Genomic DNA, 46,843 nt, shown 5'->3' on the forward strand with positions numbered 1-46,843 from the left:
ACTCGTCCCCGCCAACGGGGACCCACGAGCGGATGGCCGGACACCCAACATCGGAGAAACCGGACGCATACCATGCGCCGACGGTGAGCCGCGGACTTCGATTCCGAGCGCCCGACGGGCTATCCCCGAACGACGAAATAGCCCGGCTGGAATCGAATGGCTCTCAGCGATCTCTAAGGCGCTGGTAGAAGCGACATCCCGTGATTTCGCGTCCCAATTGGTCCTATAAAGACATGATCTCGATCACATCACGAAGTCGATAACGCAATTGATAAAAGTCTCAATTGCATCGATTACCAGCCACGATGCCGGCATTCGGACAAAACAAACCGACGGCACGTCTGTCAACCCCGGGTGACGAGCCGTCATCCATTCGTTACCGTCGCCATCGGTTCCCAAAGGAGCCAGGTCGATCCCGCCGCCGGGAGTGACGGATACGCACGGAACGACAAGTGCGCATCACGAACTCGCCCTCGGGATCGGCTACACAAAAACGGGGGCATCGAGCCCGCACCTGCAGCCTGGGTGCGTGATCGATCGGAATACAGCTTCGAGCGGTGGACGATCCACCCCACCGGGACAGGTGCCTCCGGGCACCTTCGCTCGTGCCGTATGCCCGACGACGACGTTCCGCGGAACGTCGCGTTCGACCGGCGTGGAGGAAGTCTGCATGTTGAAAGCATCCGGAATCGGAAAACGAGTCTTGGGTACGGCCGCTATGACGGGCGCTCTCGTCGCCGGCGGATTGATCTTGGGTTCGGGCACCGCTGCCGCTGCCAACAACTGGGATGCTGTCGCCCAGTGCGAGAGCGGCGGTAACTGGGCCATCAACACCGGCAACGGCTACTACGGCGGTCTGCAGTTCAACCCGAACACCTGGCGCGCCAACGGCGGCACCGGTATGCCCCACCAGGCCTCGAAAGCCGAGCAGATCCGCGTCGCCGAGAACACCCTGCGCTCGCAGGGCCCCGGTGCGTGGCCGACCTGCGGCCGTGGCCTGAGCGTTGCCGCGATCAGCGAATCCGCCCCGGCTCCCGCGCCGGCCCCCACACCCGCTCCTGCCCCGGCCCCCGCTCCTGCCCCGGTCGACCCGGTCCAGGAAGCGGTCGACCAGGCCAAGGTCGTCGCCGACGACTTCGGCGTGGGCACCCAGTTCCAGCAGGCCCAGCAGCTCGCCGAGCAGTACGGCGCCGGCACCGCCTTCGACCAGTTCCTGGCCGACAACGCCGCGCTGATCGAGCAGGCGGCCACCGCCGCGGGCAAGTAAGCCCCCGTTCCGATCCGGAGCACAACACGAATGTGCCCGATGACGAAGAATCCTCTTCGTCATCGGGCACATTCGTGATCGGGCACAGTGTCCGTTGGAGGGGCCGTCACCGACCCCACCGATCAGCCTCCCGAGGAGTTGTAGGCGTCGATGGCCTGCTGCAGGCGATCGAACGCCGCACCCAGCCGTCCGAGGTCTCCGGAGCTCTGGGCGGCACGAACCTCCGCCAGCGCACTGTTGAGTTCGGAGATCGCCGCGCCCTGATCACCCGACGATGCCGGCGGCGGAGCCGTCGTGGTCGTCGCCGGAGCGGGTTCGGTGGTCGCGGCCCCGGCCTCCTGGGTGCCGGTCGAGCTGTCGCCCTGCACCTCGGCCTCGGCCTGCGGCTGTTCCGGTCGCCCACCCGGTGCGGTCGCCAGATCGCCGGTGCCGGCCGGGAGGACCTGGTTGAGCGCCTCGGCCAACGTCGGCGCATATCCGACGCGCACACCGCCGTCATCCGGATCGCGGTAGCTGACCAGTACCCGCGACAGCTGCGGGAACGTCGAGGTATTGGTCGTACTGCGTTCGGTATAGAGCGGCTCGACATACAGGATGCCGCCGTCGCCGATCGGCAGGGTCAGCAGATTGCCGTACTGGATACGGTTCGAGTTCTGCAACAGAGTGCGGTCGGACGCGACGCGGGTATCCGACGTCATCGAGTTCTGCGCCTGCTGCGGACCCTGCGTCTGTGTATCGGTGGGCAGCTGCAGGACGGTGAACTTGCCGTAGTTCTCCGGGTCGGAATCGACCGAGATGTACGCCGACAACAGCTCGCGGTTGAAGCCGACCATCGCGCTGGTCAGTCGGAAGGTCGGGTCCCCGGTCTCCGGATCACCGATCAGCACGTAATACGGCGGCTGGTTGAGGTTGGTACCACCGTCGACCGTCGGGTCGCTCGGCACCGACCAGAACGCGTTGTTCGTGAAGAACTCGTTCGGATCGTCCACGTGGTACTTCGCCAGCATCTCGCGCTGAACCTTGAACAGGTCCTCCGGGTAGCGGAAGTGGGCCCGCAGCTCGTCCGGGATATCGCTCTCGGGCTGGACCGCACCCGGGAAGACTCCCATCCACGCCTTGAGGACCGGGTCGTTGTCGTCGACCTGGTAGAGCGTGACCGAACCGTCGTAGGCATCGACCGTCGCCTTGACCGAGTTACGGATGTACGACACCTCGGTGCGCGGGAGCACCCGGCCGGTCTCGGTATCGATGCTGTCCTCGACCAAACCGTCCAGCGACGCACGCTGCGCGTACGGGTACTGCTGCAGGGTCGTGTAGGCGTCGACCACCCAGACGATGCGACCGTCGACCACCGCCGGGTAGGTATCGGTATCGGTGGTCAACCAGGGCGCCACCCGCTGGACGCGGTCCCGCGGATCGCGGTCGTAGATGATCTTGGAGTCGCTGCTGATCGCGTCGGAGAAGAGGATATTCCACTCGGTGTACTTACCGGCGAAGACCAGGCGGTTGAACCAGTTGCCGATGTTGACGCCGCCCGAACCGGTGTAGGTATAGCGCGCGGTATCGGTGTCGTACTCGCGCGGCTGCCCGTCGTCGCCGACGCCGCCGACGATCGCGTAGTCCGGATCGGACTGGGCGATCAGCTCGCCGTAGTAGATACGCGGCTGGTCGACCGGGATCGACTGGTTGCCGGCGTCACCGGAGGCGATGTCGCTGACCAGGTAGATCGGGTAGCCGCTGTTGCTGTTCGAGTCGGAGTTGGTCGCGTCCCGAACCGCCGCGTTGACCCGGTTGGCCGGGGCCGCGACGAAACCGTTGCCGTGCGTGTACACGGTGTGGCGGTTGATCCAGTTCGACTGGTTGCCGGTCAGGCTGTTCGGGGACAGCTCACGAGCGGCGACGATGTAGTCCTGGAGCTGACCGTTGATCGTGTACCGATCGACATCGAGCGTCGCGGGGAAGCCGTAGAAGTTCTTCAGCTGCTGCTGCTGGGTGAACGTGCGGCTCAGGACGTTGGGGTCGAGCAGGCGCGTATTCGCGATCGTGGTGCGGTCGGCCGCAACCGTGCTCGGATCGGCGGTACCCAGACCGCTGTAGGCCTGGTAGTCGACCGTGTCGTCGGTGATGCCGTAGGCATCGCGGGTCGCCTCGATGTTCCGCTCGATATAGGTCCGCTCGCGCTCCGCGGCGTTGGGTCGCACCGAGAACTGTTCGACGATCATCGGCCAGACAGCACCGATCAGGATCGACGAGAGCACCAGCAGGGCGGTCGCCAGCGCCGGGATCCGCAGATCCCGCAGGAAGATCGCCGAGAAGAAGGCCAGGGCGCAGATCACCGCGATGGCCAGCAGAATCAGCTTCGCCGGCAGCACCGCATTGATATCGGTGTACGCCGCACCGGAGAAGGTGGGCTCCTTGCGGCTGCCGGACAGCAGTTGGTACCGGTCGAACCAGTAGGCGACCGCCTTGAGCAGGATGAACGTACCGGCGAGGATCGCCAGTTGGATGCGGGCGGCACGGGTGAAGGCGCCGTCGCGGTTGGCCAGCCGGATGCCGCCGAAGATGTAGTGCGTCAGCAGGTTCGCCAGGAACGCCAGCACGACGATCACGAACAGCCAGTCGAGCACCATCCGGATGAACGGCAACTGGAAGGCGTAGAAGCCGACGTTCATATTGAACTGCGGATCGTTCTGGCTGAAGTCCTGCGAGTTGAAGAACAGCTGGACGGTGACCCAGTTGCCCTGCGCGATCAGACCGGCCATCACGCCGACCACGACCGGGATGATGATGCCGAAGAACCGCAGGCGGCTCATCACGGTCGTGCGGTACCGGGCGATCGGATCGTTCGGTCCGACCGGCGGCAGGAAGACGGGCCGCGACCGGTAGGCCAGCAGCATCGCCAGGAAGACGGCGGCCGCCAGCAGGATCGCGACGATGACGAAGACGAGCACCCGGGTGAACAGCACCTTGCGGTAGACGTCCCGGAAACCGACTTCGCCGAACCACAGCCAGTTCGTGTAGACATCGATCAACCGGGGGCCCATCAGCAAAAGCAGGACCACCACAGCGCCGAGGAGCAGAAGCCCTCGGCTGCGGCGGGAGATCGTCGGGATGCCTGTCGGGGGGCGCACGCCCACGGGCCCACTCTCCGTTTCATCGGTCGTGGGGCGACAGCGCCGCCACCGGTCGATTTGGCCCCACTCTACTGATTGCCGATGTCCGATCGACGGGCATATCTGCCCCGGGTGGTCGGTTTCGCTGCCGGCATAGTGATCCGGATGATCGCTGGTGTTCCGGACGCCGCGGCGCTGGCCGCCGCCCTGCGGGAAATCGCCGAGTACATCGACGAGGGCGGGCTCGACGGCCCGGGCATCCTCGGCTCGGCGGTGGTCTTCGCGCTGGTCGAGACGACCGTCCTCGCCCGGGCGGAGCCGGGGCTGGCCGCGGTGCTGGCCGACGGCGGCCCTCTGACCCCCGTTCAACAGCATCCGGACGACACCGACAGCGGGGTGGCCGACCTCGAGCGCTATCTCGCGACCACCCGGTGGCCGAAGACCGTCGCCGGGTCGGCGATCGTGCAGAACATCCTGGTGGTCCCGCCGGGCGAGGCGCACTCCCCCGCCGCCTTCGAAACCACCGTCGACCACGACCGCGGCCGGCCCGCCCAACTCTTTGTCGGGGTCCTGCGGTCGGGCTCGACGCTCGCCTTCCTGCGGGTGCTCGGCGAGTCGGAGATGCGCACCACCGAGGATCTGGCCGGGGCGCTGATCGAGGCGATCCGCAGCACCTTCACCGACTCCTGACGCCTCGGGTGGGCCGGAACCGCGATCCGGTCAGGACGTGCAGCTCGGAGCGCTGCCGCCGGCGTCGATCGAGTCGAGGGCATCGACGGCACCGTCCAGGGTGTCGACCTTGACCAGCTGCAGGTTGTCCGGCGCGGCCGCCTCCGCCTCGGCGCAGTTGTCCGACGGCACAAGGAACACGGTGGCTCCCGCCTCGGAAGCGGCGATGATCTTGTAGCGGATGCCGCCGATCGGCCCGACGTTCCCGTCGGCGTCGATCGTGCCGGTCCCGGCGACGAAGCGACCGCCGGTCAGCTCACCGGTCGAGAGCTTGTCGACGACCGCGAGTGCGAACATCAGGCCGGCCGACGGACCGCCGATATCGGCCAGGTTGAAGTCGATGGTGAAGTCGACCTGCGGAACCATGCCGGGGACGATTCCCAGGAAGCCGCGGGACGCATCGTCCGGGTGCTCGGCGAGCGTCACCGTCCGGGTGATCTCGGCGTCGCCGCGCTGGATGTCGAGTTGCACGTCGGTGCCCGGTGCGATGCCCCGGATCGCGTCCTGCAACTGCCCGACGTCGGTGATCGGGGTCCCGTCGACACGCAGGAGGTGATCCCCCGCCTCGAGCACGCCGTCCGACGGGCCGTCCGGGGTCACCGAGGTGACCTCGAGGACGGTCGGATAACCCAGCCGGCGCAGGGCGGCGGCCTCCGCGTTGGCCTCCGAACCGACAAAGTCCTGCTGGTTGGCGTCCTCGACGACCTGACGAGAGACGCCGGGCGGGTAGACAGACTCGCGCGGCACCACACCCTGACGGGGGCTGAGCCAATAGAACAGCGCCTCGAAGATCGTCATGTCGTCCCGCACCGCGACCGTCGTCATATTGAGGTTGCCGCTCGTCGGATCGACCTGGACGTCGCCGGAGATCTGGACAACCGGTTCGCCGTCCTCCGAACCGAGGGTATTGAAGGTCGGGCCGGGCCCCATCGTCGCGAACGGGATCGGGACGATCGAGCCGAGCACGAGGAGCACGATCACCGGTAACAGGACCAGGTTCAGCGAGTTCCGGCGATTCACGTCCTACACAGTAGGCAGTGCCCCCTGCGGTTCCCGTCGCGCGGGTGGCCGGACACGCCGGCAATATGCCGGCATTCGCCCCGGATACCAGCGGAACCGCAGCTTTCTCGAGCGTTTCGGGCTCGAGTTTCGCCATCAGCGTGAGAAGTATCGACGCCGACGGGATCCCCGGGGCCTTCCGGCTTGTACCGTTGAGATATGAGCGATACGCCCTTCGGCTTCAGCTTCCCGAGCTCCGACGATGATGGGGACAAGGATCCCAATCGCGAGTCGGGCAAAAAGGGTGGCGGCGATTCCGGAGCGCAGGGCCCATTCGGCTTCGGCGAGGGCTTCGACCCCTCGCAGGTCGACCCGGCCGCTCTCGGTCGCATGCTCAGTCAGTTCGGTCAGATGATCAGCGGTATGGGCAGTTCGATCGGTACCGCGACCGGTGCGGGCCCGGTCAACTACGAGCTCGCCAAGCACCTCGCCCGCGGCCAGCTCGACCGCAGCAGCGCGTCGATCTCCGACGGCACCAGCGCCGCGATTCGTGACGCCGCGCACCTGGCCGAGCTGTGGCTCGACGAGGCGACCACCTTCCCCACCGGTTCGGATCGTGCCGTGGCGTGGTCGCCGCAGACCTGGCTCGACGAGACGATGGACACCTGGAAGCGCCTCTGCGACCCGGTCGCCAGCCAGATCTCCGGTATGTGGGCGTCGATCCTCCCGGCCGAGGCCCAACAGATGATCGGCCCGATGGTCGGCATGCTGAACTCCGTCGGTGGCGCCGCCTTCGGCGCGCAGCTCGGACAGGCGCTCGGCCAGCTGGCCAAGGAGGTGCTGACCTCCACCGATATCGGTATCCCCCTCGGCCCGGTGCGCACCGCCGCCCTGCTGCCCGAGGCGATCAAGCGATTCAGCGACGGGCTCGAGGTCGCCGAGCGCGAGGTGCTCGTCTTCCTCGCCGCCCGCGAAGCGGCCCACGTCCGACTGTTCAGCCATGTCCCCTGGCTGCGGGAGCGGCTGCTCGGCGCCATCGAGCAGTACGCGCACGGCATCACCATCGACGTCTCCGGCATCGAGGAGCAGGTCAACAACCTCGATCCGAGCGTGCTGTCCGACCCGGCGCGGCTGCAGGAGATCTTCCAGGCCGGCGCCTTCGAGCCGAAGACCACGCCGGAGCAGAAGGCTGCACTCGAGCGGCTCGAGACCCTGCTCGCGTTGATCGAGGGATGGGTGGACACCACGGTGACCGCCGCACTCGGCGAGCGACTGCCCGGTGCGGCCGCGCTCTCGGAGGCGATGCGGCGACGTCGCGCCTCGGGTGGACCGGCCGAGCAGACCTTCGCCACGCTGGTCGGGCTGGAGCTGCGACCCCGCAAGATGCGTGAGGCGGCGGCGCTCTGGAGCCGGCTGACCGACGCGGCGGGCCAGCAGCGCCGCGACGAGGTGTGGGGCCACCCGGATCTGCTGCCCGACAGCGAGGACCTCGACAACCCGGCGGCATTCATCGACCGGGTGATCGGTGGCGATACCGACGGGCTGGACGATCCGATCGCTCAGTTGGAGCGCGAATGGGCTCAGCGCGCCGAGGCCGCCGAGGAGAAGCCGTCCACCGAGACGGACGACGACAAGACCCCCGGCGACGACACCTCCGGCGGTCCCACCGGCCAGGACGACAAGCCGACCGGGAACTGATCCCGGACGTCCGCTCCCACCGGCCGGCACGCGAAGCGTGTTCGCGCAAGGGGTAATTCGCTAGCTGTGGATGGCCGTGGCGGCCTGTGGATGGATCGAAGCGCGCCGAACCCCGATGCGGCACAGTACGTCCATGGGTACGCGGGAGGCTTCGCAGACGCGCGACGCACCGCCGGGCACAGACTCGGCGACGCGGTCGCTACCGAGCCGTTCGATTCCGGGCCGATCGATTCCGGGCCGATCGCTCCCGGACCGGCCGCTTCCGGGGTTCGGCGCCGCCGAGAGCGGTGAGCCGACCGGTCCCGGGCGACCCGAACTCGATCCCTCGATCGACGTGCTGCGCCGCCGGGACGGGACGGTCCAACTCGGCTGGGATCCCGACCGGGCGGTGGTGGTCGGGCTGCCGGCGGCCGGGCGCCCCGACCCCGACCGGGTGGCGGCGGTGCTGCGACTGCTCGACGGATCCCGCAGCACTCCCGAAGTGTTATGGGCGGCAAACGGACTCGGGGTCGATCCGGAAACGATGGGGCTATTGCTCGCCGAACTGCGCACCGCCGGGTTGGTCCGGGACGCGCGCCGGCCGGCGGTCGGCCGGTCGATTCGTGTGTTCGGACGCGGCCCGCTGTCCGATGCGATCGCCGCCGGCCTGCGGGGCATCGCCCGGGTCGATCAGCGGGTGTGGACGGTCGGCACCCGAGCGCGCACGGTCGCGGCGGACTGCGTGGTGATCGCCGATCATCTGGTGCCCCCTCCGGAGTTGATCGCGATCCTCGACGACGCGGGCACCCCACACCTTCCGGTGCGCATTCGCGACGGGAGCGGATTGATCGGCCCGCTGGTGGTGCCCGGACGCACGGTCTGCCTGCGCTGTGTGGACCTGACCCGCTGCGAGTGGGATCCGGGGTGGCCCTTCCTCGCGGCGCAGATGGTGGCGCGGGTGGGGTGGGGCAGCCCGGCGATGCTGGCGGTGACCGCCGCGGCGGCCGTCGGCCAGATCGAGGCCCTGCTGTCGGGCGACGGTCATCCCTCCGCGGTGGACGCGACCCTGCACGTCACCTCGCCGGACGCACCCGTGCGCCGGATGCCCTGGTCACCACATCCGCTATGTCTGTGTACCGAACGGACCACATCTCGGCCGCGGGCGTGACGCGCCCCAACCTGATACCGACGGCGTCGTCGGGTAGGCGATGATGGAAGGGTGACCGACGACATTCCGCGCCGCAGGACGTCCCGTACCGCGAAGATGGCGAGCATCCCGATCGGCATTGCCGGGCGGGCGGCGGTCGGGTTCGGCCGCAAGCTCACCGGTGCGGACCGCGAGGAGGTCGACGCCGAACTGGCGGCGAAGGCGGCCGAGCAGCTGTTCACCGTGCTCGGCGAGCTCAAGGGTGGCGCCATGAAGCTCGGCCAGGCACTGAGCGTGATGGAGGCCGCGGTCCCGGAGGAGTTCGCCGAGCCCTATCGGGAGGCGTTGACCAAGCTGCAGGCCGAGGCGCCGCCGATGCCCACCAAGACGGTCTACCGGGTGCTCGATCAGCAGCTGGGCACCCGCTGGCGCAGCCGCTTCCAGGACTTCGAGGCCGAGCCGATCGCCTCGGCGTCGATCGGCCAGGTCCACCGGGCGCAGTGGAGCGATGGGCGCACCGTGGCGGTCAAGGTGCAATACCCCGGCGCCGACGAAGCGCTGCGCGCCGACCTGAAGACCCTGTCGCGATTTGTCGGCATCATGTCGTCGGTGATGCCGGGAACGGACGTCAAGGCGGTACTCGACGAGCTCAGCGCGCGCACCAACGAGGAACTCGACTACCGAATCGAGACCGAGAACCAGCGGGCCTTCGCCAAGGCGTACGCCGACGATCCGGATTTCGTGATTCCCAAGGTGGTCGCGGGCGCCCCGAAGGTCGCGGTGACCGAATGGCTCGACGGCCCGTCCTACGCGTCGATCATCACCGGCGGGACACGCGAACAACGCGATCGCGCGGGGATGCTGCTGGCGTTGTTCAACTTCACCGCTCCCAAGCGGGCCGGGATGCTGCACGCCGATCCGCATCCGGGCAATTTCAAGCTGCTCGAGGACGGCCGGATGGGCATCCTCGATTTCGGAGCCGCGGCCCGGCTGCCCGACGGCCTGCCGCCGGAATTGGGGCGGATGGTCCGACTGGCGCGCGACCAGCGTTTCGACGAGTTGACCGCCCTGCTCTACCAATGGGGATTCGTGTTGCCCGGCCGATCGGTGACCCACGCGGAGATCAGGAACTATCTGCGACCGTTCACCGACCCGCTGCACAGCGAGTCGTTCCACTTCACCCGTAAATGGCTGCAAAGCGTCGCCGGGCGCGCGACCGATATCTCCTCGGCGGAGTTCAAGACCGGCATCTCACTGAATATGCCGGCGAAATATCTGATGATCTTCCGAGTGCTGCTCGGCTCGGTGGGCATCTGCGCGCAACTGGACGCCGAGGCGCCGTACATGGGAATTCTCACCGAGTGGATGCCCGGCTACGCCGAGGTCCCCGACCCCGTACAGGTCGAGGAACCTCAGCGCTCCGGTACCTCCGGGTCGACCACCGACGAGTAGCACGGCTCGGCCCGGCCCTAGGCCGACTGCAGTTCGGCGGCCACCTTGCGCGGGCGGCCACGAGGCCGCTTGCGCGCGATGACGGTGCCCTGATCGAAGATCTCGCCACCCCAGACTCCCCACGGCTCACCGCGATCGAGAGCGGCGGCGAGGCAGTGGCGACGGATCGGGCACGGCTCGCACAGTTGCTTCGCCCGCTCCAGGTCGGCGGGTCGGTCGGCGAACCAGAGGTCCGGATTGCCTGCGCGGCAAGGTATCCGCTGGCGGATACGGGTTGATGCTTGCACGGTGACTCCTGTGTCGTCGATGGTCGATCGGGGAAGGAGCGAACCGGGACTCGATATGCGTTGGCGCACATAAAAAAAGGCCACGGTCCGCAGGTTCGCGGTCCGTGGCCTCGGGCGATGCCGGGAGTCAGCCTGTCATAGGCCGGGCTTCCGATCGTCAACCCACGGAGCGCGAGGGGCGGGGCGCAGGGCGCCGGCTGCTTCGCCGGCGGCGGCGGTACCGCCAACAAAGGCGATGCCGGCCTCGGCGGGCAGAGCTCCGCCCCGGGCAGCATTGGTGGCGCCGACGGCAGCACGAGGGCGCACGACCGCACCGATCCACGGCGTATTCATGGTTCCGATCACGGCTGCACCTCCACTCGACTCGACGACAACGGCGGGCATGCCGTGTCGTCACAACAGGATGGGACAAGGGTAAGCGGCGATCCCACGCGCCGCAAACTATTTTTTACCTGCGGTTATGCGCAACAACCGCCAGGAGCCCGATCGGGCCGTCCGCTCGTCAGAGCGAGGTGATCAGCAGCGGCAGGGTGCTGGTCAGGAAGTGGACGATCGAGTAGAGAAGCCAGGCATTCATGCGGATCGGTCACTTTCATCGGCGTCGCAAACGGTCGGCAACGGCCGTCGCGCGAGACCGCGGCTCGCGATGAGTACTGGACGGACGTTCACATTACGGCGTTATCTTGCCATGCACGGCCCGGCAACGGGTGGTGTACCCACCGGGACATTCCACACATCCTCCCGGTTGCGTCCATCGGTTTCCTCCCGCGGCGCCGATCGGGCCGGACGGCTCATCCGCGTCGACGCACCAGCGCCAGCAGGTCCTCGCCGAAACGGTCGAGCTTCTTGGCACCGATCCCGGCGATCGCCACCAGTGCGCGCACATCGGTCGGCCGCTGTTCGGCGATCGCCCGCAGAGTCGCGTCGCCGAGGACGACGAAGGTCGGCACCCCCATCCCCGCCGCGGTGGTGGTGCGCCATTCCCGCAATTGCTCGAGCAGGTCGGCGTCGACGTCCGCCGGGCACTTCGTACACCGGCCCAACAACACCGCCTCGGTACCGACCAACGGCGAGGCGCAGATCCGGCAGCGGGAACGGGCCGGGTCACCCCGGCGCGGGGTGCGACGGTCGTCGACCGCCACCGGCGGGCGTTCCGGGGCGATGGCGGCCAGGAAACGCGACCGCCGCCGCGTGCGACCGCCGCCGGCGCGAGTGAGCGCCCAGGACAGATGTAATCGGCTGCGCGCGCGGGTGATTCCGACATAGAACAGCCGCCGCTCCTCCTCGATGCCCGCCTGGTCCTCCCCGGTTGCCGCGTCGCCGAGGGCGTACGAAATCGGCAGCGTCCCATCGATCAGACCGACGAGAAAGACCGCGTCCCACTCCAATCCCTTGGCCGCGTGCAGCGATGCGAGGGTCACCCCGCGACTGTCGGGGGCATGCCGGCCGCGGGCGCGTTCGGCGAATTCGCGCAGCAGGCCGGGAAGGTCGGTCACCTGACCGGCGTCAACCAGATCATTTGTCAAGCGCAGCAATGCATCCAGCGATACCCAGCGCTGTTGTTCGGCGCGGCCGGACGGTTCGTGCGGGGTCAGACCGACCTCGGCGAGCGCGGCGCGCACCAACGCCGGCACCGTCGCCTCCCCCGGCCCGTGGATCTGTTGGCTCTCGGCGACCCGCTGCAGCGTCGCGATACCGCGGCGGATCTCCGGGCGGTCGAAGAACCCCTCGTCGCCGCGTACCCGGAAGGCGATCCCGGCCGCCGACAACGCCTCCTCGTAGAGCTCCGACTGCGCGTTGATGCGGTAGAGCACCGCGATCGAACCGGGTTCGATGCCCTCGTCGACCAGTCGGCGGATCCGGGCGACAACCCCGGTCGCCTCGGCCGCCTCGTCCGGGTACTCGGTGAAGGTCGGTTCCGGGCCGTCCGGTGTGGAGGCGACCAGTTCCAGTCGCATCCCCGCCTCCCGGCCGCGGGCCATCGCGATCACCCGATTCGCCAGGGAGACCACCTGCGGCGTCGATCGGTAGTCGCGTTCGAGGCGCACCACGGTGGCGTCGGGGAAGCGGCGGCCGAAGTCGAGCAGGTAGCGCGGGCCGGCCCCGGTGAACGAGTAGATCGTCTGGTTGGCGTCGCCGACGACGGTCAGGTCGTCCCGATCCCCCAGCCAGGCGTCGAGCAGGCGCTGTTGCAGCGGCGTGACGTCCTGGTACTCGTCGACGACGAAGCAGCGGTACCGATCGCGGAACTCGGCGGCGACCGCGGCGTTGTCCTCGAGCGCGGCCGCGGTGTGCAGCAGCAGGTCGTCGAAGTCGAGCAGCATCGCGCCGCTGTCCGCGGCCGCCTCGATCTTCGCCGCCTCGTAGCTGCGGTAGACGCGGGCGATCGTGGTGACCTCGACAGGCACCCGTCGCCGGCGGCGGGCCGCCTCCGCCGGATAGTCCTCGGGCCCGATCAGGCAGGCCTTCGCCCATTCGATCTCGCCCGCCAGGTCGCGTACGAGGTCGGTATTCGCGTCGAGGCCCAGCCGTGTTGCCGAGCGCCCGACCAGAGCGAACTTGCTGTCGAGCAGGGTCCAGGAGGTGTCGCCGATCACCCGCGGCCAGAAGTAGCGCAACTGACGCAGCGCGGCGGCGTGGAAGGTCGACGCCTGGACCGCGGCACCACCGGAGTCGGGGCCGACGAGCGCCCGCAGTCGGGTGCGCAACTCCCCCGCGGCCCGGGTGGTGAAGGTGACGGCCAGAACCTGCCCGGGGGCGACGTGCCCGGCGGCGACCAGGTGGGCGATCCGATGGGTGATCGTGCGGGTCTTTCCGGTACCGGCGCCGGCGAGGACGCAGACCGGTCCGCGCGGTGCGTGGACGGCAAGCTGTTGTTCGGGATCGAGCGGCAGACCGCGGCCGGAATCGCCCGACCGTCGGGACGTCGTCCGCACGGAGGGCACGGAATCGCCGGTCTGCACAGTCACATCGACCATTCTGCCGGGGATCGGGAACACATCGGTGGTGCGACGCTGTTGACCGTGCTGTGAGTACCACCGCAGATGCGCAGATGACGATCTATTCGACGACCTGGTGCGGCTATTGCCGTCGGTTGAAGACCCAGCTCGACGCCGCCGGTATCGGCTATACCGAGGTCGACATCGAGCAGAACCCCGAGGCCGCGACCTTTGTCGGATCGGTCAACGGCGGCAACCACGTGGTGCCCACCGTGAAGTATTCGGACGGCTCGACGGCAACCAACCCGACATTGGCGCAGGTCAAGGACGTGCTGGCCGAGCTGGCACGCTGAGCGGCCGACCCGGCGGGCGAGGTGGCCGGCCCGGCGATCAGTCCGGATAGGCCCAGCTTTCGATCATGCTGCGGGCGATCGAGATCGTGCCGGGGAGCAACAGCGGCGCGGGGTCCTGCGCGGTCCAGTCACCGTGGTCGAGGGCCTCGCGCACCTCGTCGCGGCTGAACCACCCGGCGTCGAGGATCTCCCCCTCCTGCAGACGCAGGGGCGTGGCGCGATCACCGACCGCAGAGAACCCGACCATCAGCGACCGGGGGAAGGGCCACGGCTGGCTGCCGAGGTAGCGGATGTCGCGTACCCGGATGCCGACCTCCTCGAGGATCTCCCGCTCGACGCAGGCCTCCAGGGACTCGCCGGCCTCCACGAATCCGGCCAGCACGGACATGCGCCGTTCCGGCCAGCGTGGGCCGCGGGCGAGCAGCACGTGGTCGTCGCCGTCGTGGACGAGGCAGATCACGGCGGGGTCGGTGCGGGGGAAGTCCTGGTTGCCGGTCGCCGAGACCCGGGACCACCCGGCGTTGGCGACCATCGCCGGCGAGCCGTCGACGCCGCTGTAGGCCGACGCCTGATGCCAATTGAGCACCGCGACGGCGGTGACGAGCAGATCGATGGTCTGTTCGCTGGTCGCGGGGTTGATCGCGCGCAGATCGCGCCCCTCGGCGCCGAGCGCGGGGACCTCGACGGCCCAGACGTGCCGGTCGTCGATCACGCCCAGCAGGACCGCGGCCTGCGGCGGCTCGGATCCGTAGTCGAGGGCCGGTTCGAGCATCGCCTCGTAGCCGTCCATCCGGATGCAGCCGTTGGGGTCGACGGCGAGCACCCGGGCGGTGGGCCAGCCGGCGTGCAGCGCGGCCCGGTCGGCGCGCAGTTCTTCGTGGCGGGTGACCGCGGTGCGGGAGAGGACCGGTTCGGCGCGCAGATGGAACGGCAGGTTCATGCGCGCTCGGCCTCCCGGGCACTCTCGCGATTGGCCTCGCGGGACGATTCGCGCGGCGGCACCCGGCGCACGTAGAGCAGCCGGTCGTTCGCCTCGACCGCGTCGACCTCGTGGGTGCCGACTCGCATCAGCTTGCCGTCGCGCACGACCGCCAACACGATGTCGGACAGATGCCGGGGCGAGCCGCCGACCTCCTCCGGTTCGACCTCCCGTTCGGCGATCGCGAATCCCGCTTCCGGGGTGAGCAGGTCCTCGATGATCTCCACGACCGTCGGGGTCTCGGTGGCGATGCCGAGCAGCCGGCCGGCGGTCTCCGAGGACACGACGACCGAGTCGGCGCCGGACTGTCGCACCAGGTGGGTGTTCTCCGCCTCGCGGACCGCAACGACGATCTTCGCCTTCTTGGCGATCTCGCGGGCGGTGAGCGTCACCAGGACCGAGGTGTCGTCCCGGTTGACCGCGACGATGATCGACTTGGCGTGCTGGGCGCCGCACAGCCGCAGCACATCCGACCGTGTGGCCGAACCGTGCACGGTCACCAGACCGGCGCGGGCGGCGTGTTCGAGCGACTCGCTCTCGGTGTCGACCACCACGATCTCACTCGGCGACGCGCCGTCTCCGAGCAGCGCGTCGACAGCGCTGCGGCCCTTGGTGCCGTAGCCGACGACGATCGTGTGATTGCGCACGGAACGCCTCCATCTCTGAATCTTCAACGCCTGCCGGGACCGTTCGGTCAGCACGGCGAGGGTGGTGCCGACCAGCAGGATCAGGAAGAACACCCGCAACGGCGTGATCACCAGGACGTTGATCAGGCGGGCGCGCGGGGTGAACGGTGCGATATCGCCGTAACCGGTGGTCGAGAGCGACACGGTGATGTAGTACAGGCAGTCGAGGAACGACAGCTCGTTGCCCTGGTTGTCGCGGTAGCCGTCCCGGTCGAGCCAGACGATGCCGGCGGAAATGAAGATCACCGCGATGGCGATCGCGATCCGTTTGCTGATCGCGCGCCACGGGCTGGACTCGTCGGTCGGGATGCGCAGCACGCCGACCAGCGCGAAATCCGGGCGATCCGTCAACGCCTCGTAGCGTTGCCGCAGCCGTCCGGCCATACCTCTACCGCCCCACTCCCTCGACCCGGTTGGTTCCACCGCGACAATAGACGGCCCCGGCTACCACAGCCCCGGCTGATCGTCGCTGGGGTCGATTGTGCGGGGCCGCTGCCGTCGTCCCCGCTGTTCACGGGTGGTGTCCCCGGACCTGCGGCCGGCTCCCGGGGCCTCCGATGTCGGGTCCTGCGACACCGTCGGGGTCGGGCGATCGGCCGTCGGCGTTGCCCCGGCGTCGTCCGGAACGGTCTCGGCAACCGCCGCGGTATCCCCATCGAGCAGCCGGGCGAGCGCGTCGGCGTCGGGTAGTCCGGTCGAGGTGATCGTGCGCCCCACCCGGACGTAGTGGAAGGCCGCGCGGACCCGGTCCAGCGATACCTCGGCGCCGGTTTCGGCGGTCATCAGCCGGGCCCAGGCGATCCGGTAGGCGGCCAGCTGCACCTCGATCGCGGCGACCTCGTCGTCGGCCGGAGGGTTTCCGGTCTTCCAGTCGACGACCGTCCACCCGCCGTCCGGGTCGGCGAAGATCGCGTCGATGCGCCCGCGCAGGACAGTGGTGCCGATCGTGGTCTCGAAGGGCGATTCGATGTCGATCGGCGTGCGCCGCGCCCAGGGCGACGCTTCGAAGGCGCGCTGCAGTTCTTCGAGCGGGCCGCTGGTCGCGGCGGTGGTGTCGGCGGCGCCGGGCAACTCGTCGAGGTCGAGCAGTCGGGTGGCCCCGTACCGCCGCTCCAGCCAGGCGTGGAAGGCGGTGCCGTTACGGGCGAAGGGATTCGGCCGGTACGGCAGCGGTCGGCGCAGCCGTTGCGCGAACTCCTCCCGGTCCTTGGCCAGATCGACCAGCCGACTGACCGACAGGTGGCTGGGCAGGACCACGGCGGTCACGTCGACGTCGGGTTGGGCGCGGTCGGCCAGCAGGCGCTCGACATCGGCCGCCCAGCCCTCGGGGTCGTCGTACTCGTCCGCTGCTTCCCCCGAATTCGCCGGCCCCCGCGCCAGCGCTGCCCGCACCAGTTCGGCGCCCTCCTCGATGCCGGCGCGCCGGACGCCGAGACGGTCGTCCGGCCACAGTGCGGAACGGCCGACGGTGACGATCGGGTTGTCGATGCCGGCCTCCGCCCGCTCCGGCACCGTCACCGCCCCTTCGGCCCCGAGGTCGAGCACCTCCTCCAGAAACCGGGAGGGCCCATTGGGTTTCGACGCACCGGTCCACTGCGCACCGGAGATCATCACGGTCCGCTCGGCCCGGGTGACCGCGACATAGAACAGCCGGCGCTCCTCGTCGTCCCGCCGGCGCACCAGCACCTGCTTGTGCCGCTCGAAGGCCTCCTCGAGCTGCTTGCGATCGGTGACATCGTCGAGGTTCAGCCGCGGAAATCCGCCGACCTCGCCCTCCCCCACCCGGTCGCCGCGCAGGTCCGGCGGCAACTCCTGGGGCACCGACATCCAGGTGCTCAGCCCCTTGCCCGTCGACGGGAAGATCCGGTCGCTGACGTGCGGAACGGCGACAACCTCCCATTCGAGGCCCTTCGCCGCGTGCACCGTCAGCACCTGCACCCGATGCTCCGAGACCTCGACCTCACCGATCGGCAGACCGTCCTCGATGGTGTCGGCGGCGTCGAAGTAGGCCAGCAGGGCGTCGAGCGAGGCGTCGCCGGAGCGGTCGAAACGGGCGACGACGTCGGCGAAGGTGTCGAGCTGTTCGCGCCCGGCGACGATGGTGGCGCGGCCCGAGCCGCGGGCGAGGGTGCGGGTGGTCGCCTCGGGGCCGATGCCGATCATCGCCTCGACGTCGGCGACCAGTTCGGTCAGCGGTCGCCCGACCCGGCGGCGCAGCCGTTCGAGTTCGTCGGCCAGCGCGGCGATCCGGCGCCCACCTTCGGCCGAATAGTGTTCCGCGGGACCGGGGTCGGCGACGGCGTCGATGAGCCCGGCGGGATCGGTGCGCAGGATCTCCGGCGCGATCACCACCCCGGGCGTCGGGGTGGCCGGTCGATCGGTCAGCCGCCGTGCCCGCCGCCAGAGGGTGGTCAGGTCGGCGGCGCCGATCTGCCAGCGGGCGCCGGTCAGCACCCGCATCGCCGCTCCCCCGTCCGACGGGTCCGCCAGGATGCGCAGGACCGCAACGATGTCCGCGACCTCGGGGGTATGCAGCAGGCCACCGAGACCGACGACCTCGACCGGCAGCCCCCGCTCGCGCAGGGCGTCGGCGATCGGTTCGGCATCGGCGTTGCGGCGCACCAGGACCGCCGCGGTCGGCGGGGGCTTCCCCTCCCGCGCGGCCGCGGCGTACTCGGCGTCGATCCACTCCGCGACCCGGGCACGTTCGGTCTCGATATCCGCCCACAGGGCGGCGGTCACCGTCCCCGACCGCGCGTCCGGGCGCGACCGCAGCCGGGAGACCGGGACGCCGCCGGTGCGCAGCGGGTCGGCGATGTGGTTGGCGACGTCGAGGACCTCGGGCGGGTTGCGCCAACTGGTCAGCAGCTCGCCCACCGCGGCGGGCGCGCCGCCATGCCGGGGGAAGTCGGTGGTGAAGCGGGGCAGGTTCGCCGCCGAGGCGCCGCGCCACCCGTAGATCGATTGCATCGGGTCGCCGACCGCGGTGACGCTGGGGGCGCCGGCGACGCCGCCGCCGAATAGCGCGGACAACAGCAGGCGCTGAGCGTGTCCGGTGTCCTGGTACTCGTCGAGCAGGACCAGTCGGATGCGATCGCGCTCCACCGCGCCGACCTGCGGATGACCGAGCGCCAGCCGCGCGGCGGCCGCCATCCGGGAACCGAAGTCGACCACATTGGTCTCCCGCATGCGCCGCACCAGCTCGTCGACCACGTCGAGCAGGTCCGCGCGCCGGTTGGCGGTGTCGACGATCTTGAGCAGCTCCTGCTTGGGGTTCTTGCTCTGCCGGTGGGCCGGGGGCAGGGCCCACACCAGCTGTTCGAGGCGGCGGGCCTCCGCGCGCACGGTGTCGGAATCGACGAGGTGCTCGTCGAGCTGCCCCATCACGGCGAGCACGGTCTCGGTGAGCGATGCGGGCAGGCGCGATTCGTCGAGCGCGGTGTCCCAGCGAGTGACCACCCGGTAGGCGAGCTGCCAGAGTTCGGTTTCGGTCAGCAGATGCGCGGACGGTTCGACCGGGAGCAGCAGACCGTGCTCGGATACCAGCCGCCCGGCGTAGGCGTGATAGGTGCTCACCTCGGGTTCGCCCCACTGCGCGGTATCCCGCGCGGTCGCCACCAGGCCGGAACCGGCGAGCCGGGCGAGCCGATTGCGGATGCGGGCGGTCAACTGTTGGGCGGCCTTGCGGGTGAAGGTCAGGCCGAGGACCTGCTCCGGGGTGACGTAGCCGTTGGCCACCATCCACACCACGCGCCAGGCCATCGTTTCGGTCTTCCCCGCGCCCGCGCCGGCGACGACGAGCATCGGGCCGGGTGGGGCGGCGATCACCGCGGCTTGTTCGTCGGTGGGTGCGGGCAGCCCGAGTTCGCGGGCGATGCGCCCGGGGGACAGCTCCACCGCTACTCCACGACCTGGCGGCCGTGTTCGTGCGCCGGGCAGGACGTGGCGACCGGGCAGGTGCGGCAGGTCGCGTTGACCGTCGCCCGGAACAGCGGGCCGCGGGTGGCCAGCGCCGCCTCGCCGACCAGTTCGCGCCAGCCGGCCAGTTCCTCGACGCCCAGCCCGTTCTGTTCGCGTTCGGTGGCGCCGGTCTTGGTGGCGGACTTGGCCAGGTAGACCAGTCGGCCGCCGCCGGGCTGCTCGGCGGGGACGGTGGGCACCAGGCCTTCGGCGACGGCGAGTTGATAGGTCGCCAGCTGCGCGTGGGCGGCGGCGTCGTCCTTGGTGATCGGGTTCTTGCTGGTCTTGAGGTCGACGACGACCGGTCGGCCCAGGGCGTCGCGTTCGAGCCGATCGATGCGTCCGGTCAGCCGAACCGCCGGGGACCGCTCGGTGGCCGGCAGCACCCCGTCGACACTCATCTCGTGTCCGACCTCGGTCAGTTCGGTGCGGGTCGCGCGCAGCCAGGTGCGGAAGGTCTCGACCATGGCGGCGACCCGTTCGCGTTCGCGTTCGGCCAGCCACGGCGAATCGTGTTCGATCGCCTCCCATTTCCGGTCGAGCTCCGCGCGGATCTCAGCCGGTTCGGCGCCGTCGGCGACCCGCTCGGCGAGGTCGTGGACCAGACTGCCGATCGCCGCCGGGGTGGCCGCGACCTCCGACCCGCCGTTGCGTTCCAGCAGCCAGCGCAGCGGGCAGGCCAGCAGGGTTTCCACCGTCGACGGGGACAGCCGCACCGGGCCGTCCGCCTCCTGCCAGAGCGCCGTATCGGTCGAGGCCTCCGCGACGCCGTACCACTCGTCGGGGTGTGCCCCCGCAACCCCGGCCTCCGCGAGGCGGGCGAGGCTGCGGGCGGCACGTTCGCGCCGCTCGGCCGGGACGTCGGGATTGCCGACCGCGGCTCGCAATTCGGCGATCAACGCGCCCGCGGCCAGCAGCCGACCCCGCCGCCCCGGGCCGGGCGCCGGGGAGGTCACCAGCCCCCGGTCGCCGGGGTCGGTCGGTGCGATGGGCAGTTCGTTGACGAACCTCGAGACCACCGCGTCGGTATCGCCACCGGCGGACTGCACCGCGGTGATCAGCAGGGTGTCGCGGGCGCGACCGCAGGCCATCAGGAAGAGGCGGCGCTCCTCGGCCACCAACGGCGCCGTGCGCGACAGCACGGTGGTGCCGCCGGAGGCAGCCGCGTTCGGCCCGGTCAGGTCGAACAGTTCGTCGATGCCGAGGATCGAGCCGCGGGGGCGCAGATTCGGCCACAGGTTCTCCTGCACCCCGCAGACCGCGACCACCGACCATTCGCGTCCGGCGGCGGCGTGCGCGCTGATCACCTCGACCGCGTCACGTTCGGCGGCCGGGGTGCTCGACCGCATCGGCAGTTCCTGCTCGACGACGTACTCGACGAATCCGGCGGTGGTGGCGCCCGGCAGCCGGTCGACGTAGGCGCCGGCCGCCTCGAACAGTGCTACCACCGAGTCGAGGTCCTGGTCGGCCGCCGCGGCCGCCGCTCCGCGCCCCTTGGCGGCGCCGACCCACCGCCGCTGCAATCCGCTGGTCTGCCAGACCGCCCACAACGCCTGTTCGAGACCGTCGCCGCGGTCCAGGGCCGCGCGGGCGGCGCCGACCGCGGCGGCGGCGCGGACCATCGGCGCGGCCTCGATCTCGGTGAGTCCCGCGAGCAGGTGCCGGTGCTCGTCCCCGTCGCCGCCGTCGAGGACGAACCGGTGGATGATCCGCAGGCTCGCATCGGGGGCGCCCTGCTCCTGCTCGGATGCGGCCTGCACGCGTCGCACCCCGCGGCGCAGGCGTCGCCAGGAGATCGGGTCGGCGCCGCCGATCGGCCCGCTGATCAGGGCGGTGGCGTCGTCGATGTCGAAACCTCTGCCCTCCGCCGCGGCGGTCGTCGCCGCGCGCAGGGCCAGTAGCAGCGCCCCGGCGCCGAACTGTCGGTGCAGCGGAAGCTCCGCCCCGGCCCCGGCGACCGGGACGCCGGCGAGGACCAGCGCACGGCGGATCGCCGCGTAGCTGCGCGGTACCGACCGCACGATCACGGCCATGTCCGTCCAGGCCACGCCGTCCTCGAGGTGGGCGCGGCGCAGGGTATTGGCGACGATCGCGGCTTCCTCGGCCGTCGAGGTCGCCACCTCGACATCGACGCGCCCGGCGGCCTCCCGGCCCGGGTACAGCGGCGGCCGGTGGGCGGGCGAGCCGGACAGTCGCGCGGAGATCGACGAGACGACCCGCACGATGTCGGGTCCGCTGCGCATCGAGGTGTCCAGGCCGACCCGGCGATCGCCGCCGGACAGCGGCAGCTCGCCGAGCCACCGCGGATCGGCGCCGCGGAAGCCGAAGACGGACTGGTCCGGGTCGGCGGCGATCACGGTCTGGTCGGTGCCGGCGGCGAGCGCCCGCACCAGGATGACCGCCTGCGGGTCGAGGTGTTGGGCGTCGTCGACCAGCAGCACCCGCACCCGGGCGCGTTCGCGGGCGAGCAGTTCCGGGTCGGTGGCGAAGGCGGCGAGCGCGGAGCCGATCAGTTCGGCGGCATCGAGACCCGGGGCGGTGGCCTCGGGGGCTTCGACGCCCACCGAGCCGCGCAACAACATGACCTGCTCGTACCGGTTGGCGAAGCGGCCGGCGGCGACCCATCGCGGCCGGTCGTGTCGGCGGCCGAGGGCGACGAGGTCCTCCGGGCCGAATCCGCGCTCGGCGGCCCGCAGCATCAGGTCACGCAGTTCGCGGGCGAATCCGGCGAGCCCGAGCGCCGGGCGCAGTTCGTCCGGCCAATCGTCCGCGCCGTCGGACACTTCGGCGCGCAGCATCTCCCGGATGACCGCGTCCTGCTCGGAGCCGGTCAACAGCCGCGGCGGCGGATTGCCGTGCAGCGCGGCCTGCAACCGCAGGATCGCGAAGGCGTAGGAGTGCAGCGTCCGCACCAACGGGCCCCGGCCGGCCCACCCCGCCGTACGGGGCATCACCGCGGAGATCGCCTCCCGCACCCGACCGGCCGCCGCGCGGTCGGGCACCAGGACCAGCACCGACTCCGGGTGGTACCCGTCGACGGCGATCCGCTGCGCGACCGTGTCGACGATCAGCGCGGTCTTGCCGGTGCCCGGTCCCCCGCCGACGAGCCAATACGGATCCTCGGGGGTCGCCGAGGCGTCGATCAGATCGCGGGCGCCCGTCGACCAGGCGCGTCCCGTGGCGAGGGACGGACGCCGCACCAGAAGATGACTACCCACGTTCCCCATTGCAGCATCCGGGTCCGACAGGCTCCGGATCCGCGGGGCCCGTGTCGCCGGATCAGATCAGCGTCTTCGCCGGGTTGCCCGCGGTGATCCGCCACGGTCCGTCGCCCTCGATCGTCAGGATCCGATCGTGGTGGGCGTCGATCGTGCTGCGATGGCCGACCGAAACCACCGCGCAGGTCGGCAGCTGGGTCCGTAGCAGCGTGTACAGGGCGTACTCGAGGCCCTCGTCGACGGCCGAGGTCGCCTCGTCGAGCAGGACGAGGTCGGGGCGGATCAGCAGGATGCGCGCGAAGGCGATGCGCTGCTGCTCGCCGGGCGAGAGGATCGCCGCCCAGTCGCCCTCCTCGTCCAACCGTTCGGCCAGATGTCCCAACTGCACCGCGGTCAGGGCGGCGCGGATGGTCTCGTCGTCGACGTCGCCGACGTGGGTGGGGTAGACCACGACGGTCCGCAGATCCCCGAGCGGCAGGTAGGGCATCTGCGACAGGAACAGCGTGCGGTCGTCCTCGGGATAGGTGACCGTGCCGGACGCAAACGGCCAGATACCGGCGATCACGCGCAGCAGGGTGGTCTTGCCGGCCCCGGACGGCCCCTTGACGACGATCGCCTCCCCGGCGGGGACGGACAGGTTCAGGTCGCTGATCAGGGTGCGGTCGTCCGGCGTCGAGACGTCGACGTCCGACAGCCGCAACCCCTCGACACCGACCTCGCGGATCGCCGAGGCCAGGGCGCGGGCCTGCCCGTTGGAGGCCATCAATCCGTCGAGGCGAATCAGTGATGCCCGGTACTCGGTGAAGTCGCCGTAGGCCTCCCGGAAGAACGACAGCGAGGCGTGGACCTGGGTATAGGCGGACGAGCTCTGGGTCAGGCCGCCCAGGGCGATATCGCCGGCGAAGAAGCGGGGGGCCTGCACCACCATCGGGAAGAACTGCGCCACCTGGTTGACGCTGAGGTTCCAGCCGTCGAACTTCAGGGTCCGGTAGACGATCGCCCAGAAGTTGCCGACCACCCGGGAGAACCGGGCCCGCAGGCCGGCGCCCTCGACGACCTCGCCGCGGAAGAAGGCGACCCGCTCGGCGCTGTCGCGCAGGCGGACCAGGGCATAGCGGAAGTTGGCGTTGACCTGCTCCATGCGGAAGTTGAGGCCGATCAAGGGGCGGCCGAGCCAGAACGCGATGATCGTGGTCAGCACCACGTATCCGATGACGAACCAGACCAGCGCATGCGGAATCGTCACCCCGAAGAGGGTCAGCGGGCCGGAGAGCTCCCACAACACGATCGAGAACGAGATCAGCGAGGTGATCGCCGATACGGCGCCGAAGGCGAGCTGCCGGGTCTGGATCGCCACATTGGCGGTATCCAGCTGGATCCGCTGGTCCGGGTTGTCGATCCGGCTCTCGACGAACCGATTGCGGTAGTAGGCCTGATCGCTGAGCCAGTCGTCGGTGGTCCGATCGATCAGCCAGCTGCGCCAGCGGATATCGAACGCGCTGGTGATCCAGTACGCGGTCAGAATCCGCACCACGTGGATGATCGCGAGCACGATGAACAACCGGACGGCGGCCCAGAACGCGTCGATGCCGGCGTCCAGGGTGGCCTGGTCGCCCTGGGCGATGCCCGCGGCGGCGGCCTGCAGGGCGGTGAACTGGTCGTTGCCCTGGTAGGAGAACAGCACGCTCATGCGCACCGCGAACAGCGTGAACAGCAGGATCAGGGCCAGCATGCCCCAGACCGGCAGGCTCGCGCGCCCGGTGAAGTAGGCACCGTTGATCCGCCAGAACTGCCGACCCCACACGGTGGTGCGGATCAGCAGCCAGGCCACCACCAGGAAACAGACCGCGGCGATCCCGAGGCCGCGGGCGAGCCACAGCAAAGTGGCCACCAGTTCCGCATCCCAGTCCCGTGACGTCTCCAGCACGTACGGTCCCCCTCGCATCGGTCGTTCAACGGGTCCACGGCCGGGCTGATCCCGAGCACGGAACGTCGAGGACGGTGCGAACTACCTGGCGCGGCGTGGTTGAGCCGGAACAGTAACCTGTCGGTCGGCCGTGCGCAGCACGTAGGTCACGGCTCGGTCAAGAAGCCGCCCACGACGTCGCCGAAACGCCGCGGGCGGTCCCGATGAATGCTGTGGCCGCTGTCGAAGGGCACCACCCGTGCCTCCGGGAGGCGGGCGACCACCTCCGCGAGCCGTCCCCGATCGACCATGCCGCCCGCGCCGCCGTGCAGGATCAGCGTCCGCGCGGTGATGTCGGACAGATCCTTCCACCACTGCGGATCGGGGCGACGGAACTGTTCGAGCATCTCCGCGGTCATCGATCGGTCGAAGTCGAGCAGGGCGCGGGGATGGACGACGGCGCTGCTGGCGGCGTGCCACAGCTCGGCCGGGGTCGGCAGTCGCGAGGTCAGCGGGCCGACCGCGTCGCCCTCGCGCAGCGGGATCGGGCACTCCTCGGCGACCAGTCGCCGCACGCGATGTGGCTGCCACTGCGCCACGCAGGAGGCCGCGTAGCCGCCCAGCGAGTGGCCGACGATATCGATGCGGTCGAGGTGGAGGGCATCGCAAACGGCGACCAGATCCGCGCCGAACGACGCGAAGCGGTAGTCGTCGGCGCGCGAGCTGCCGCCGTGCCCGCGCAGCGAGGGCACGATCACCCGTCTCCCCCGGCCGACGAGATCCCGTGCGAAGCGGTTCCACGTACTGCCGGCGCCGCCCATCCCGTGGACGAGCACAACGGGTGGAGCGGCGGCCTGCGAGGCGCTCGACCGGGACGGCCACAGATCGCGGTAGACGATCCGCACCCCGTCCCGGTCGATGCTGCCGTCTTCGCCGAATCCGCCCCCGCTCACGCCTCTACTGTGCCTCCCGCGGATCCGGCGTCCCCGGTCAGGGCCGCATCTCGTAGGCGCCGCTGAGCGCGATCACCCGGGCGAGGATGTCGTCGAAACGCTCCTGGTCGACCACCGGCTTGCGGATCGCGTCCAGCGCGATGCGCTGCTGCGCCTCGCTGGACGAACTCTTGCCGTAGAGGTCGAGCGCGGCGGCGTCGAAGTCCCGGATCAGGATGTCGAAGATCTGGTCGACCAGCACGTCGTCGACCCCGACGATCGCCGCCTGCTCGAGGATCAGCTGGCCGTAGACGACCAGGGTGAACATCTCGGTCAGCGCGAGGCCGAAGTCGATGTCGCGCTGCTGATTCGCATCCGGGGTCGCCTCGGTCAGCAGGGTGATCAGCCCCTCGACCTGCTCGAGGAAGCGGGCGACGTTCGGCAGGTGCCGGGAGCGCTCGTAGACCGGGCGCCAGGGGTGGAACTGCACCTTCGACAGACCGCGGGCCGGGCCCTGCCGGAAGAGGAATTCGTCGTCGCCGGGATCGGTGCGGGTCGGCACGTCCGCGTAGGCGTCGCTCGGGTTGAACAGGTACGCGGGCATGAACTTCGCGATCAGCGCCAGGTTGACCGCGACGGTGCCCTCGAGCTTCGGCAGGCCGTCGACATCGGTCTTGGCGACCGCCAGGTAGCTATCGGTTTCGAATCCCTTGGCGGCCACGATGTCCGCGAGCAGGGCGATCGACTTCTGCGCCTCGGTGGTCACCTTCATCTTGGTGATCGGGTTGAACAGCAGGTAGCGACGGTCGTCGGGGCCGGCGGTACGGAAGTAATCGACGGCGCGGTCGGAGAACAGCCGCATCGCGTACAGCCGGGTATAGGCATCGACGAACTGGCGACGCACGTGCGGGAAGGTGGTCACCGGCTTGCCGAACAGAATGCGGTTGTGCGCGTGGGTGATCGCCTCGTACAGCGAGTGGGTCGTCATACCGATACCGCCGAAGCAGAGGTTGAACTTGCCGATGTTGACCGTGTTCAGCGCGGCGGAGAAGGCCTCGTCACCGACGTGCAGGATGTCCTCGGCGGCCACCGGGTAGTCCTGCAAACGGAATTCGGCGACGTACATCTGCGAGGGCACGATGTTCTTGACCACCTCGAACTCGTCGCGCTGCGAGTCGGCCAGGAAGAAGACGTACTGATCCGGCCCCTCGACGCCCTCGATCCGCCCGAAGACCGACACGATGCGGGCGCAGTTGCCGTTGCCGATGTAGTACTTCCCGCCGGTCGCGGTGTAGCCGCCGTCCGCGGTGGGCGTCAGCACCATGTCCGACGAGTAGATGTCGGCACCGTGCTCCTTCTCGGACAGCCCGAAGGCGCCGACCGCGCCGGCGTCGAGGGCCTCGGCGGCGCGCTTGCGGGCGTTGTCGTTGCCGCTCTGCCAGACCGGTCCGAGGCCGAGGATGGTGACCTGCCAGGGGTACCAGTAGTTGAGGCCGTAGAAGCCGAGGATCTCCGAGAGCGCGGCGATCCGCGCGGTATCCCAGCGGGCGAAGGGCTTGCCGTCGGCGTCACGGGACGGGGTCAGGAACGTCGAGAAGAGCCCCTTCTCGGCCGCGAAGTCGAGAAAGTCCTGGTAGAAGACCTTCTTGTGGTAGTCGGCGAGCAGACGGACCTTGCCGCGCGATTCGAACCAGTCGATGGTGTCGCGCAGCAGTTGACGACTGCCCTCGTCGAACTGCTCGCCGCTGTATCGGTTGGGGTCGAACAGCAACTCGGAAGCAGCCACGGATGTCATGCGACGGTCCCTCTCCTCGAAGACGGCAGGTACGGCGAATGTCGGCCGGCGCCCCGAGGCCCCGGCAATACAACGGTAGCGTAGCAATTGTGCGGCTCGGCGACGAGAGCCGACCGATACGCTGTGACTCCCACCCACGCGCCGGATGCCCACCCGGCGGCAGCGACACGCCGGGCCGCGAACACCGGCCGGACAGGAGCGACGATGACGGACACCGGCGCCCGCCCGCGTCGTCGTTACGCCCCGCGGATGTCACCCGAGAATCGTCGGGTCCAATTGCTCGACGTCGCCCTCGATCTGGTCGCCCGCGACGGGCTGCACCAATTGACGATGGAATCGGTCGCCGCCGCAGCGGGTATCGGGAAGCCGGTGGTGTACACCGTCTTCAGCACCCGCGGCGATCTGGTCGGGGCCCTACTCGAACGCGAGAGCGAACGAGCGACCGCGCAGGTCCTCGCCGCCCTGCCCACCGATCTCGACGGCACCCGCGCCGCAACGTCTTTCGAGCAAACGGTCACCACCTTCATGGACGCGGTGCTCGCCGATCCCACCCGCTGGCGACTGATCCTCACTCCACCGGAGAACGCCCCCGGCGACTACCGCACCCACCTGCGCGACTCCCGCCGCGCGATCCTGCGCCGCGCCGAGGAACTCGCCCGCATCGGCATCTCCCGCGAACCCGGCCTGGCCTGTCTGGACGCGAACCTGATGGCGAACACGATGGTCTCCTTCGCCGAGATGCTCGGCCGGCTCGCCGCCGCCGATCCGGTCACCTACAACCGCGAACGACTGCTGCGGCATGCCTCACAGGTGGCGGGCGCGCTGTCGACTCCGCCACGGATTTCCGCTGGTCCGGGCCATTCCGACGGAAAATAGCTACCATGTCCTTCGGACGTGCGTACGCCACGACCGAAGGTACGCGAGCGACAGGAGGTGAAGCCGGTGTCTGCCGACCCCGTCAGTCCGTCTCCACACCGGTTCGCCGTCTCCCCCGACTGACGATTCCCGAACCGGTGTGGATTGCCGCTGCATCCCACCGAAGTCTCGAGGATTCCGCATGTCCGACAACACCCTTGCGCTCGACCCCGACAGCCGTGACGATGCCCCCCGCACGCTCGAGGAGATCCTCGAGTCCGCCGAACTGAGCGAACTGCGCACCTGGCTCGACGACCGACCGGCCCATCGGGTTGCCGACGAGATGGCCCGGGTCGGCCCGGTGGGCGCGGCGATCACCTTCCGTCTGCTCGACAAGGAACGCGCCCTCGAGGTATTCGAGGAGTTGGACTGGGAGAACCAGCAGCACATCCTGGAGGGATTGCGGGACAAGGAGTTTCGTGATCTGGTCGAGGACATGGACCCGGACGACCGGGTCGAATTCCTCCAGGAGGCGCCGGCGAAGGTCGCCCAGCGCGTCCTCGGCGGCCTGAGCCCGCGGGAGCGCGGGATGACCGCCGCCCTGCTCGGATATCCCGATCGCTCGGTCGGCCGGCGGATGACACCGGAGATGGTGGTGCTGCCCGCCAATCTCACCGCCAAGCAGGCGCTCGGGCGCATCCGGGCCCGCGGAAACGATGCGGAGACGATCTACACGCTGCCGGTGATCGAGGGTGGGCGCCGACTGATCGGGGTGGTCGATCTGCGTGATCTGGTGCTCAGCGCGCCGAAGGTGCGGGTGGTCGACCTGATCACCTCCGACCTGATCACCGTGCAGGCCACCGACAGCGCGGAGAAGGCCGCCCGGCTGATGCAGGAGACCAACCAGCTCAACCTGCCCGTGGTCGACAGCGAGGGCAGGCTGGTCGGTCTGTTCACCTACGACGACGCCGACGAGGTGATCGAGGAGGCCGACAGCGAGGACATCGCCCGCCAGGCCGGCACGACCCATTGGACCGGCCACTACATGGCGGCCGGGGTCTGGCGTCTGGCCCGCTATCGGGCGACGTGGCTGAGTCTGCTGTTGGTCGCGGCCACCCTGACGGTATCGGTGACCCGCGTCTTCGAGGCCACCCTCGAGCAGGTGGCGGCGCTGGCGTTGTTCATTCCGATGCTGATCGGCGCCGGCGGCAACGCGGGCGCGCAGGCCGCGACCGCATGCGTGCGCGCCCTGGCGGTGGGAGAGGTGCGCGGCTCCGACCTGTTCCGGGTGATCTGGCGCGAGTCACGGGTCGGGCTGCTGCTCGGCGGGATGCTCGCGATCCTCGGCATGATCGTCGCGACGGTGATCGCCGACTTCCACATCGCCGTCGTGATCGGAATCTCGCTGGTACTCATCTGTTCCTGGGCGGCGACGGTCGGTGGCACGATGCCGCTGATCGCCAAGAAACTGCGCATCGACCCGGCGGTCGTCTCCGCCCCGATGGTGACCACCCTGGTCGACGCCACCGGCCTGATCCTCTACTTCCTGACCGCCAAAATCGTTCTCGGCGTGTGATACCGACGGCGAACGCCGACCCGTCGCGGAGGTGACGAGTCGGCGTTCGGTCGATCGGGCCGCAGGGCGGTCCGGGGTTTCGGTGGATCAGGCTCCGACACCCGCCGTTTCGCGGGCCGCCTTCTCCTCCTCGTACCGCTTGGTCATCAGATCGACGGCGTCGAGCTGCGCCTGCTTGTGTCCGGCGTGCACCGACCGGGCCCGGTCCGCGGCATCGAGGGTCGGCTGCGCCTGCCCCTGGAAGTGCGGGATGACCTCCTGGGCAAACAGTTCCGCCGAGCGACGGCTGTTCTCCGGGTTCGCCCAGTCGTGCGCCAGCTGCAGCAGCGAGCCGAAGCCGCCGGACTGATCGATCAGTCGCTGGACCTGTGCGCGGGCCTGCTCGGGGGTGCCGATGACACCGATACCGGCCTCGGTGACGAAGTCGATCATCTCGCCGATCTTGTCGCCCTTGACGCCCATCTGTGGGAACGCGGCAACCTTCTGGAAGTAGTCGAACCAGTGCTCGATGCCGAATTCGACCTGCTTGCGGGCCTCGGCCTCGGTCTCGGCGATGTGGAACGGTCCGCAGAGCGTCCAGTTGCGGCGGTCGACGGTGGTGCCGTGCAGGGCGGCCTGCTCCTCGGCGATCCCCCAGTGGTGGCCGAGCGCGTTGAAGCCCTCGGCGGAGATCGTGGCGCCGATCGACACCAGGCCGATGCCGTGGCGACCCGCCAACCGGGCGCCGGTGGGCGAGGCGACGGCGGCGACCGACACGTCGATACCGTTCTCCGAGTACGGCGCCAGTTGCAGTCGGGCGTCGATCAACTCGTGGGTACGGGTCTTCGCGGAGACGACCTCACCGCGCAGCAGCCGCACGACGATGTCGAGGTTCTGATCGAGCAACTCGCGGGTATCGGTGGGGTTGAGCCCGATCATCGCCGAGTCGGTGGGCAGCGAGCCGGGTCCGACACCGAAGATGATGCGTCCCTTGGTGAGATGGTCGAGCTGCATGATGCGGTCGGCCGCCCACAGCGGGTTGTGGTAGGACAGCGAGACGACGCCGGTGCCGAAGCGGATGTTCTTGGTGCGCTCCGCCGCGGCGGCGATCATTATCTCCGGTGAGGCGATCAGTTCGCTTCCGGCGGAGTGATGTTCGCCGTACCAGAATTCGTCGTAGCCGAGCTTGTCCGCGTGGACGGCAAATTCGAGATCGCGTTGCAGGGCGAGGGTCGGGTTCTGGCCCGGCTTGTGGAACGGCGCGAGAAAGAATCCGAAGCGCAGTCTCGACATGTTTTCTCCTTCAGTGCGGTCACCGGATATCGGCGACGGGCCGTCGCATCGCCCGGCGGACGATGGAGCGGTTCCCGGTGAACGGGTGTTCGGTTATGAGGTTCGGTGGTGGGTCGGCGTGGTCAGCCGAGCCGATAGCGATGCAGCTTGTCGTAGAGCGACCGTCGGGAAATACCCAGGTAATCTGCGGTTTTGGACTTGTTGCGGCCATGGGTGACCAGGGCGGACTCGATCGTGGTGTACTCGGCCCGCTCCAGCGGGGTCAGCCGCAGGTTGTCCGGAGCCGCCGTCGGTACGCCCGCCGTCATGGGACCGGCCGGGGCCGGAGAGGCTGCCGGCGACGAGGCGGCCGGCAGCTCCGGTAGCGGCGTTGTCGCCGGCGGGAAGGCCAGTACCGCACCGTCGTCGACCATGCCCTCGGTGACCGGCCACATCCGCGCCTGGCGGCCGTCGGGCAGGTCGATCCGACCGGCGGCGGGGTCCGCGGCGCGGATCGCGTTCCACAGGTAGGCGTGCTCGGCGGTGTCGCCGTCACCGATCACCAGACGCTCGTTGACCGCGATCATCGGATCGCGGGTACGGCGGCGACGGGCGAGGAAGGCGTCGAGCAGGCGGCGTTCCGAAACGGACGAGTCGGCGTCGAGGGCCTGCTGGACGTTTGCGGCGAGCATGTCGATCACCCCGCGCAGCAACGTCGTGGCATCCCCGGCGCGGCAGGTGATGTTGACCGCGCCGCAGGTCCGGCGGGTCACCGGATGGAAGACGGGGGCGGCGACGCAAGCCCAGTCCCGCCAGAGGTGCAGGTAGTGCTCGGCGCCGATCACCACCGCGGGACGGCGGGTCTCCAGGGCGGTGCCGACGCCGTTGGTCCCCACCAATTCCTCTTCGAAGCTGGACCCCTCGAACAACCAAAGGTCGTCGAGGACCGAGCCGAGGACGCGTTCCGAGACCCATCGCCACACGATGTTGCCGCCGGGATCGGCCAGCGCGAGGCAGGTGAAGGGGGTGGACACCGAGCCGGCGAAGGCCAGCATCGGATCGGCGGCGGCGCGGGTGAACGGGGTATCCCGGCAGATGTCGACCACCCGGTGGTTGACCTGCTCGGGCTCGAGTCCGCTCCACTTCGATCGCCGCCAGGAGGCCAGTACGTCGGCGCTGACTCCGGTGGGTTCACCTCCCGAGAAGAACTCTTCTCGGGCCAGATCGATCTGCACGGCCACCTCCTCTCGACGTGTCGCATCACTCGTTCCCTATCGACTATGCCGTAGATCACACGTTGCACCTGTGCGATTTCTGCACAATCCACCCGAACTCCACGTCGGTACCGTGATCCACATCACGGCGACGATGGCCGTGCTCCCGGTCGGGACGCCGATGCGCCCGCCCGCGGACGCTTTACCGAGAGGACCGTCCCGTGAGTTCGACGATTCCCGGTCTCGACACCCATCCCGGGGTTCCGCCGGAGACCTTCCGCGATGTGTTCGGGCACGTGTGCACCCCGGTGGCGGTGGTGACCGCCTTCGACGGCGCCCGCCCGCACGGCACCACGGTCAGTGCCTTCACCGCCCTGTCGATGACCCCGCCGATGGTGTTGGTCGCACTGGACCGCGGGTCGCAGGTGCTGGCGACGCTGCGGTCGGCCGACAGCTTCGGGGTCAACGTCCTGGCCGCCGAGCAGGCGGGGATCGCGACGGCCTTCGCACGCAAGGGCGAGGACAAGTTCGACGGGATCGGCTGGGATACCGACAGCGGGGTACCCCGCATCACCGGTAGCGCGGGCTGGTTGGCGTGCGCGGTGTCCTCGATCGTCGACGGCGGTGACCACGAGGTGGTGATGGGGACGGTGATCGGCGCGCACCGGCACGACATTCCGCCGCTGACCTATCACGCCCGCACGTTCGGAACCCACGCGGCGGCGGACCGATGACCGCCGCGGCCGCATACGGGTCGGTCTCCGGGGCCGGTCGTCGACGTCTCGCGATCGCGACCGAACGGCTGCGCGCCGGCGCTCCGGTGCTGGTCCGCGACGACGACGGAGCCACCGGCCATCTGGTCCTCGCCGCGCAGAGCGTCGACGGCGCGCAGTTGGCGTTCCTGATTCGGCACTGCTCGGGATTCGTGCGGGTCGCGCTGGCCGACGAGGTCTGCGACGACCTGCTGTTGCCGGCCGCCTACGGCGCGGCGCGCACGGGTGGGCGCCAATGTGTGGCGGTCGATCTGGTCGAGGGTGTCGGCACCGGGATCTCGGCACGCGACCGCGCGCGGACGATCGGCCGACTGGCCGCCGCCGACGCGCGGGCGGACGAGTTCACCCGACCCGGCCACGTCGTTCCCGTGCGTGTCGATCCGAGCGCCCCGTTCGGCGATCCCGCCGAGCACGCCTTCCGCCTGGTCACCCTCGCCGGCGGCTCGGGGGCCGCGTTCGACACCGTCCTGCCCCTGGACCGGCCGATCGACCGGCTGGGATCCGGCGTGCTGAGCGGCAGCGGCCTCGACGCGTTCGCCTGCCGATTCGGTATTCACATCGTCGACGCCGTCGACATTCGCCGAGCGGACCCGCGCCCGCTCGCGCCGATCCGTCTCGCGTCGCCGGTTCGCGAGGCCGCCGGACCTGTCGGAGCCCGGAGCTAACGTGGCCGGGTGGCCCTCGATACCGATGCTCTCGACGCCCGCCTGGCGCAGATGGCTCGCTATCCCTTCCGCGCCCGGTTCCACCTGCGTGAGCGGGAGCTGCAGTTCGTGGCGGCGCGCGGGATGGATACTGTCCGTGCGCACGCCGAGGACCTGATCGGTCGGCGGCTGGCGCCGGCGTTCCCGGTGAAGGATGGCAAGCAGACCCCGTGGGGTGGCCACCCGGTGTTCCGCGCCCAACACGCCACCGGCACCTGCTGCCGGTCGTGCTTGCAACGCAACCACGGCATCCCGAAGGGGCACGAGTTGACGCCCAATCAGCGCCGGTTCGTTGTCGACATCATCTGTCGCTGGGTGGAACACGAAGCGCAGTAATCTCGTTCGATCCGAACGAGCCGTCGCGGCCCGCACGCGCCGACCCATCGGACCCCACTGCCGTCGTCCGGGCGGGGACGAGGGCAAGTGCCGCGCCGAGCAGCAGAATCACTCCCCCGAGGATCGTGCCGGGCGACGGCGCCCGGCCCTGGAGGATCCACGCGCTCGCGATGCCGACGACCGGAACCAGCAGCGCGAACGGCACGACGCTCGACGCCGGGTAACGCGCGAGAAGCGCATTCCACAGTCCGAATCCGACGACGGTCGCGATCACCACGGTGAACGCTGTCGACCAGGTCTGCGTCCACCCCCACGCGTCGATCGCCCTCCCCCACGCCGCCGGCCTTTCGAGCACGGCGGACGCCGCCAACAGTGGGACAGGTACGACGACCGCCGCCCACACCACCATCGACAACCCTCCGGCCGCCGCCCGGCGGGACACCACATTGCCTACCGCCCACGACGTTGCGGCCGCGATCGTCAACCCCAACCCGATCAGCGGGACCGCCGTGCCACGGCCCACCGCGACCACGCCGAGGCCGATCAACGCCACTACGATCCCGAGCAGCCGCCGCGGCGTGATCCGTTCCCGAAAGGCCGCCGCCGCCAACAGGATCGTCAACGGAACCTGAACCTGCAAAACCAGCGACGCAGTGCCGGGCGGCATCCCCGCCGACAGCGCCACGTATAGCAGACCGAATTGTCCGGCGGACATGAACAGCCCGACGAGGACAACCCACTGCCACGCACACCTCGGACGGGGAACAACCAGCGCGAGGGCAGCCACCAGCGCGAAGCGCACCGCAGCGAAGAACAGCGGAGGCACACCGGCGAGACCCTCGTCGATCACCACGAAGTTCACGCCCCATACGGTGGCTACGAGGACGCCGAGTCCGATGTCTCGAAGGTTCACGGACCCAGCATCGACGGGATAATCGGGAAGCACCAGCGAATGATCCTGCCGAGTATCCGGTAGCGTGATTTCATGATCGACGCGGTGGAACTGCGCGCTCTGCTCGCCCTCGAAGACCACGGCACCGTCGCGGCCGCATCCGGGGCGCTCGGATACACCCCGTCTGCGGTCTCCCAACAGATCAAACGACTCGAACAGAAGGTCGGCCGGGAGTTGATCCACCCGGTAGGCCGAAACGTCACGCTGACCGCAGCCGGGCGCGCGCTCGCCGAGCAGGGCCGCGATCTGCTGACGCGATGGAGCGACCTCGAGCACGCGGCTGGTCGCTTCGATGACGTTCCGCACGGCGCGGTCTCCATTGGAGCGTTTCCCACCGCCCTTCGCGGGCTCGTGATTCCGGCGCTGCGCAGCCTGGCCTCGTCCGCGCCGGACCTGAGGGTGCACCTTCGTGAACTGGAGATTCAGACCGCGATCGACGCCGTCCTCGCGGGCCGACTCGATGCGTGCATCGCCCACGGTTGGCGCGGCCTGGCGACACCGGTGCCGGACGACCTGCGCAGCGATCTGCTGCTCGGTGACCGCGCCGACATCGTCGTCGCCGCCGACCATCCCCGCGCCGATTCCGTAACGGCCGTGCCCTCCGACTTCCTGGACGCCACCTGGGCGGTGCAACCGGTGGGAACGGTGTGCCACGCGTGGTTTCTGCACATGTTCGCCGGCCTCGGCCGGGTTCCGCGACGCGTCTGGGAGGTAGGCGAATACGACACCCAGGTTCGCCTGGTGGACGAACTCGGCGCGGTGGCTCTACTCCCCCGACTCGGAGTCACCCTGGATCCGGCACGGCTGCATCGCATCCCGGTACACGACCCCGTTCCGATACGGGACGTCCACCTAATCGCGCGACCGGGCTTCCACGGCACACCGGCACACGCCGCCCTCCTGGGCACGCTGCTCGCGACCGCGACGGGCCACGGCGACCGGCACAATGGCCGGCCGCCGCACCCGTCGGTGTGACGAGCCCTTTCGGTCCCCACACCGTCCGGACCTGCCGGCACGTCAGGCCGGCGGGTCGTCGACCTCGGCTGCTATCGACACCTCCCCCGTCGTCGCCGGACCGACCGACAGCACGATGCGCGAGCCGGGCGGCGCCGCCTCGATCATCCGCAGCTGCGCCAGTGACGGGTGCCGGTCGAGCAGCCGCCCCGCGTTCGCAAGGGCACGCAGCGACGCCGTCTCCGCCCGCGCGGCCTCGAGCCGGGCCAGGCCCCGCGCTCGGGTGGTCACCAATTCGACCGCAGCCGAGCGGATCTCGCTGGGGACCACGACATCCTTCAGGACGACCTCCCGCACCTCGATACCCAGCCGACCCGCGGTCGATCGAGCGGCCTCGAGGACGCCCGCGAGGTCGATCGCCGCACTGCGACGCATCAGATCCTCCACGGTGACCGCGGCGCACTGGACGCGCAGCGCGACCTGGACGGCCAGGTAGACCGACTCGATGGGCACCGTCGACACCTCGGCGAATCGAACGGGATCGGTGACAATGAGCCGTACCGCCGCCGAAACCCGAACCGAGACAGCATCGCTGGTCAGGATCTCCTGCATCCCGATCGTGACCAACTGCTCACGGATCGATACGGGTATGTACGTGCCCGAGGACCGCTTCCGGTGCCGACCGGGCTGCAGGAGGCGCGAGAGGGATCCATCACGGTACTCGAGGAGTACCCACCCGGGTTGGACGGAGATCCGGCGGGGAATGAGAGTGAACACTGCAGCCTCCTTTCGAGCCACGATGTGTCGCGAACAGCCGCCCCCGGGTGGGGCGCGGTGTTACGGGTTTCTGTGTAGGAGCAGGCAGTGCGCCGTCCCGCGGGGTCGGAAAGCAGGCGGGAAACGACGCGGGAGACCCACCGCGCGAGCCTCCGAATCGCCGAGTCGCAAGACCGACCGTCCGACTATCCCCGCGGAACGACGCTGAGCGAGGACTCGAACCTCAGACCTTCCGGTCTCTGCCGGAGCACGAAAGTTCAACACGTAGAACCGGATTCCGATACATCTTCATCTGCTACTCCTTTCGCGCGATGACAACGCTCGCATGTCGACCGACCCGAGGCAATCGAATTTCCCGGCCGCCCTGCTCCCTTACCCGTCGTTTTCGTCCCGGCCTTGCATCCAGCATGATTCGAATATATGTTCGAATCATGTCGAACGCAACCGCCTCCGCAGACGGCTCCCTGTCGGGTTCGGAACGGGTGCTCGAGCAGTTGGAGATGGATCGGAGACTCGGCGCGCCGGAGCTCATCTCGATGTTGACGCACTGTGCGTCCGTTGTGGCGTCGGCGCATTTTCGACTCCTGCAGGCGGCGGCGATTCTCCATGAAGACTTCGCCTTGACCTACGGGGAGCGAATCGCTGCGGCGGTCGGCGACGAGCCTGTCGAATCGCCGGCCGCCCTGCGCGCCGGATCTGTCGATACCTCGAACGCGCGTGCCACATTCGGTCCCGATGGGATGGAGCAGGCGATGGCGGCCGTCGGAGCCGCGTTGAGTGTTCCGCCGGCCCGCGCGCGGGAACTGGTGGTCGCGGGGTGCACGATGCGGTATCACCTTCCGCTGACCGGCAAGATGCTCGCCCGAGGACGGATCGACCTCGCTCGGTTTCTGCTCATCGTGCATCGCACGGCGCTGTGTGACGAGACTGCATTTCCCGAGGTGGACGCCGCGTTGGCCGAGGAGATTCATTCCAGAGCCCCGATGTCGCTGACCAGATTCCGCACGTTGGTCGACGCCACGGTCGCACGAATCGATGCAATAGCCGCCCGGCGGCGTCTCGAACAGGTCGGAGCCGCTCGCCATATCTCCGTCCGCCCGGATCGGCACACGCCCGGGCAATCCCGCATCACCGGTTCACTTCCGGCTCACCATGCGGCGGGCGTCGACGCTCGCCTGACCACGATGGCTCAGTCGGTACACCCGACGGACCCGCGGACGGCCGCGCAGCGTCGAGCGGACGCACTGGTAGCACTGGTCAACGGCGAGCAGGAATTGGGCTGCGCCTGCCCGACGTGCGGCGAACCCGTTGGCACGGATGAGGCCTCTGCCACTATGGGCGCCCTGGATGCGGATTCGTCGTCACCGGGTGAATCGGCCGCGCTCGCCGATCGGCCGATTCCCGCCGACACGTCTCGTCCGCGACCGACGTTCCACATCATCGTCAGCCTCGCGACTCTGCTCGGCGCCAACGACTGCCCGGCCTACCTCGACGGCCACGGCGTTCTGGATGCCGGCGTCGCCCGCGACCTGGTCCGGGAAGCGACACGCAGTTACGTCCACACCGCGGAGCGACAATCCGACGCGGACAGCACAAGCGGCGGGGCTTCGATCACGGACCGCAGAAGCAGGAGCTACACCCCGAGCAGATCGTTGCGCGGCCTGGTCTCCGCAGGCGAGTTGTGTTGTACCTTTCCCGGCTGCACCACTGCCGTCCACGCCTGCGACCTGGACCACACCACCGCATACGGCGCGGGCGGGCTGACGCGACGGACAAATCTGAAACCGCTGTGCCGCTTTCACCATCGCCTGAAGACCTTCGACATCGGCTGGCGCGACTATCAGGATCCGCTCGGCACGGTTGCCTTCCGGGCACCGACGGGCCACTACTTCATCGGCAATGCCTACACCGGGTACGACGTCTTCACGGAGTTGCGTCCGACGATTCCGGATGCCGCACATCCCGCACGCACTCGCCTATCCCGGGCGCGCCGTGGCCGCGTCGCCGATCACGCACGGGCGCTCGATCGGTGGGACAGGGCCCATCCGCCGCCGTTCTGACGACGCCCGCGAGACCTAGCCTAGAAATTTCTTGGGGTAGCGGCCCTGTTCTGGGCGGGCCCGGGTGGTGGTCTGAGGATCGAATTTCCGGGTCGGGGTCGTGAGGTGGTGCCCGAGGCGTCGGTCGGCGTCGGGGTCCACGCCCCCGAATGGGGTCCTTTCGGTCGGTGGTCGGTTGGACGGGGTTGGTCAGCCGGGGTCGGGAAGGTCGCCGAGTTTCGTGATCGCGTCGAGCACGAGGGTGAGGTGTGGTGCATGGGCGGCGAGTTTCAACCGTGTGCGGCGGGCGTGACGGGTGATCCTCGCGGCAATGGAGAACACGTGGTGGCGCAGCCGTTTCGGTTCCCACCGACGCGCTTCGGTGCCGGTGAACGCGAGCATCTGGGCCCATGCGATCAACTCGCAGGCGAGCATCACGATGGCACACCAGATGCGGTTCTGATCGAAACCGTGCAACGGCAGGTTCGTCAGGCCGCAGTCCTTCGCGGTGCGGATACGGTCCTCGCAGCGGGCGCGGCGGCGGTGGCGCAGTTCGAGGTCGGCGAGCTGGCCGCGGGGTGTGTTGGTCGCGAACGCGGTCAACCGCAACCCGTCTCGGTCGGTGAATCGTAGTTGGGCACCCGGGTGGGGGCGTTCCTTCCGCACGATTACTCGCATCCCGGGCGGCCAGGTCGACAAATCCAGTAGTCCGGTGAGTTCGGCGACCCATGCCCCGTCCCGGACGTGACCGTCCGGGTCGTAGGCTTCGGTCCACGCCCGTGCCGGGAGACGATCGACGGCCACCGCCGAGGTTTCGGACAGGCCGAATCCCACCGAATAGGTCAGCCGCCGCTTGTGCAGGTGATCCAGGAAGTCGTGGGTGCCACCGGCGGAATCGGCGCGGATCAGCACCTTCTTGCCGACCCGGTATCCGGTGACCGATGGCAACTGTACGAGGGCCTGTCTCAGGACGGTGATGTGGTCGGTGGCGGTGTTCGCCCCGGCGTTACCCGGGCGCAGCAGGATCGCCAACGGTTCACCGGTACCCGCAGCGCCGTGGTCAACGAACGCGCATATCGGGTGGAACCCGAAGCCACGCTTATAGGTTGGTCCGGCGTGCTGCTTGTCCGAATGCGCCGTCACCAGGGTGGCATCGATATCGACGATGACCGGGTTGTTGGTATCGGCACCGTGATCGGGAGCCGACCGACCCGCTACCCGCCACGCCACCCGGCGGGTAGCGGCGCGGGCGGTGTTGATCGCGGTCAATGCTGCCGGGGCGTCGGCGGCCAGGGCAGCGATCAGCCGCGAGACCGTGGGATCCGAGGCCACCCGCCCGAACATCGCCGGTTGCGTCCGGACCTGGTTGATATCGGCCAAGCAGTCACCACCGAGCGCGATCGCCACCGCGAGATCGCCGATGATCTTGCCCGGATCGTGGATGGACAACCGTTTACGCCACGGTCGCAACGCTGCCGACAGTCCACCGGCCAAGCCGGTTTTCTCTGCCGTTCCGAGCAGCACGGTGGCCCCGGCGTGCGACACGACCCCGGTTCCGGAGCCATCCACGGACAACGACGGGTACGGCGACGTAGACTTCCCCACCTGAATGGTGCTCCTCGACTTGGTCCGATTGATACCTTCGCAAGTTCAATCATCCCAGTTCAGGGCACCATTCTTCATTCACGACACAACATCACCGTGAAAGCCCGAGGCTAGACCGGGCGCGCTATCAGTCGTCTCGTCCGCGCTCGAGTTCGTTGATCCGCTTGGCCGCCTCGCGCAGCCGCTTGGCCCGCGCGTCCTTTTCGGAGCCCTTGATTTCCTCGTACAGTTCCTCGTCTTCGCTGCTGTACTCCATCAGCAATCGGGGTAGCCCGAGGGTGAGGATCAGCGACGGCCAGACGATCCACGCGTAGTCCCAATCGACCAGAAACTGGAGGACCAGGAAGCTGACCAGAGTGATCCCGACGATGACGACGTCGAGCGCCTCGACTCGGCGACCCCGCTGGACCAACGACGCCAACTCGTTGTCGGGCGACGGCGATGCGGTCGGAGCAAGTTGCGGAGCCGCGTCACTCGTTCCGACGAGGTCCGTCCCGACCTTGTGGACCATGCCGTTGTCGACCCGCAGGGGTACCCCGCCGGGTAAGGCGGCAAAGGGAGCGGCGACCTCGCCGAGGGTGCGGGCGGCCGATACGGTGCCGGAGCGGTCATAGAACTCCGCGGTGTCGAGCCGCCCCGCCGCGTAGTGGCTGCTCAAGACATTGAGCGCGTGCAGGCGCTCGTCGTCACTGAGCAACAGATGGTCCGACTCGCCGTCGGGCACCGCCGTCACCTCCCCTTGTGAATCGGTGGATCCCTCCGACCGGATTGTACGGAGTTGTCGACCCCATCGACGACGTCCCACACTGCCCAATGATCCCCGCGCCCACCCATCGCGCCATGCTGCGGTCGTCGGAGCCGACGGAGCGAGTCGTTGCCATCCGGCACGAAAGACCATTTCTCCACGCTCGAATTAATGGTCATCAATGCGCACCAAACCCACTCGCAATTGGCTTGCAACTCCATTGAATGCCGCCCCGATCATGCCGACCATCGGTAGCAAAGTCTGCTCACCGAGCGTCCCGGATGGATCACTTCGACGGAAGATCCCGTCGCATACCCCGCAAATCTCGGTATCCACTGGACACCACCCCGCGCGAAACGAGACAAACGTCACCATTCGACAAAGACATGTCCGCTGACATTCTTAATGACGTCCCGGTGCCGTTAATCTGTCCCGACGGGGGCCGATATCGCACCATTTTCGAAGGGACACGATGACTGTCGTGCCGCGCACTGTCCGGACCGTGATCGTCCTGATCGCCATAGCCCTCGGCGTGGCGGTGGCGCCGCTGCCCACCGCCGGGGCGCAGCCCGCGGCCGGTCCGGTCTATCCGCTGCCCCACCCCGACCCGTTCTACGCGAACCCGCCGGACCTGGCAGCACGCGCCAACGGGGACATCATCCGCAGTCGTCCGATGCCGACCCCGGGAGGCCTCACCGGCGCGGAAACCTGGCAGCTCGCCTTTCGTTCCACCGATTCACAGGGACGTCCGATCACCGTGATCGCCCCGGTCGACCGCGCGGTGGACGGCCCGATCCTGTCGTATCAGCAGATCACCAACGCGCTCGGCGTCACCTGCTCACCGTCCACCGCCCTCTGGTCCGACCGGCCCGAGGATCGGATGTACGAGGCGCCGACCTACAGTGCGATCCTCGCCCGCGGCTGGACGATGGCGATCCCGGACCACCTGGGACCGACCAGTGCCTACGCGGTCGGCCCGATCGGCGGCCACATCACCCTCGACGGCGTTCGTGCCGTCCGCCAGTTCGACACCTTGCGTCTGGGCGCCAGTCCGATCACTATCGCCGGCTACTCCGGCGGAGCGATCGCCACCGGCTTCGCCGCCACCAACGCGGCGAGCTACGCACCGGAGCTGCCGATCGTCGGGTACGCCATCGGCGGCGTCCCGGCGAACATCACGCAGATGGGCCTCGCGCTCGGCGCCGACCGCGCCCACCCGGTCTTCGGACTCGCCTTTGCCGCCGCGGTGGCGCTCGAACGCGAGTACCCCGAAGAATTCCCGTTGTCGGAGTACCTCAATGACGCCGGCCTGCAGTTGCGTCAGGAACTCAGCAACGCGTGCACCGGAAAGATCCTCGCCCGCGGCAACGGATTGAGCGCGCGCGTCCTGACCAACGGCGAGGGCTATCTGACCGACCCCCGCCCGGTCGCGGTGGCCGACCGCGTCAGCCTCGAGTTCCAGCAGGGCATTCCCAACGCGCCCGTCTACGACTGGCACAGCCCCACCGACACGCTGGTCCCCCTCGATGCCCTCGACCGCACCTTCGCGCGGTACTGCGCCGCCGGGGTTCCGGTGGCCCGCCAATTGGTCAACAGCCGCGATCATCTCAGCGCCGCCGTGCTCGGACTCCCAGCGGCGATCGACTGGGTCGCGGACCGCTTCGCGGGACTACCCGCACCATCAAACTGCTGAGACCGGCCAAACACCTTCGGGGCAGCGCCGGATACCGGGAACCAACTCGACCTACGTCAAGCGCCGGACCAGTCGCTTCGTGAGCGCCCGACCGACACGTTTGGATTGCCGCGCGGCGAAGTCGAACGAGAAGATCGACTCCTCCCCGAGTCGCTGTTCATGCGCCAAAGCCTCGCGGGTGACCAGATCGTAGGAGGCATAGACCGAGGCACGATCGGAGAGCATCGTCCGCTGCGGATGCGCCGCAATCGTTTCCGCGAGTTCTATCGCCGCGGCAAGCGCGGTCCCCTCGGGCACCACGCGGTTGACGAAGCCTAGGTCGAAGGCTTCCCGAGCGCCGAACTCCCGGCCGGTGAGAATCAGATCGAGCGCCCGACCGAGGCCGATGATGCGCGGCAGCCGGACCGTCCCGCCGTCCACCAGCGGCACACCCTGGTGACGGTCGTAGAAACCGAACCGGGACTGTTCGGACGCAACCCGCAGATCGCAGAGGGCGGCCAATTCGATGCCGCCCGCGATGCACCAGCCCTCGATCGCCGCGACGATCGGTTTGGCGATCGGGCGTCTGCTGGGCCCGAGCGGGCCGTCGTCGCGCAGCGCCGGTAGCTTCACCAGGTCCGCGCCCGCGCTGAATGCGCCTCCGTCGCCGTACAGCACGGCGACCCGAGCGGTGGAATCCGCTTCGAAGGAGGCCACCTCGGAGTGCAGGCGTTGCGCGGTGGCAGCATCGATCGCGTTGCGCTTCTCCGGCCGTCCGAACTCGATAACGGTGACCCACTCGCTGTGCGTCACCGTCGTCGCCGAATCCGCCTCCGTCACCGGTCGGCGATCCGCACGATCGTACGACCGGTGGTCCGGCCGCTGCCGATGCTGTCGAGGGCCGTGGGTAGCTCGTCGAGCCCGATCTCGGTGATCACCTCGTCGAGATGCGCGGGCCGCAGGTCGGACTCGAGACGGGCCCAGGTCTGCCGACGCAGCTGCGGTCCGATGAGCACCGAATCGATGCCCCGCAGCGTGACGCCGCGCAGGATGAACGGCATCACCGTCGTCGGGATCGCGATGCCGCCGGTGAGGCCGCTCGCCGCCACGATTCCGCTGTGCTGCAAGGTGCTCAGGACCAGCGCCAACGTCGCGCCACCGACCGAGTCGACCGCGCCCGCCCATTGGGAGGTGCCGAGCGGACGAATCTTCTCCTTGGGGTCGGCCACCAATCGGCCGACAACGTGGGCGGCCCCGAGCCGCCGCAGCAGATCCTCCGCGTCGGACTTCCCCGACGAGGCGGTCACCTCGAATCCCGCCGCGGCGAGCAGATCGACACTGACCGAGCCGACGCCACCACTTGCCCCGGTCACGACCACCGGACCGGACTCGGGTGTCACCCCGCCATCCAGGAGGGCGGCGACGCTGAGCGCCGCGGTGAATCCGGCCGTACCGATCGCGGCCGCCTCGCGCGTCGACAACGTCCGCAGAACCGTGACCTGGTCGGACGGAACCCGAGCGTATTCGGCGTAGCCACCGTACTGCGCGGTGCCGATCGGGCCACCGTGGGCGACCACCAGGTCTCCCGGCGCGAAGTCCGGACTGGTCGACTCGACGACCTCACCGGCGATGTCGATGCCGGGGACGATCGGATAGTTGCGCACGACGCCGCCCTTGGGCGTGACGGCCAGGGCGTCCTTGAAGTTGACGCTGGAGTACTGCACGGCGATGGTCACCTCGCCCGGCGGCAGGGCATCGATCGAAAGCTTCTGCGGCGCATAGGTGATCTCGCCCGAATCGGACTCCTCGGCAACAACCGCGGTGAAGTGGGTGGGAAGCTGGTGGCTCATGTCGGGCTCGCATTCTCCGTCGACGTGGCGACGGGGTCGGGTGCGGTGGACGGGTGGGCGGGGCGTTGAACGACGGTGAGCAGACGCCGACATCGGTCGGTCATCTCCTCGGCGGTGACCTCGGGGTGATCCGCCCACCAGGCGATGGTGGTCGACACGATGCTGAACCACCAGGACACCACCAGCGACCGGTCGACCTCGGATGCCGCATCCGAGGTACCCAGAATGTCGGCAACACCGTCTCTTCCCATGGTGTTCAACGCATCTCGGTACGTCTTGGCGCGGGAATGGGCGCCGCTCGGGCGCGGGAGCGTCGCATCGAAGATGATCGTCCAGTCCTCGGTGCGCCCATCGATGGCATCGATGATGCCCGACAGGGTGGCGATGGCTCGGCCACCGACCCCGCGGGCATGCTGCGCCCGGGCGACCGCATCCACCAGCACGGTGCCCGCTCGATCGACGCAGGCGGCGTGCAGTCCGTCGCGGGACCCGAAGTAGGAGTAGATCAACGGTTTCGACACCCCCGCTGCCGCTGCGATGACCGCCAACGAGGCATTGGCGTACCCCTTGCGGCCGAACTCGGTGGTCGCGACGTCGAGGATCTGCTGCTCGCGCTGCCGACGCGGTACACCCTTCGTACCGGCCCGGCCTCCACCCGACGTCACGAGGATGACCGGCCCGACGTGTGGCGAAGCGGATCGATCAGGACCCCGGGATTCAGGATGCCGGCGGGGTCCAGGGCGGCTTTCGATCCGCGGAGAGCCCGCGCGAACGGCTCCGGGCGTTGCCGGTCGTACCACGGCCGGTGGTCTCGCCCGACGGCGTGGTGGTGGGTGATGGTGCCACCGCGGCTCGACAGTGCTTCCGACACCGCTGATTTGATGTCGTCCCATTGTTCGACGGTATGCCCCCACCTACCGGCCGCATGGACGCCGAAGTAGGGGGCCGGCCCGTCCGGGTAGACGTGGGTGAATCGGCAGGTCAGCACCCCGACAACGCCGACCTCGAGGAACGCCTTGGCGGCGGCCGCGTCGACCGCGGCCTTCAGTTCCGGGAACCGATCCCAGGTGCACGCGGTTTCGAAGGTTTCCACGATCATCGACTGGGCGGCCAAGGCGTCGCGTTGATAGGGCATGCGCAGGAACGACGACCGCCACTGCCCGGCAGCGTCGTCCTCGACGCCGGCCGGGTCTCTTGTCGATCGGTTCGGGGAGTGACCCACCGATCGGCCGCCGTGGTCCGCGCACACCGCCAGCGCGGTGGCCATCGTGGCGTCCACCGGATGATGCGCCGACTCGAACCCCAGCACCAGGAGACCGCCCGACGTGGGAGTGCCCGCGTTGAGGAATGCTTCGGCCGGGTCGAGCAGACGGCAGTTCGTCGGGAACAACCCGGACTGGGCGATCTCCCTGGTGGCGGCCACAGCCGAGTCGTAGACATCGAAGACCACCGATTCGGTTGCGCGCCAAAGTGGCCGGTCCTGCAGGCGCATCCAGGCCTCGGTGATGACCCCGAGCGTTCCCTCGGAACCGAGGAACGCGCGGTCCGGTGAGGGGCCGGCGCCCGAGCCGGGCAGCCGACGCGATTCGCTCACACCGGCCGGGGTGACCAGCCGCATCGACTCCACAAGATCGTCGATGTGGGTATAGACGGTTGCGTAGTGGCCGCCCGCCCGCGTGGCGAGCCATCCGCCGAGAGTGGAGAACTCGAACGACTGCGGAAAGTGTCGCAATGTCAGCCCGTCCGGGCGTAGCGACCGCTCGAGATCCGGGCCGAGGATGCCCGCCTGAATCCGAGCGGCGCGGCTGGTCCGATCCACGTCGAGCACGCTGTTCAGGGCAGTGGTGTCCAGGACACCACCCCGGCGTACCCGGCGAGATCGCGCGGCTCGACACCGCCGACGACCGATGTTCCGCCGCCGAAGGGGATCACCGCGATGTCGGCTCGACTGCACCAATCCAGAACATCGACGACGTCCTGTTCACCGGTGGGTCGCACCACCAGGTCCGGAACGGCGTCGATTCGTCCGAGCAGCATCCGCACCACATCCCGGAACGCCTGGCCGTGGCCGTGCGCGATGCGGTCGACCGGGTCCACTGAA

General features: G+C 69.1%; 35 protein-coding genes and 1 pseudogene. 14 read left to right on the top strand and 22 right to left on the bottom strand.

Features of this window, described 5'->3' with window-relative positions; translation table 11 throughout:
- Positions 1-673 precede the first annotated feature (673 nt).
- Positions 674-1,267: a transglycosylase family protein gene (locus MB1_RS23335; RefSeq protein ID WP_439646972.1), complete on the top strand. Its 594-nt coding sequence runs from the start codon at positions 674-676 to the stop codon at positions 1,265-1,267.
- A 122-nt stretch (positions 1,268-1,389) separates the two neighbouring features.
- On the opposite strand, the gene MB1_RS23340 is transcribed toward MB1_RS23335, so the two are convergent.
- A complete protein-coding gene (locus tag MB1_RS23340) occupies positions 1,390-4,404 on the bottom strand; it encodes a UPF0182 family protein (RefSeq protein ID WP_084352546.1) in 3,015 nt (1,004 codons plus the stop codon).
- A gap of 141 nt (positions 4,405-4,545) precedes the next feature.
- Between MB1_RS23340 and MB1_RS26220 the strand changes: the two genes are divergently transcribed.
- Positions 4,546-5,070, top strand: a complete 525-nt coding sequence (locus MB1_RS26220) for a PPA1309 family protein (protein ID WP_174532000.1) — start codon at positions 4,546-4,548, stop codon at positions 5,068-5,070.
- A gap of 30 nt (positions 5,071-5,100) precedes the next feature.
- Here MB1_RS26220 and MB1_RS23350 read toward each other — a convergent pair whose 3' ends face one another.
- On the bottom strand, positions 5,101-6,129 hold the full coding sequence (locus tag MB1_RS23350) for a YlbL family protein (RefSeq protein ID WP_066913251.1): 1,029 nt from the start codon (positions 6,127-6,129) through the stop codon (positions 5,101-5,103).
- A gap of 198 nt (positions 6,130-6,327) precedes the next feature.
- Between MB1_RS23350 and MB1_RS23355 the strand changes: the two genes are divergently transcribed.
- From MB1_RS23355 to MB1_RS23365, 3 genes are all read left to right on the top strand, one after another.
- Complete coding sequence (locus MB1_RS23355; RefSeq protein WP_066913253.1) at positions 6,328-7,806, top strand: zinc-dependent metalloprotease; 1,479 nt, start codon at positions 6,328-6,330, stop codon at positions 7,804-7,806.
- Positions 7,807-7,939: 133 nt separating this feature from the next.
- Positions 7,940-8,953, top strand: a complete 1,014-nt coding sequence (locus tag MB1_RS23360; RefSeq protein ID WP_066913254.1) for a hypothetical protein — start codon at positions 7,940-7,942, stop codon at positions 8,951-8,953.
- Positions 8,954-9,049: 96 nt separating this feature from the next.
- Complete coding sequence (locus tag MB1_RS23365; RefSeq protein ID WP_066913290.1) at positions 9,050-10,384, top strand: ABC1 kinase family protein; 1,335 nt, start codon at positions 9,050-9,052, stop codon at positions 10,382-10,384.
- Between the two features lie 17 nt (positions 10,385-10,401).
- Here the strand turns inward: MB1_RS23365 and MB1_RS23370 are convergent, their stop codons facing one another.
- The 3 genes from MB1_RS23370 to MB1_RS23375 form a co-directional block, all read right to left on the bottom strand.
- Positions 10,402-10,671, bottom strand: coding sequence for a WhiB family transcriptional regulator (locus MB1_RS23370; protein WP_066913256.1), 270 nt, complete (start codon positions 10,669-10,671; stop codon positions 10,402-10,404).
- A 135-nt stretch (positions 10,672-10,806) separates the two neighbouring features.
- Positions 10,807-11,016, bottom strand: a complete 210-nt coding sequence (locus MB1_RS25855; protein ID WP_157084327.1) for a hypothetical protein — start codon at positions 11,014-11,016, stop codon at positions 10,807-10,809.
- A 446-nt stretch (positions 11,017-11,462) separates the two neighbouring features.
- Entirely contained in the window at positions 11,463-13,649 is a 2,187-nt protein-coding gene (locus tag MB1_RS23375) for an ATP-dependent DNA helicase UvrD2 (RefSeq protein WP_084352548.1), read from the bottom strand.
- Between the two features lie 74 nt (positions 13,650-13,723).
- On the opposite strand from MB1_RS23375, the gene MB1_RS23380 reads away from it, so the two are divergent.
- Positions 13,724-13,963, top strand: a complete 240-nt coding sequence (locus tag MB1_RS23380; protein ID WP_066913294.1) for a mycoredoxin — start codon at positions 13,724-13,726, stop codon at positions 13,961-13,963.
- A 37-nt stretch (positions 13,964-14,000) separates the two neighbouring features.
- Here the strand turns inward: MB1_RS23380 and nudC are convergent, their stop codons facing one another.
- The 7 genes from nudC to MB1_RS23415 form a co-directional block, all read right to left on the bottom strand.
- Positions 14,001-14,903 (bottom strand): NAD(+) diphosphatase, encoded by a 903-nt coding sequence (gene nudC, locus MB1_RS23385; RefSeq protein ID WP_066913258.1) that lies wholly within the window; start codon positions 14,901-14,903, stop codon positions 14,001-14,003.
- Positions 14,900-16,012, bottom strand: a complete 1,113-nt coding sequence (locus tag MB1_RS23390; protein WP_066913260.1) for a potassium channel family protein — start codon at positions 16,010-16,012, stop codon at positions 14,900-14,902. The genes nudC and MB1_RS23390 overlap by 4 nt, the downstream gene beginning before the upstream one ends.
- Before the next feature lie 60 nt (positions 16,013-16,072).
- Complete coding sequence (locus MB1_RS23395; RefSeq protein ID WP_084352558.1) at positions 16,073-19,519, bottom strand: ATP-dependent helicase; 3,447 nt, start codon at positions 19,517-19,519, stop codon at positions 16,073-16,075.
- Between the two features lie 8 nt (positions 19,520-19,527).
- Complete coding sequence (locus MB1_RS23400; protein ID WP_066913261.1) at positions 19,528-22,815, bottom strand: ATP-dependent helicase; 3,288 nt, start codon at positions 22,813-22,815, stop codon at positions 19,528-19,530.
- Between the two features lie 52 nt (positions 22,816-22,867).
- Entirely contained in the window at positions 22,868-24,733 is a 1,866-nt protein-coding gene (locus tag MB1_RS23405) for an ABC transporter ATP-binding protein/permease (RefSeq protein WP_369406885.1), read from the bottom strand.
- A 146-nt stretch (positions 24,734-24,879) separates the two neighbouring features.
- Complete coding sequence (locus tag MB1_RS23410; protein ID WP_084352550.1) at positions 24,880-25,665, bottom strand: alpha/beta fold hydrolase; 786 nt, start codon at positions 25,663-25,665, stop codon at positions 24,880-24,882.
- Positions 25,666-25,702: 37 nt separating this feature from the next.
- Complete coding sequence (locus tag MB1_RS23415) at positions 25,703-27,439, bottom strand: acyl-CoA dehydrogenase family protein (RefSeq protein ID WP_174532001.1); 1,737 nt, start codon at positions 27,437-27,439, stop codon at positions 25,703-25,705.
- Positions 27,440-27,643: 204 nt separating this feature from the next.
- On the opposite strand from MB1_RS23415, the gene MB1_RS23420 reads away from it, so the two are divergent.
- Positions 27,644-28,315: a TetR/AcrR family transcriptional regulator gene (locus MB1_RS23420; protein ID WP_066913263.1), complete on the top strand. Its 672-nt coding sequence runs from the start codon at positions 27,644-27,646 to the stop codon at positions 28,313-28,315.
- 181 nt (positions 28,316-28,496) lie between these two features.
- The gene (mgtE, locus tag MB1_RS23425) at positions 28,497-29,870 is read left to right on the top strand and encodes a magnesium transporter (RefSeq protein ID WP_066913265.1); all 1,374 of its coding nucleotides are present in this window, start codon (positions 28,497-28,499) and stop codon (positions 29,868-29,870) included.
- An 87-nt stretch (positions 29,871-29,957) separates the two neighbouring features.
- Here mgtE and MB1_RS23430 read toward each other — a convergent pair whose 3' ends face one another.
- Complete coding sequence (locus MB1_RS23430) at positions 29,958-31,142, bottom strand: LLM class flavin-dependent oxidoreductase (protein ID WP_066913267.1); 1,185 nt, start codon at positions 31,140-31,142, stop codon at positions 29,958-29,960.
- Between the two features lie 122 nt (positions 31,143-31,264).
- Positions 31,265-32,356, bottom strand: coding sequence for a helix-turn-helix domain-containing protein (locus tag MB1_RS23435; RefSeq protein ID WP_157084329.1), 1,092 nt, complete (start codon positions 32,354-32,356; stop codon positions 31,265-31,267).
- Between the two features lie 200 nt (positions 32,357-32,556).
- On the opposite strand from MB1_RS23435, the gene MB1_RS23440 reads away from it, so the two are divergent.
- From MB1_RS23440 to MB1_RS23450, 3 genes are read left to right on the top strand one after another with little or no spacing between them, the layout of a single operon-like run.
- Entirely contained in the window at positions 32,557-33,069 is a 513-nt protein-coding gene (locus MB1_RS23440) for a flavin reductase family protein (protein ID WP_245650329.1), read from the top strand.
- Positions 33,066-33,773 (top strand): 3,4-dihydroxy-2-butanone-4-phosphate synthase, encoded by a 708-nt coding sequence (locus tag MB1_RS23445; protein ID WP_066913272.1) that lies wholly within the window; start codon positions 33,066-33,068, stop codon positions 33,771-33,773. The genes MB1_RS23440 and MB1_RS23445 overlap by 4 nt, the downstream gene beginning before the upstream one ends.
- A gap of 9 nt (positions 33,774-33,782) precedes the next feature.
- Entirely contained in the window at positions 33,783-34,148 is a 366-nt protein-coding gene (locus tag MB1_RS23450; RefSeq protein WP_245650330.1) for a DUF4186 domain-containing protein, read from the top strand.
- Here MB1_RS23450 and MB1_RS23455 read toward each other — a convergent pair.
- Positions 34,114-35,061, bottom strand: coding sequence for an EamA family transporter (locus MB1_RS23455; RefSeq protein ID WP_084352560.1), 948 nt, complete (start codon positions 35,059-35,061; stop codon positions 34,114-34,116). The two genes, MB1_RS23450 and MB1_RS23455, sit on opposite strands and share 35 nt — an antisense overlap.
- Before the next feature lie 72 nt (positions 35,062-35,133).
- Here MB1_RS23455 and MB1_RS23460 point away from each other — a divergent pair, with 72 nt between their 5' ends.
- Positions 35,134-36,075 carry a LysR family transcriptional regulator gene (locus MB1_RS23460; RefSeq protein ID WP_066913274.1) on the top strand — a complete coding sequence of 314 codons (942 nt, stop codon included), beginning with the start codon at positions 35,134-35,136 and terminating at the stop codon, positions 36,073-36,075.
- A 42-nt stretch (positions 36,076-36,117) separates the two neighbouring features.
- Here the strand turns inward: MB1_RS23460 and MB1_RS23465 are convergent, their stop codons facing one another.
- On the bottom strand, positions 36,118-36,852 hold the full coding sequence (locus MB1_RS23465) for a slipin family protein (RefSeq protein ID WP_369406886.1): 735 nt from the start codon (positions 36,850-36,852) through the stop codon (positions 36,118-36,120).
- Positions 36,853-37,262: 410 nt separating this feature from the next.
- Here MB1_RS23465 and MB1_RS23470 point away from each other — a divergent pair, with 410 nt between their 5' ends.
- On the top strand, positions 37,263-38,891 hold the full coding sequence (locus MB1_RS23470; protein WP_066913278.1) for an HNH endonuclease signature motif containing protein: 1,629 nt from the start codon (positions 37,263-37,265) through the stop codon (positions 38,889-38,891).
- A gap of 189 nt (positions 38,892-39,080) precedes the next feature.
- Here MB1_RS23470 and MB1_RS23475 read toward each other — a convergent pair whose 3' ends face one another.
- Together MB1_RS23475 and MB1_RS23480 are read right to left on the bottom strand one after the other, a co-directional pair.
- Positions 39,081-40,475 carry an IS1380 family transposase gene (locus MB1_RS23475; RefSeq protein WP_066913280.1) on the bottom strand — a complete coding sequence of 465 codons (1,395 nt, stop codon included), beginning with the start codon at positions 40,473-40,475 and terminating at the stop codon, positions 39,081-39,083.
- 127 nt (positions 40,476-40,602) lie between these two features.
- Positions 40,603-41,199, bottom strand: coding sequence for a DUF1707 SHOCT-like domain-containing protein (locus tag MB1_RS23480; RefSeq protein ID WP_066913305.1), 597 nt, complete (start codon positions 41,197-41,199; stop codon positions 40,603-40,605).
- 502 nt (positions 41,200-41,701) lie between these two features.
- Here MB1_RS23480 and MB1_RS23485 point away from each other — a divergent pair.
- Positions 41,702-42,913, top strand: a complete 1,212-nt coding sequence (locus MB1_RS23485; RefSeq protein WP_245650331.1) for a lipase family protein — start codon at positions 41,702-41,704, stop codon at positions 42,911-42,913.
- 51 nt (positions 42,914-42,964) lie between these two features.
- Here MB1_RS23485 and MB1_RS23490 read toward each other — a convergent pair whose 3' ends face one another.
- The 4 genes and pseudogenes from MB1_RS23490 to MB1_RS23505 all read right to left on the bottom strand — a co-directional run.
- Entirely contained in the window at positions 42,965-43,732 is a 768-nt protein-coding gene (locus MB1_RS23490; protein ID WP_245650332.1) for a crotonase/enoyl-CoA hydratase family protein, read from the bottom strand.
- Positions 43,729-44,742 (bottom strand): acrylyl-CoA reductase family protein, encoded by a 1,014-nt coding sequence (locus MB1_RS23495; protein ID WP_066913284.1) that lies wholly within the window; start codon positions 44,740-44,742, stop codon positions 43,729-43,731. The genes MB1_RS23490 and MB1_RS23495 overlap by 4 nt, the downstream gene beginning before the upstream one ends.
- Positions 44,739-45,407: a TetR/AcrR family transcriptional regulator gene (locus MB1_RS23500; RefSeq protein ID WP_066913286.1), complete on the bottom strand. Its 669-nt coding sequence runs from the start codon at positions 45,405-45,407 to the stop codon at positions 44,739-44,741. Before MB1_RS23500 ends, MB1_RS23495 begins: the two co-directional genes overlap by 4 nt.
- Positions 45,404-46,843 (bottom strand): annotated as a pseudogene (locus tag MB1_RS23505) (FAD-binding oxidoreductase); the annotation flags it as partial. The pseudogene MB1_RS23505 and the gene MB1_RS23500, both read right to left, overlap by 4 nt.

Origin of the sequence: Millisia brevis NBRC 105863, assembly GCF_001552615.1 — a bacterium.
Classification (GTDB): domain Bacteria; phylum Actinomycetota; class Actinomycetes; order Mycobacteriales; family Mycobacteriaceae; genus Millisia; species Millisia brevis.

Excerpts from the sequence above, each read along its gene's own strand:
- MB1_RS26220 (WP_174532000.1), top strand. The coding sequence starts at position 4,546 with ATGATCGCTGGTGTTCCGGACGCCGCGGCGCTGGCCGCCGCCCTGCGG.
- MB1_RS23355 (WP_066913253.1), top strand. The coding sequence starts at position 6,328 with ATGAGCGATACGCCCTTCGGCTTCAGCTTCCCGAGCTCCGACGATGAT.
- MB1_RS23360 (WP_066913254.1), top strand. The coding sequence starts at position 7,940 with ATGGGTACGCGGGAGGCTTCGCAGACGCGCGACGCACCGCCGGGCACA.
- MB1_RS23365 (WP_066913290.1), top strand. The coding sequence starts at position 9,050 with ATGGCGAGCATCCCGATCGGCATTGCCGGGCGGGCGGCGGTCGGGTTC.
- MB1_RS23375 (WP_084352548.1), bottom strand. The coding sequence starts at position 13,649 with ATGGTCGATGTGACTGTGCAGACCGGCGATTCCGTGCCCTCCGTGCGG.
- MB1_RS23380 (WP_066913294.1), top strand. The coding sequence starts at position 13,724 with ATGACGATCTATTCGACGACCTGGTGCGGCTATTGCCGTCGGTTGAAG.
- nudC (WP_066913258.1), bottom strand. The coding sequence starts at position 14,903 with ATGAACCTGCCGTTCCATCTGCGCGCCGAACCGGTCCTCTCCCGCACC.
- MB1_RS23390 (WP_066913260.1), bottom strand. The coding sequence starts at position 16,012 with ATGGCCGGACGGCTGCGGCAACGCTACGAGGCGTTGACGGATCGCCCG.
- MB1_RS23400 (WP_066913261.1), bottom strand. The coding sequence starts at position 22,815 with ATGGGGAACGTGGGTAGTCATCTTCTGGTGCGGCGTCCGTCCCTCGCC.
- MB1_RS23415 (WP_174532001.1), bottom strand. The coding sequence starts at position 27,439 with ATGACATCCGTGGCTGCTTCCGAGTTGCTGTTCGACCCCAACCGATAC.
- MB1_RS23420 (WP_066913263.1), top strand. The coding sequence starts at position 27,644 with ATGACGGACACCGGCGCCCGCCCGCGTCGTCGTTACGCCCCGCGGATG.
- mgtE (WP_066913265.1), top strand. The coding sequence starts at position 28,497 with ATGTCCGACAACACCCTTGCGCTCGACCCCGACAGCCGTGACGATGCC.
- MB1_RS23430 (WP_066913267.1), bottom strand. The coding sequence starts at position 31,142 with ATGTCGAGACTGCGCTTCGGATTCTTTCTCGCGCCGTTCCACAAGCCG.
- MB1_RS23445 (WP_066913272.1), top strand. The coding sequence starts at position 33,066 with ATGACCGCCGCGGCCGCATACGGGTCGGTCTCCGGGGCCGGTCGTCGA.
- MB1_RS23460 (WP_066913274.1), top strand. The coding sequence starts at position 35,134 with ATGATCGACGCGGTGGAACTGCGCGCTCTGCTCGCCCTCGAAGACCAC.
- MB1_RS23470 (WP_066913278.1), top strand. The coding sequence starts at position 37,263 with ATGTCGAACGCAACCGCCTCCGCAGACGGCTCCCTGTCGGGTTCGGAA.
- MB1_RS23495 (WP_066913284.1), bottom strand. The coding sequence starts at position 44,742 with ATGAGCCACCAGCTTCCCACCCACTTCACCGCGGTTGTTGCCGAGGAG.